Below are 57,671 nucleotides of genomic sequence, written 5' to 3' on the forward strand. Positions count from 1 at the left end.
GGGCGAAGGACAGTCGAGCGTGCTGGGCGAAGTGGGACTGTACGAGGCCGACCGAGGAGGCGAGGCGGCGGCGTACGTCGATGACGAACCGGTCCCAGAGCCTGGAGGCATGGGCGTGCCACAGGACGTGAGCGGTGTAGTCGTAGCAGTCGGGGCACAGCGGTTGCCCCACAGCCGCAGCATCCGGGGCGTGCACGACGGGACAGCCGAGAGGGCGTCCGTGTTCGCAGGTGCCCCCACCGCGTCGGGGACGGCACAGTTCCCCGGCACGATGGACCGGTCCGAAGGACGGCGCGGTCAGTGTGACGAACAGCCGGGGGCGATGGCGGACCGCTGTGGGGACGTTCTTGCCACCGAGGAGGCCGGCACGTACGAGGTGGTAGGTGTCGCCCGCATGGAGACGGGAGCAGGCGGGGCAGACGGTTGCGCGTCGGTTGCGGCAGCGGACGAGGAGGCGTTCACCGGGCTCGTTGCGGGTGTCGTAGTGGTGGAAGATCTCGCCGGTCGCACCGTCGAGAGTGGTGGTGAAACCAGAGAGATGGATGGGGTAGGTGCAGCCGCCGGTTGCGGTGATCTGCTCCAGAAGGCGGAGGAACTTGGGATCTTGGGCTAGGCGGATGGCGTCGCGGTCTGCTTCGGGAAGCTGACGCAGGCGCGCCGCACGGTCGAGGACGGCGCGCCTGACAGCCGGGGTGGAATCCGGGGTGATGGTGGTGACCTTCCGGGGTGGGCCGCCGGAGCGGCACGGATAGCGGGTGGTGATGCGCCGGCAGTCATGGGGATCACTTCCTTCCTGGTCAGAGGCGGTGCTGTGGGGTCAGCGGATGGTTCCGGTGCCGCGGCAGACGCGGCAGCGCCGATGGCGTCCGGTCCAGGTCCTGCGGGCTCCGTCGCCCTTGCAGTGGGGGCACCTCACGCGAGGCATAGGCATGCCGTTGTGTTCCCTTCGTTGGTCAGGTGTGGGAGAAGCCGCTGATGACCCAGGTGACGAGGCCGTGGACGGTGTAGAGCACGGGGGTCTGGCCGAGGTAGAGGCCGAACAGGCCGACGCAGACCGCTTCCCAGGCGCGGACGTCGCGGGAGCGGACGAGAAGAACGGTGATGATCCCGAAGATCACCGCGAACGTGAACGCCACACCTTCGCTGATCACTTGTCGTCTCCTTCCAGCGCTGCGAGAGCGCGATCCAGGGCAGGCAGTTCCGGCGCCATCGCGGCGTACTTCCGAGCCGTCGAGACGGCCTCTTCCGTGGGAGTGAGGTGGGAACGGGCGCGGCTCCAGCCGCCGTCCGGACCGGTGCACACGGCGACCCCGCGCTCCTCCGCCGTGATCGACTGGGCGACGGCGACAGCGTCCTTGTTCAGGTCGCCCAGGGTCATTTCTGCCGTGCCGGGGTCGTTCACGCGGTGGCAGACACGGCCGCCGAGTTGGGCGCGCAGGGCGGTAACGCCGGGGCCGAGGTCGGATCCGACGCGTTGGCCGGCCACCACCAGATGGATGCCGAGGGCGGCGCCGAGCTGGGCCAGGCGGAGCAGGAGTGTGGAGCACTGCTCCGCCTCTGCCTTGCCCTCACGGGTGCCGTCGGACAGATACAGCTCAGCGATCTCGTCGACGATCACAACGACCGGCACCGGCCGTAGTGTGTCCGGCAGTTCCCAGATGGAGCGCGCCCCCGCCGACCGGCACGCGCTCATCCGGTCCTGCATATCGACGACCAGGGCGGAGAGCACGGCGACCGCCTCACGCCTGCACGTGGCGAGTGCGCTCAGCCGTCCGGCGAACAGTCCGAGTTCCATGCCGCCCTTGCAGTCGATGCCGACCAGGGCGACCGGCTGAGTCGCAAGTTGGGTGATCAGCCGGGCCAACAGGGTGGACTTGCCGGATCGCGTGGCTCCGGTAATCAGCCAGTGCGGCACGAGCCGCAGGTTCATCACCCAGGCACCGCCACTCTCCAGGGCACCGATGAGCGCAGAGAGCAGCTCGACATGGGCCGTGGCTAAGCCGGGCCGCTCCAGCGGATCCGTGGCCGTCGCGGTCAGCAGCACGAGCCCGCGTTCCGGGGAGGTGACGCGGACCGCATGAACCTTCCATGCGTGCACCAGCGCATCCGCAGCCTTCATGTACGTGGCCGGTGTCTGTCCCGCGTGCAGCCGCACGACCAGGGTCAGGCCCATGGGCGTGGCCCGCGGGAAGGAGATTCGAGGAGCCACCGGCCGCAGTGGATCCCCTTTGACGACCAGGTCACCGAGCAGCCCGCGCGGAGGGCGCCGGGAGACGGCGAGGTCGTTGAGCATGGCTACCTTGCGCCAGGTCGCCATCAGCCGGCACGCGGTTGCCGGGTAGCCGACGAGGTACCAGTGCCAGGCCGGACGATGGCGGCGCACTAGGTCGCCGACGACCAGCATCCAGGCCAGCGCGGCCAGGGCGAAGGCCAGCAGGATCGGCCCCATCACGCGTCACCGCCCTTGCCCTGCGCCGCCGAGCCGTGCACGGGCGTGATCGCGTCCGCGCGGAAGCTGACGCCGTGCCGGTCGCCCATCGACCAGGCGAACGCCGTCAGGCCGGTGACCTTGACGATCTGCCCTTCCTCGATGCCCTTCGGGGCACCGCTCACGGCGATCTCGATGACGGAGATCCGCCGCCGGTCCTGCCGCACGGTCACGGCCACCGTGTAGACGGGGTTGCCGTCCCGGTCCTTCTTCACCTCCTGTGTCTCGGAGTTACTGATCTTCGCTTCCGGCGCGATGGCGCACCTCAGTACGCCCAGCCGAGCCGTGTCCACGGGAATGGACTGCATTTCGTTGGCCTCCCTGGCCAGTCAGGACGCCAGATCAAGTACTGACGTCACTTGTCCTTACGAGTTACGACTATGGAGTCCTGTACGGCGACGCTGCAACTACTTATGCTGACGAGTGATGTCGCGCGTGCGACGCACCTACGACCCCACCCCGGAGATGCCGAGATGTCGGAGATCCAGCGCCCCGGAGCCCTCTATCAGCAGGTGGCCGCAGCAATCCGAGAAGCGATCCTGTCCGGCGAGTTCGCGCCCGAGTCCCTGTTGCCGTCCGAGGCCCAGCTCATGGCCCGCTACGGCGTCTCCCGGCCCACCGTGCGCAACGCCGTCGCGGCACTGCGTGCGGAAGGACTCATCGACGTCCGCCATGGCAAAGGCAGCTTTGTGCGCTCCAGTGGACAGCCGGCCCTCACCATCGAGCGCCGCGTCAGCTGCACCGCCGAGGGCAAGTTCGTGATGCCCAACGGCGACATCTGGCAAGAGGCCGAGCAGCCGCACACCTACCGCACCCGCACCACGAAGGACACCGGCCGGCTCCTCCAGCTCGAAACAGAGGAAGCCCTGTTCGGCTGTGACCGGCTGCTCGTCGACCCGAACACCGGGACGCGCGCCATGCACCGCACGCTGATCCCCTTCCAGGTCGCCGAAGCCGTTCCACTCCTCGGCGCGGAGCCGTGCAAGCCGCCTGCCGCGATCTACTGGATTCTCACCCAGGCCGGACACACCTTGTCGTGGAACGAGACGGTACGCGCGCACATGCCTTTGCCCGACGAACGCACCGCGCTCCAGCTCCCGGACGCGACCCCGGTCCTGCACGTGACCCGAACCGCGCACAGCGCCGACAGCCGCCCCCTGCTCCTCGAAGAACTGCGTTTCGGTGCGGACCGCGCCGAACTCGCCTACCGGATCACCGCCGACCAGCAGCCTGCGCGAGGCGCCCGCACCTGAGCCGCATACGGCATCGGTCGAAACAGCCTTCACTTCCTCAAGGGCGCGCCTACGGCGCGCCGGGGCGCCCGGCCGCCCCGGCCGGGCGTGCGGCGTGGCCGCCGGTCCCGTCCGGTCGCCCGACGCCCCACGCCGCAGCACCCCAAGGCAGTCGAGGCGTCGAGCAGCCGCAATGAGCAGGGGCTCACGGGGCTGGGGGTCGCCGCCCTCCGAGACTTTAGGCAGCCACCATGGGGCGAGCCTCGAAGAACAGGGGGCCCATCGGGCACAAACGCGGGCAGGACCAGTGCCTGCCCGATTCGCCGGGCCAGCGTAGGGCCCCCTGTTCACTCGCCCCATGGCAGCTCCCGCCCAAAGTCTCTCCGGCCGGCGACGTACCCACCCGCGGCACCCATCAGCGAAGCAGGCCCTCACGCTGCACCACCATCGCTGCCCGCACGCGCCTCCAGGAGCTGAGCGAGCCGTTCCACCGCGCCGGGCCAGCCGGCCAGCCGTACGACGCCGCGTCCGTCCTCGTTCGTCGAGGCGACGGCCCGCGCTTCGGACAGTTCGAAGCCCACGCCCAGGAGCGCCCGATTGAACCGGTCGGCAGCCTCGCGCGCCTCATGCCACCCAGCGATGTAGTCGACGCCGGACACCCAGAGACCCGAGTCCGCGCCCGGCACATCGAGACCATCGCTCAGCCAGCCTTCACCCGAGCCAGTCACCTTGCCACCTCTGCCCTGCTCTAGTAACGGATCGTCAACTTCCTTGGACCAGAGCCGGAATGCAGCACGACGGCCCCGGTACCATCAGGCACCGGGGACCGTCGCGTTCCCAGCCGGGCCACCCTTCGCTTTCCAGGGCAGATGGGGTGGCCCGGCCTATATGGGTGATGTGAAGCGCGGCCCCTCACTCGGGAGGGGAGCCTCCGAACGTCCGAGAGGCCGCGCCCCTTCGGCGGAAGTGGTCAGACTCCTGCCGATGACCGGGGCGCCGCCCACTCCCGATCGCGAGGGAGTACGTCAAGGCGGCGGCCCGGGGTCTTTCAGACCGATTGAGCGACCGTGGACTCGTCAAGATCGAAGCGGGACCACACGGTTTTGCCGCCTCTCTCGTGCTCCGTCCACCACAGCGCCGTCACCAGTCGCTGCACGATGAACAGACCACGCCCGGAATCCGGCAACACAGCCTCGGACAACTCGCCCACCAGGCCCGGTGCGAACGCCTCACCCACCGGAAGCAACGGGGGCGTCGAGTCCTCATCGGAAACCCCGATGAAGAGCCACTTCGGATACTTCTTGAACGTCACGTCGATGCGTCGACAGGAGCCAGGCAGCGCCCGGCGCCGGTCCGGTACTGCGTGGTTGACCACGTTCCCGACCAGCTCCGAGACCACGAGACACGCGTCGTCTGCGAGGTCATCAGCACCAACGCTCCGGAGAAAAACGGCCGTCATGTTCCGCGCGATGCGCGCCGTGTCGTCGAACTCCGCGAAGAGCGTGAGCGTCAGAAAGTGCCCATCGGACGACGGATCCGGCGCCACGAACCAGTGCGCAAAGGCATCCAACTCACTGCTCAAATCCTTGAGTTTCCCCGCGTCCATCGCGATCCCTTCCGAGCCTCCGACACCGGTTGCTGCACGCGAGCCAGTACACGGCGTCAGGCTCGTGATCGGGAGCGTTCACCAGTGGGTTCACATGAACACCGGCAAATACAAAGGGGGTTCACGAATGAACCCCCGAGACGGAAGACAGCTGTGACACGATGAACACTCGCCGTCATTCTCGGGTTGGCAGGGGAGCATGAGCCGAGAGCCAAACGCGCAGCTGATCGCAGTCATGAACGAGGCCAGAATCTCGAACAAGGGCCTCGCGAAACGCATGACCGACGAGGCCGGCCGCCGAGGCGTCGAGCTGGGGACGACCCATGTCTCCGTCCAGCGGTGGCGCAACGGGTCGAGCATCAGGCCGCAGACAGCAGCGATCATGGCGGACGTACTCTCAGCCAAGCTCGACCGGCACATCACACCCGGTGATCTCGGCTTCTTCGGCGACACCAAGGCGACCGCACCGCAGCCGGTCGGCTACCCGAGCACCGTCCCGGACGTCCTGTCCATGCTCGACGGCCTCGCCCAGGAGCGCACCGACACCCCCGCCTCAGACCGACTGATCGTCGCGGAAAGCGACCTCAGCTCAGCCGTCCTCTCATGGATGATCGCGCGCCCCGACGGCGTCCAGACCGACAGGCCAGCACACCAACGAGTCGGCATGCGCGACGTCCGGGCTATCCGAGACGCCGCCGACATGTTCATGCAACTCGACTTCAAATACGGCGGAGGTCACGGCCACAAGGCGCTGCGCCACTACTTCCGGCACGAAGTGCTTCCCCTCCTCGACGCGAGCTACAGCCAGAAGGTGGGCACAGCGTTATTCGGCGCCGCCTCCGAGGTGTCCCAGTTACTGGCGTGGACCGCGTACGACACCGGAAACCACCGGCTCGCCCACCGCTATCTCACATCCACGCTGCGCCTGTCCCAGGTCATCGACGACCGCATGTTCGGCGCCCGCATTCTCGGCAACCTCAGCCACCAGGCCAACTACCTCGGCAACCACACCCAGGCCATCCAGCTAGCCCGCGCCGCGGTCGAGGGAGCCAAGGGCCGAGCCACCCCACGCGCCATGGCCAACTACTCGGCGATGGAGGCCCGCGCCCTGTCCAACGCAGGAGACGGCATGGCAGCCGGCCGGGCCGTGAGAGAAGCCGAGCACCACTTCGAGCGCGCCGGCACCGCCGAAGACCCGTCGTGGCTGAGCTACTTCGACGAAGCAGAACTCATGGGCGAACTCTGCCACTGCTTCCGAGACCTCAAGATGCGCCGAGAAGCCGTCGAGCAGGCCCAGCGCGCAGTGGACAGCACCGACCCGAAGTACGCACGCACTCTCGGCTTCTGCCGCATGGTGCTCGCCCAGAGCCAGCTCATAAACGGCGAGTTGGAAGCCGCGGTCACCACCGCGAGTCTCGCAGTCGACGGCGGAGACTCCCTCCAGTCCTCCCGGTTCCAGCGCTACGTGACCGACTTTCAGGCCGAGGTGAGCACACACGCGGCCCACCCCGCCGTAGTAGCGTTCAACGAGAAGGTGAGCGAGGCACTCGCCCGACTGGACGACGACGAGTAGCGGCTACCACGGCCGCCAGTCCCGAGGTGCGTCATCGTTGCGCAGGGCCGAGATGCGCCGGCGGTACTCGATCGCCGTCCTCTCGTCCTCCCGCAGGTTCTGCATGAGCCACGTCGTCATGCCGAACTCTTGGAGCCGACGCAGTGTGTCGTAACCGGGCCAGTCGCGCAGGTCCCGCCCGTACGCCCGCACGAAGTCGGCGTACTGCTCGTCGGTCTGCCACCCGAGGCTGTGATGCTCCGTTGCCGTGACCATCAGGTCCCACTCCGGGTGATCGAAACAGAACGCTTCAAAGTCGATCAAGATGACTTGCCCCTGATCGTCCACCATGAGGTTCTGCACGTGAGCGTCACCATGGACAGGCCCCTTAGGAGTCTCGAAGCTCAGCTCTTCGAACTGATCACGCAGCTCTCGCCAGCGCTTCCTCAGGAAGACCCGGTCGTCCTCCGGGATCGGGGCCCGGTTGATTCGCAGCTCTTGTTTATCGAAGGGATCGAACAAGGGAAACTCCACCTCGGCCGGCAACGTCATCGAGTGAAGATCCCGCAGGATGCCACCCAGCTCCCCGTACGTCGCCTTACGGTCACCCTCACGGATGAGATGCCAGAAGGTCACCGGGTGGCCATCGATCGAGAGCGGCTGTTCGAGGTCATCGAGGATGCGCACCCCGGGGAAGCCCTCACCTGCCAACCACCGCGACACGGCCACCTCGATACGCGCTTTGGGTAGCCACTCCTCCCCCCGCGCCACACGCACGACCACGGGCGCCGAAACCAGACGGAACAGAGCGTTCTCCCCAAACCGAATCAGCTCCGCGCCCCCGTCATCCAACCCCGCCGCCCGGCACGCGGCACTCATCACCAGCGCAGCCTTCTCCGACGTGAACTCTTCTTCCGACCGAGCAGCGTCAACCGCCATGCTCGTACCAGCTCCCCTAGTCGCGCGCGATCAAGCAGCGCACGCCCACGGGTGACCAACCCGACGCACGCCAGACACGACTTCAACCCTACCGATTGATGAAGCACTACACGAGGAGCCTATGGATATAGGACCTCTCGTGCGCACAGTTCAAGGGGAAAACAACACAGGCTGATTTATTGCACTCCGAATGTCAGCAAAAGGCTCCGTCCGGTATTTCGCCCGCTGCTCCCGCGGCCATACTTTTTCAATATACCCCAGCACCTCATCATCCGTAAAGAAGTCTTCAGAGAAGTAGGCCAACCGCAATGCGGCTTGCTTAGAGCGACCCGGAGCCCCCGATGAGCCATCAAGAATTCCTCTAACCAAGTCCGCCAAACCGCTCTCATCTACATCAATCTCCCCACGAGAGAAACGAATACCCTCGACTGGCAAAATGCTAATTGCCCAGGCGGAAAAATCAGACATCTCACGATGCTCACCGCTCCGCCACTGCCGAATCAGAACTTCCAGCAGAAGCTTCACCTCGTTCTTACTCCAATTAAAGTAAGGCAAGGCCCAACACAGTGCCCACGTGACGGCAAATTTCACCTGAAGCGTTGCAGCACCTGCAACCAATTCACGCAAGGTTTGCTTGAGAGAGGAAGTATCACCATCCTTGATATGGGGACTAGATCCGTAAAATATTGCCATCAACCCTAGCGCAGCCCCTACAACCCTTCGTTCATCCGAGTGACGGAGGTCAGCAATAAGATCAGACAGTTTTGCGCCACCTTCATATAGGTCTGAGTAAACCTGAGAAAGGAGATCCCCATGCCTGCTCAAGCCTTCCCCTGTCTCATACCTCTCCCACAGGAGATCACCGAGCACCGGGAGAATACGGCTCCCCCTGAAATGGGTTGCGAGTGATGACTCCCCATCCCAGTAGTCGACCAGAGTTTCCAAGGACTCACGGACTAGATCCGGATGAATAGGGGCGCCATCCGTTATGCAGCCAAGTAGGTTGCGGTACAAAGGATGAGCCCTCAGCCCCTCGCCCTCCTCCTCGTCAAGCATGTGCATGTCTTCAGGGTTGGACGCCTTAATTCGATCAATCAATTCACGCACGATGCATTTAGCATGTTTGATCCCCGACAAGACCGAGGCAAGCGGAATAACCTCAGTCCACGTCTCATTTTCCAGGTATGGTTTCAGAACTGAAACTGGATCGGACTCGTAGTCACGGCCGGGGTGCCAAGATTCGGCACAAGCCAAGGCGGCAAGATACTCCTGAAACGTGAGATGCTTGAATTCATACAGAGGGCGCGTGAGGCCGCGCTCAATCGTACTTCCGCTCTGCACAATGAGACTGCTTCTTTCCTCAACCCTTCGAATGAAGCCGTCTGCCGACAGTTTGGAAAAGCTCAGAAGTTCAGGCATTTCCTCACGAGCACGATTGAACAAATCGCGAAGCTCTCTGGCCGAAGCACTCTGCTTATCTTCGGTGAGCATCGAGAAGGCAGCGAACGCCAGCTGCGGCAACGCATCCTCAGGATCCATGGGCTCATGCCCCTGCGTGTTCCAGGTCATGAGAAGCACTTCAATTGCCTTACTATAAAGCACCGTGCGCTTCGTGGGTATCTCTCCCATCCACCGCTTAACAAGAAGGAGAGTCATCAATAGCAGTGGATTGACGGCCAGCTCGTACACTCGAGGATTGGCTGTTACCGCACTGAACGACTCTGCAGCGGCGCTCATAGACGCAGGGCTATGCCCTTGTATTTCGCGATGCCAGGAAACGCAAAGCTGCTCAATGTCGGACAGAGAGAGGTCAGCAATCTTATAACTGCGACAGATGGACGCCACAGCGCCTGCCACAGCACGAAAGCCGGCTTCGCGTGAAGTGCAGACGACCCTAATTGTTGGATATGTCCCAATGAACGTGCGGAGCTGAGTCGTAAATGTCAGGCGCTCTTGCGCATCACTGATTTCGTCAAGGCCATCGACCAGGAGTAGCACCCTTCCCGATTTCAAAGCTTGAGACACGGCAGCTGCGAACTCACGCTTCAAGTCAATTCGCTCGGCTTGCTCTATGAGGGAAAAAAGGGTGGTGACGATTGGCTCGCGCGTTCTGGAACCAAGTTGACGGCATCGAATGACCAATGGCATGAGATCCTCTACCGGCAAGCTACCGGCAAACTTTCTCCGCCTGTCCGGATCCGCATATGACACAGCCAGCATTTTGATCAAGGTTGTCTTGCCGCTCCCTGGGCCAGCCAAGACAGCAACATGTCGATCCGCGTCAAGGAGCTTCCGCGTGGAAAGGACATCCGGTGTTTCGTCTTCCGGAATATCAAACGGATCTCCCCCACTCATCTTCGATTTCACAGTCGAAACAAATCTTTGAGGAACATACAGAGAATCAAGGCGCAGAACCCGGGATCCTGTTTCCTGGTCCGCTGGAAGCCCTTCAAGGGTTATCGCACCAAACTCGCGTAGCAGAAACTGCAAATAGCTATCTTTTGCAACTTCACCGTTGACAGAGCTAGTCGCGTCGGTAACCGAGGATACGTACTTAAGTCCAGCGAAAATCGTATTGCCGCCCCCACCTCCTGACAATACCCTGCCAGCCAACGAATCCGCTATTCCGTGACCATCGGCATGCACAAGCGTAAAATGAGTCTCTTCACCATGGCATTGAAAGAAGATCGCCCAAACCCAGCCGATTTCGTGAGCTATGAGCGTAGGATGACCACTCAGGGATGCACCAGCGGGCAACCTCCCTACAGCAGGCCCTGTCGCACTGAGGGCGCGCTCTTTCGATACAATCACGCGCCCTCTAATTAGCTCACCCACAATCGCATTTGCATCCAGCAGGGTCATTCGAGCGCCTGCTTCACGTTCTTGCTCAAGCGCAGATGAAGTGAAACCGCCCAGCGAGACGAAATAGGGTGCTACGACTGCCTGCGTCCCTTGCGCCTCCACTTGCGAAGCGCCAGCAAATTTATTAAGATCAGATCCACCAACGGGACGTTTCATCGCCTTACATTCGGCAATCACTGCCTTCTGCTCTGCTCTATGCCTCCCCTTGATGTCAATTTCCCGGCCTGTGCGGTTAACGTTTAGCCGGAAGTTCTCGTATCCCAAGGAATGGAATACATCGCAAACCAAGCGGCCGAATAAGTCACCTCGTTGGTTGTCGTCAGCTGCCATGACTACGAGAGCGTTACGCTTCACAGTCCCCCTGTCTTTGAACGCTATGCATGTGGCGAGGCTGACCTGATGTGACACAAGGTCGCCATGGGTGCCCATTGTCTCGCGTCATGAGGAGCGTCGCAGGCGAATGCCAATGCTGACAAGGAAGACACAGGGTAGGCAGTCAGTGTTGGGCAACGTGCTGCGATCGGGGCGCGGCGCTGGATGCCTACATGGCTGAACAGTCAGGACCTTCGGTGTCTCGGCGGAGACGTCGATGCCGGCTTCGTCCATCGCTTCCACCACCGCCGGATTGACCGTGTCGGCAGAGACAGCACCAGCTGACTTCCACCCTCTCCCTGGCAAGGTGCGTGAGGAAGGCAGCAGCCATCTGAGAGCGCCCAGCGTTATGGACACAGACGAACACGCTGGCCGACCCTTGCTACGGAGTGAACGCTTGCTACACCAGCGTCGAGACAGCGGCAGGTCTCACCATCGGCGTCAGAGCAGCCAAGACAACATCCGCCTGCGTCTGCCAGGGCTGGTCCGAACACGACTGAGCCCCCTCCCGATCAAGGAGGGGGCTCAGAAGTTCGCAGAGGGCGTTCTCAGGCAGCCGACGGGATCAAACCCATTCCACTTCGGAGAGGATCCCTGGCGAGCCCTCAGACGACGACAGCGGCGTTCTGAACGTGTCCCGCATCTGGCTTGGCCGCCGCTGCAAAGCTCCGAGTGTGCCCAGCGCTGCGACCACCTCCTCCTCTGTGACCTCCATCACGGCCTCGGCGATCCGCCTCAGCGCCTCGCTCACTCCCGTCCCCCCCGTTTCAGCTGGTAGGCGACTTCTTGACCGTCAGCGGCAGCAGCTTCTTGCCGCTGTCGCTTACTTGTGGCCAAGTGTCCATCTGAGGGCACACGCCGCAGTCGAAGCACGGGGTCCAGCGGCAGTCCTCGACCTCCGTCTCGTCGAGGGCGTCCTGCCAGTCCTCCCAGAGCCAGTCCTTGTCGAGACCGGAGTCGAGGTGGTCCCAGGGGAGGACCTCCTCGTAGGCGCGTTCGCGGGTGGTGTACCAGTCGAGGTCCACGCCGAAGGAGGGCAGGGTCTTGTCCGCGCAGTTCATCCAGCGGTCGTAGGAGAAGTGCTCGCGCCAGCCGTCGAAGCGGCCGCCGTCCTCGTAGACCGCGCGGATGACCGCGCCGACACGGCGGTCGCCGCGGGAGAGCAGGCCCTCGATGATGCCGGGCTTGCCGTCGTGGTAGCGGAAGCCGATGGAGCGGCCGTACTTCTTGTCGCCGCGGATCTTGTCGCGCAGCTTGGTCAGGCGGGCGTCCGTCTCCTCGGCCGACAGCTGCGGGGCCCACTGGAAGGGGGTGTGCGGCTTGGGGACGAAGCCGCCGATGGAGACCGTGCAGCGGATGTCGCCCGAGCCGGAGACCTCGCGGCCCTTCTGGATGACGTTCATCGCCATGTCGGCGATCTGGAGGACGTCGTCGTCGGTCTCGGTGGGCAGGCCGCACATGAAGTAGAGCTTCACCTGCCGCCAGCCGTTGCCGTAGGCCGTGGCGACGGTCCTGATCAGGTCGTCCTCGGAGACCATCTTGTTGATGACCTTGCGCAGGCGCTCCGAGCCGCCCTCGGGGGCGAAGGTGAGGCCGGAGCGGCGGCCGTTGCGGGTCAGCTCGTTGGCCAGGTCGACGTTGAAGGCGTCGACGCGGGTGGAGGGCAGCGAGAGGCCGATCTTGTCCTCTTCGTAGCGGTCGGCGAGGCCCTTGGCGATGTCGCCGATCTCCGAGTGGTCGGCGGAGGAGAGGGAGAGGAGGCCGACCTCCTCGAAGCCGGTGGCCTTCAGGCCCTTCTCGACCATGTCGCCGATGCCGGTGATGGAGCGCTCGCGCACCGGGCGGGTGATCATGCCGGCCTGGCAGAAGCGGCAGCCGCGGGTGCAGCCGCGGAAGATCTCCACCGACATGCGCTCGTGGACCGTCTCGGCGAGCGGGACGAGGGGCTGCTTGGGGTAGGGCCACTCGTCGAGGTCCATGACCGTGTGCTTGGAGACGCGCCACGGCACGCCCGACTTGTTCGGCACGACGCGGGCGATGCGGCCGTCGGGGAGGTACTCGACGTCGTAGAAGCCCGGGACGTACACCCCGCCGGTCCTCGCCAGGCGGAAGAGGAGTTCCTCGCGGCCGCCGGGGCGGCCCTCCTCCTTCCAGGCGCGGACGATCCGGGTGACCTCGAGGACGGCCTGCTCGCCGTCGCCGATGACGGCGCAGTCGATGAAGTCGGAGATCGGCTCGGGGTTGAACGCGGCGTGGCCGCCGGCCATGACGATCGGGTCGTCCAGCCCGCGGTCCTTGGCCTCGAGCGGGATGCCGGCCAGGTCCAGGGCGGTGAGCATGTTGGTGTAGCCGAGCTCGGTGGAGAAGCTCAGGCCGAACACGTCGAAGGCCTTGACCGGGCGGTGGCTGTCGACCGTGAACTGGGGGACGCGGTGCTCGCGCATCAGCTCCTCCAGGTCCGGCCAGACGCTGTAGGTGCGCTCGGCGAGGACGCCGTCCTGCTCGTTGAGCACCTCGTAGAGGATCATGACGCCCTGGTTGGGCAGTCCGACCTCGTACGCGTCGGGGTACATGAGCGCCCAGCGGACGTCACAGCTGTCCCAAGGCTTGACCGTGGAGTTGAGCTCTCCGCCGACGTACTGGATCGGCTTCTGCACATGCGGGAGCAGAGCTTCGAGCTGCGGGAACACAGACTCGGCGGCTTCGGCAGGCATCTCGGAACCTTTGTGTGCGGGCGGGGGTCCCCCCGGCCGGGGCTGGGGGCGGGTGACCATCCAGCCTAACCCGATCGGGGAGATCCCCCCGCACGTCGGCCCGGGGCGGTGGACCGCTCAGAAGTCGGTGCTCTTCCTGACGGACGTCCAGGTTTCCGGGAGTGCCGCCTCGACGATCTCCGCGCGGCGTTCCTCGTGTCCGTGGAGCAGGCCGTAGGTGAAGGCGCTCTCCCCCGCCGCGTGGGCGACGGCGGACAGTTCGCGCAGGGTCCGGCGGGCCATGACGCTGTCCTGGTGGTCGCCGAGCAGGCTCTGGAGCTCCTTCATGCTCTTGACCAGGTCCTTGGCGGGAGCCTTGAGGGCCGGTCCCGCGGCCTCGGCGGCGTAGCGGGTGCGCTTGGTCTTCTTGCGGGCCTCGTGCAGGGCGACGTCGCGGTCGTGGCCGGGCGGGAGGTCCCGGGCCCGGGAGACCAGGGCGGACACCTTGGCGAGGTCCTTGCTCACGGCCTTGGCTAGCACCTTGTCCGGGTCGCCGGCGGCCTTCTTCCGCAGGGGCGGGTCGGCCAGCAGGGTGTCGAGGGTGTCGAGCAGGGTGAGGTAGCGGCGGGAGTCGAGGACGGCGGTGACCTCGCTGTGGGCTCTGCTGTGGCCGGCCTCGGCCCAGGTGGTCAGCCGGTGGTGGACGGGGCCGTGGACGAGGGTGTCGGGCAGTTCGTCCAAGGCCGACAGCAGGCGCCCGGCGAGTACCTCCTGGTCGCGCTCCAGACCGAGTTCGGCGGCCAGCCACTTCAGGTCGACGCCGATCGGGTCGGTGCTCTTCCGGTCCAGGACGGACCGGAAGGAGCGGAAGGTGCTGCGCAGGCGGCGGGTGGCGACCCGCATGCGGTGGACGGAGTCGGGTACGCCCTGGCGTACGGCGGGGTCGAGTTCGACGAGTGCGTCCCGCTGGGCACGGATGTAGGCGAGGACGTGGTCGCCGGCGGTGACGGGTTTGCCGACCGGGCGGCTGCGTCGCTTCCGCTTCGGTGCGGCTGCCGGGGCGACCGCGGGTGCGGGGGCGGCCTGGGGCGTGGTCGCGGCGGACTCCGTCTCGGCGAGGGCCCGGGCCAGTTTGGAGGGCGAGTCCGAGGGGCGCAGGCCCGCCTTGCGGAGCTTCTTGTCGACCTTGTCGAGGAAGGCGGGGTCGCCGTCGTCGGCGAGTTCGACCTCGATCTCGGTCCACCGGGCGGTGCCGCCCTCGCCGGTGAGACGTTCGGCGTGCACGGTGTCGACGCTGATCTCGGCGAGGAGCCGGCCGGCGCCGTCGAGGAGGTGGCGCAGGTCCCGGTCGGAGCGCAGCCGGACCACGGGGCTCAGTTCGGCGTGGCGGACACGGGAGCGGACAAGCCGGGCGAGGCTCTCCGGGAGGGTGTCGGAGAGCGGGGCGTGGACCTCGTCACGCACTCCGGGGGCCACCGGGAACTTCAGGTGCCAGCCGGCGTCGGAGCCGCCGGTGCGCTTGCGGAGGGTGAGGGAGGAAGCGGCGAGGCGCTCGTCGGCGGTGTCGTAGTAGAGGGCGTCGAGGTGGGCCACGCCCCGGTCGACGATGGACTCGAGACCGGGGACACCGGTCAGGTCGGGGAGTCCGCCGTCGCCGGACTCGTACTTTCGCTCGACTTCTCGCTTTGTGTCCGCCATGACCCGAATCTACTCGTCGCCGGTGGTCTCACCCTCCGGTTTCCCCGGTCGGTGCCGGGGAAACCGGGTCGGACGGCGGACGAGGAGGCCTGTGACCCGAGTTGGCCGGGACGACCGGGTCGGTCGGCCCGGCCGGGCCGGGTCACGCGGACAGCGGGCGTTGCAGTCTGATCGACTGCAGGAGGCCCACGGCCAGCCACACCGCGAACATCGACGAACCGCCGTAGGACACGAACGGCAGGGGCAGACCGGTGACCGGCATGATGCCGAGGGTCATGCCGATGTTCTCGAAGGACTGGAAGGCGAACCAGGCGACGATGCCGGCGGCGACGATGGTGCCGTACAGGTCGGTGGTGTCGCGGGCGATGCGGCAGGCGCGCCACAGGATGACGCCGAGCAGGACGATGATGAGCCCGCCCCCGACGAAGCCGAGTTCCTCTCCGGCGACGGTGAAGACGAAGTCGGTCTGCTGCTCGGGCACGAACTGGCCGGTGGTCTGCGAGCCCTCGAAGAGCCCGGAGCCGGTGAGACCGCCGGAGCCGATGGCGATGCGGGCCTGGTTGGTGTTGTAGCCGACGCCGGCGGGGTCGAGCTCGGGGTTGGCGAAGGCGGCGAAGCGGTTGATCTGGTACTCGTCGAGCACCCCGAGCTGCCAGACGGTGATCGCACCGATCGCGCCGGTGCCGATCAGCCCGAAGACCCACCGGTTGGAGGCGCCGGAGGCGAGCAGTACGCCGAGCACGATGACGACCATGACCATGACCGACCCGAGGTCGGGCATCAGCATCACGACCAGCATGGGGACGGCGGCCAGGCCCAGTGCCTGGAGGACCGTGCGGTGGTCGGGGTAGGCCTTGTCGCCCGCGTCGACCCGGGCGGCGAGCAGCACCGCCATGCCCAGGATGATCGTGAGCTTCACGAACTCGGAGGGCTGGATGGAGAAGCCGCCGCCGAGCTTGATCCAGGAGTGGGCGCCGTTGATGGTGGAGCCCAGCGGAGTGAGCACCAGCAGGATCAGCATGACCGAGAGGCCGTAGAGGACCGGCACGGCGGTGCGCAGGGCGCGGTGGCCGAGCCAGAGCATGGCGATCATCAGGGCCAGGCCGATGCCGGTGTTCAGCCAGTGCCGGACCAGGAAGTAGTACGGGTCGCCCTGGTTGATCTCGGTGCGGTTCCGGGTCGCCGAGAAGACCAGGAGGGAGCCGAGCAGCGACAGGGCGATCGCGGCCAGCAGTATCGGCCAGTCGAGGCGCCGGGCCAGGGAGTCGCGGGCGAAGAGCCGCGTCCAGCCGGCCCGCTCGGGTCCGTATCCGGAGACGTGGAAGCTGTTGACTCCGCCGGTCATGTCGTCGCCCTCCGGCCTGCCGCGCGGCGCGCCCGGAGGGCGCCGCGCCGACGTCCGTCGGCCGGCCGTCCGTCACCGGACGGACGTCCGCCCCGTCTGCCACCGCCCCGCCGTGCGTCGCCCCGCCGTGCGTCGCGGCGGCGGGTGTCGCGGTTGGCGGGCGGAGGCGTGGTCGTGGTCGCGCCCTGGTCCTGGTCTTGGTCCTGGGCCTGGCCGTCGGCTGTCTGCTCGCTCTCCTCGGTGGCCCGCTGGTCCTTGGCCGGGTCCTTGGAGATCTTCGGGGAGACGATGGTGCCGTCCGTCCTGACCTTGGGCAGCGTCTTCTGCGGGGTGGGCAGCAGCGCCTTCTTCTCGTCGATGACACCGTCGGGGGAGACGCCGTACAGCGCGTTGTAGATGTTGCGCACGGCGGGGCCCGAGGCGCCGGAGCCGGTACCGCCCTGGGCGATCGTCATGACGACCGAGTAGTCCTTGGTGTAGGTGGCGAACCAGGAGGTGGTCTGCTTTCCGTAGACCTCCGCGGTACCGGTCTTGGCGTGCATCGGGATCTCGTCCTGCGGCCAGCCGCCGAACCGCCAGGCGGCCGTACCGCGGGTGGCGACTCCCTCGAGGGCTCCGTCTATTTCCGCGAGGGTCTTCTTGGTCACCGGCAGCTTGCTCTGCGCCTCGGGCTCGATCTTCGTGACCCGCTTGCCGTCGGGGCTGATGACGGCCTTGCCGACGGTGGGCTGGTAGAGCGTGCCGCCGTTGGCGAGGGCCGCGTAGACGGAGGCCATCTGGATGGGGGTGACGAGGGTGTCGCCCTGGCCGATGGAGTAGTTGACGGAGTCACCGGCGCGCAGGCGGTTGCCTTCGAGGCAGTTCTCGTAGGCGATCTGCTCGACGTAGCTGCCGCCCTTCTTGCCGGACTTGCACCAGGCGTCCTTGTTGGCCTTCCAATAGTCGAGCTTCCACTGGCGGTCGGGGACGCGGCCGGTGACCTCGTTGGGCAGGTCGATGCCGGTCAGCTCGCCGAGGCCGAACTGGTGGGAGGTCTTGTAGAACCAGTCCTTGGCGTTCTTCTTCGGCTTGTTGCCGCCGTCGCGCTTCCACTCCTCGTGGGAGAGGCGGTAGAAGACGGTGTCGCAGGAGACCTCGAGGGCACGGCCGAGGCTGATGGCGCCGTGGCTCTGGGACTCGAAGTTCTTGAAGACCTGGCCGCCGATGGAGTACGAGCTGGAGCACTCGTAGGGTCCGTTGAAGGAGTACCCGGCGTTGACCGCGGCGGCGGTCGGGATGACCTTGAAGATGGAGCCGGGTGCCGACTGGCCCTGGATGGCGCGGTTCAGCAGCGGGTAGTTGGAGTCCTTGCCGGTGAGGCTGGCGTAGTCCTTGCCGGAGATGCCGCCGACCCAGGCGTTGGGGTCGTAGCTCGGGTTGGAGGCCATCGCGACGACCCGGCCGGTCTTGGCCTCCATGACGACGACGGCGCCCGAGTCGGCCTCGTAGAGGCGGTTGGTGTTGCGGTCCATCTCCTTGCGGGCCTGCTTCATCGCCTCGTTCAGCTCGTACTCGGCGATCCGCTGGACACGGGCGTCGATGCTGGTGACGAGGTTGGCGCCGGGTTCGGCGGCGTCGGCCTCGGCCTCGCCGATGACCCGGCCGAGGTTGTCGACCTCGTAGCGGGTGACGCCGGCCTTGCCGCGCAGCTCCTTGTCGTACTCGCGCTCGAGGCCGGAGCGGCCGACCTGGTCGGAGCGCAGGTACGGCGACTCGGTGTCCTGCGCCTTCTGGAGTTCCTCGTCGGTGACGGGCGAGAGGTAGCCGAGGACCTGAGCGGTGTTGGCCTGCCCGGGGGCGGCGTACCGGCGTACGGCCTGGGGCTCGGCGGTGATGCCGGGGAAGTCCTCGGCGCGCTCGCGGATCTGCAGGGCCTGCTTGGCGGTGGCCTCGTCGGTGATGGGGATGGGCTGGTACGGCGAGCCGTTCCAGCAGGGCTGGGGGGTCTTGGCGTCGCACAGCCGGACCTTCTCGATGATGTCCTTGGCGGGCATGCCGAGGACACCGGCGAGCTTGGTGAGGACCCCCTCGCCGTCGTCCCGCATCTTCATGAGCTCGGTGCGGGAGGCGGAGACGACCAGCCGGGTCTCGTTGTCGGCGAGGGCCACTCCGCGGGCGTCCAGGATGGAGCCGCGGACCGCGGGCTGGACGACCTGCTGGACGTGGTTGCCGGAGGCCTTTTTGGCGTACTCGGCGCCCTCGCGGATCTGGAGGTACCACAGGCGCCCGCCGAGGGTGCCGAGGAGGGAGAGAACGAGGACCTGGATGACGACGAGCCGGATCTGGACCCGTGTGCTGCGCCCGGTCTCGGGAATGTTGGTCACGCGGCTTCCTCCCCCTCTCCGTGCGCGTACGGCGGTGCGTGTACGAGTGATGCGTGTACGGGTACTGCGGGTGCGACTGCTGCGGGTGCGAGTGCTGTGTGCGCGACTACTGTGTGTGCAAGTGATGTGTGTGCGAATGATGAACGGCGGGGCCGCCCGGCGGGGTTCCGCCGCAGTTCACCCTTTCCGGTGAAGTCCCGCGAGGTCACAGCCGCTTCACCCCTTTGATGCGGCCCGCGCGGGCCACCCGGGCCCGCGCCGCCTTCGCGCGAAGGCCCCGCTGGGCGCCGATGCGCAGCCCGGTGCCGCCGGCGCTCCAGCCGGAGGCGAGGTCCGCGGACTTGGCGGAGTTGTTCTCGGCGAGCGGATCGTTCTCCGCGCGGCGGGCCAGGGCCATGACACCGGGGACGACGAACGGGGCGAGCAGCAGGTCGTACAGGGCGGCGCTGAAGAGCAGCCCGCCGAGGCCGACATGGCGGGCGGCGGTGTCACCGACGAGGGCGCCGACGCCGGCGTAGAGCAAGGTGGAACCGACCGCGGCGGCGACCACCACGGCCATGGGGCCGGTCGCCGATCTCACTTGGCCGGACTCGGGCTTGACCAGCCCGGCGAGGTAGCCGATGACGCACAGCACGAGGGCGTAGCGGCCGACGGCGTGGTCGGCGGGCGGTGCGAGGTCGGCGAGGAGCCCGGCGCCGAAGCCGATGAGGGCGCCGCCGACATGGCCGTAGACCAGGGCGAGGCCGAGGACGGTGAGGAGGAGCAGGTCGGGAACGGCACCCGGGAGGTGGAGGCGGGCGAGGACGCTCACCTGGATCATCAGGGCGACGACGATCAGCGAGCTGGAGAGCAGGATCCGGTTGACGCGCATGGGGTGACAGCTCCTACTGCTCTTGCTGGTCCTGGCCGCCGGCCGGGGCTGACGGGGTGACGGTCACCGTGACGGTCGGCGTGGGTGTGGGCTTCGGCTTCTTGGGCAGCACCGTGTCGCGCGGGTCCTTCTTCGGGGCCTGGACGACGACGCCGACGATGTCGAGCTTGGTGAAGCCCACGAACGGCGTGACGTAGAGGGTGCGGGTGAGGTCGCCGCCGGAGGGGTCGACGCGGGAGACGGTGCCGACGGGGACGCCGGGCACGAACGGCTTGTCGGCCTGGGAGCCGAAGGTGACCAGCCGGTCGCCCTTCTTGATCTCGGCCTTGCCGTTGAGGAGTTCGACGCGCAGGGGCCGGTCGCCCTGGCCGGAGGCGAAACCGAGTTCGTCGCCGGCCTCCATGCGGGTGCCCACGGTGAAGTCGGGGTCGTTGGCGAGCAGCACGGTGGCGGTGTGCGGGCCGACGGTGGTGACCCGGCCGACGAGTCCGTCGCCGTTGAGGACGGTCATGTCGCGTTCGATGCCGTCGTCGGCGCCGACGTCGATGGTGATGGTCCAGGAGAAGCCCTGGGCCGCTCCTATGGCGATGACCTGAGCGCCCTTGATGCCGTACTGACCCTGGCCGGCGACCTTCAGCATCTTGTCGAGCTGCTTGCTTCTGCTGCGGTTGCGGTCGTCGCTGCCGAGTTCGGCCTTGAGCGCGGTGTTCTCCCGCTCGAGTTCGGCGAGCCGGTCGTTCCGGTCGCCGGAGTCACGGACTGCGGTGACCGCGTTGCCGATCGGGTCGACCGCGCCGGACACTCCGTTCTCGATCGGGCCGAAAACCGTGGCCGCGGCCTGCCGGGCACCGTCGACCGGTGAATCCTCTCCGCCGCGGATGTCCACCGTGATCAGTGCGAAAGCGGTGGTGATCAGCAGCACCAGGAGCAGCCGGCTCTCTCGTGTGTCCCTCACGTGCGGCGGCCGTGCCTTCCTCGTCGAAACGGGTAGCGAGAACAGGAGTCTTCAGGAGTCGTAAGGGGTCGTCAGGGGTGGTCGGGAATCCGGGGGTCTACGGGAACTGTCAAAAAAAGTACGGGTGGAGCTCATGTCTCTATATCAACGATCCGCCGTACGAGAGGAGATCGTCCCGTACGGCGGAATCGAAGAGCTGTGTCATCTGCGCGGCTGCGCGTCCAGCACCTTCTGGAGTGCCTCGAACTCCTCGACGCACTTTCCGGAGCCGAGCGCCACGCTGTCCAGCGGGTCCTCGGCGATGTGGATGGGCATGCCCGTCTCCCGGCGCAGCCGCTCGTCCATCCCGCGCAGCAGAGCGCCGCCGCCGGTCAGCACGATGCCCCGGTCCATGATGTCGCCGGACAGTTCCGGCGGGCACTTGTCGAGGGTGGTCTTGACGGCGTCCACGATCGAGTTGACGGGCTCCTCGATCGCCTTGCGGACTTCGGCGGCGGAGATGACCACGGTCTTGGGCAGCCCGGAGACGAGGTCCCGGCCGCGGATCTCGGTGTGTTCGTCGGTGTCGAGGTCGTACGCCGAACCAATGGTGATCTTGATCTGTTCGGCCGAGCGCTCACCCAGCAGAAGGGAGTACTCCTTCTTGATGTGCTGGATGATCGCGTTGTCCAGTTCGTCGCCCGCGACCCGGATGGACTGGGCGGTGACGATACCGCCGAGGGAGATGACCGCGACCTCCGTGGTGCCGCCGCCGATGTCCACCACCATGTTGCCCGTGGCCTCGTGGACCGGCAGGCCGGAACCGATGGCCGCGGCCATGGGCTCCTCGATGATGTGCACCTGGCGGGCGCCGGCCTGGGACGACGCCTCGATGACGGCACGGCGCTCCACACCCGTGATGCCGGAGGGCACGCAGACGACGACCCGCGGGCGGGCCAGATGCCGCCGCTTGTGGATCTTCAGGATGAAGTAGCGGAGCATCCGCTCGGTGATCTCGAAGTCGGCGATGACGCCGTCCTTCAGCGGACGGACGGCAACGATGTTGCCGGGGGTGCGCCCGATCATCTTCTTCGCTTCGGACCCGACCGCGAGGATGCCACCGGTATTGGTGTTGATCGCGACGACGGACGGCTCATTGAGTACGATTCCGCGACCCCTGACGTACACCAGCGTGTTGGCGGTCCCGAGGTCGACAGCCATGTCACGGCCGATGAACGACATAGAGTTCCCCATGAGGATTCGTCTGGCCTTCCCACTGGCTTTTGAGGGCTTTTCAGGTAGGCGAGGTGGGTGCGGTGACGCGAAGGCTTCCATCGTAGACGCGCCTTCGCGAACACGGCGCGAGGGTCTTCGCCATTGTCATCAGATGGCGGGTCCCGTTGCTTGTGGAGACGGGCCATCGGGGGCACTCGTTCCCCCGAACGCCGCCCGCATGTCGAAAAGGTCTGGGGGCAAAGCCCCCAGACCGTCGCCAGGCGGCCAAAACTGCAGCCCACGGCCGCTATGCGATTGTTATGCACGGCCTTGGCGGGTGATCGTCGCGCGTGGCCTTCGCACCACTTTTCGTACGCGTGTTGTAGGCAACCGTTGTGCGCGTTCGTTATGCGCGGCGGTTACGCCACGTGGACCTGCGCGGGCGGTCGATACGCACGGTCGTCACGCACGCGGTGAACGGCGGGCGCGGCCGACACGAACGGCCGACACGAACGGTGGTGCCCGCGACCGTCAGACGCGGTCCGGGAAGAAGATCTTCACCTCGCGCTCGGCGGACTCCTCGGAGTCGGAGGCGTGGATCAGGTTCTCCCGGACGATGACACCGAAGTCCCCGCGGATCGAACCCGGGGCCGCGGCGACCGGGTCGGTCGGGCCGGCCAGTTGGCGCACGCCCTCGATGACCCGCTCACCCTCGACGATCATCGCCACGACCGGGCCGGAGGCCATGAACTCCATCAGCGGCTCGTAGAAAGGCTTGCCCTTGTGCTCGCCGTAGTGCTGCTCCAGCGTGTCCTGGTCGAGGGTGCGCAGCTCCAGCGCGGTGAGCTGCCAGCCGGCCTTGCGCTCGATGCGGCTGATGATCTCGCCGGTCAGGCCACGACGGACGGCGTCGGGCTTGAGAAGGACGAGGGTGCGCTGAGTCACGGCGGAGCTCCTTATGTTTCAAGGGTGGTGCGGGATTCTCTGAAGGTTACCGGGCAGGGTTCTGCGCCTGTCACGCAGCGTCAGGCTGATCGGTGCGGGCGGCGAACCGGGCCTTCGCCTCGTCGATCTTCCGCCCGTAGTGGACCGAGGCCCACCACAGCACCGCGAACAGCGCGCCCAGGATGAACATCATCGGGACGACGAAGCCGGAGGCGATCAGGGCGATCTGCAGGGCCCAGCCGAGGGCGACGCCGCCGGGGCGGGTGATCATCCCGCACAGTGCCACGGACAGGAACATGGCGATGCCGCAGACCGTCCACACGGTGCCGACCGTCAGGTCCGGGTCCTTCATCGCGACCAGTCCGGCGAAACCGATGAGGAAGAACTCGCCGATCAGGGTCGACGCGCAGAGTGTACGCACGGTGTCTCAGCCCTTCCCCAGAAGCAGTCGGGCCTCGCCGACCGTGATGACGGAACCGGTGACGAGCACACCGGCGCCGGTGAACTCGCCCTCCTCCTCGGCGAGCGTGATCGCCACCTCCAGCGCGTCGGGCAGCCGGGGTTCGACCTGGACGCGGTCCTCGCCGAACACCTCGACGGCGATCCCCGCCAGCTCGTCGGCGTCCATCGCGCGGTGGCTGGAGTTCTGCGTGACGACGACCTCGGCGAAGACCGGCTCGAAGGCCTCCAGCAGCCCGCGCACGTTCTTGTCGCCGCTCGCGCCGACCACGCCGATGAGCCGGCTGAACTGGAACGCCTCCCCGATCGCCCCGGCCGCGGCCCGCGCGCCCGCCGGGTTGTGGGCGGCGTCCAGCACGACGGTGGGCGACCGGCGTACGACCTCCAGCCGGCCCGGTGAGGCGACGGCGGCGAAGGCCTTGCGGACGGTGTCGATGTCCAGCGGCTCGGCGCGCTGGGCGCCGACGCCGAAGAACGCCTCCACGGCGGCGAGCGCCACGGCGGCGTTGTGCGCCTGGTGGGCGCCGTGCAGCGGCAGGTACACCTCGGGGTACTCGCCGCCCAGGCCGCGCAGGGTCACCTGCTGGCCGCCGACGGCGACCTGCCGGGCCGCGACGCCGAACTCCAGCCCTTCCCGGGCCACGGTCGCGTCGGCCTCGACGGCCTTCCTCAGCAGCACCTGGGCCGCGTCGACCGGCTGCTGGGCCATGATCACCGTCGCGCCCGGCTTGATGATGCCGGCCTTCTCGGTGGCGATCTCGGCGGGCGTGGTGCCGAGCCGGTCGGTGTGGTCGAGGTCGATCGGCATGACCACGGCGACGCCGGCGTCGATCACGTTGGTGGCGTCCCAGCTGCCGCCCATGCCGACCTCGACGACGGCGGCGTCCACCGGCGCGTCGGCGAAGGCCGCGTACGCCATGCCGGTGAGCACCTCGAAGAAGGACAGCCGGTGCTCCTGCCGGTCGTCGACCATCTCGACGTACGGCGCGATGTCCCGGTACGTCTCCACGAACCGCTCGGCGGAGACCGGCGCGCCGTCGAGGCTGATCCGCTCGGTGACCGACTGGACGTGCGGCGAGGTGTAGCGCCCGGTGCGCAGTTCGAAGGCGCCGAGGAGGGCCTCGATCATGCGGGCGGTGGACGTCTTGCCGTTGGTGCCGGTGATGTGGATCGACGGGTACGCGCGCTGCGGCTCGCCCAGGACGTCCATCAGCGCGGCGACCCGGTCGAGGGACGGCTCCAGCTTGGTCTCGCCCCAGCGGGTCGCCAGCTCTCCCTCGACCTCCCGCAGCGCCTGGGCGACCTCGGGGTCCTGTGGCCGCGCGGGCACGTCGGACTCGGGCGGGCCGCCCTGCGTGCGCAGGGTGCGGCTGCCGGCTTCGATCACCGCGAGGTCGGGGTCCCGGTGGGTCTCCGCCTCGACGATCTCCTCGAAGGGATCGAGAGGGTAGAGGGGGTCCGGCCGGTCGTCGGGGTCGTCGTGGTTGCCGTTCGGGGGGAGGTCGCTCACGGGGCCAGTCTACGTATCCGCCCGCATCCGCCCCACGGCAGCCGAAAGCCCCCGGAACCGCTCGGGCTCAGGGGGCTTCCCAGGACGTGGGACGGCCGGGGGCCGGGGTCTTTCGTTCGGACCGGGCCGGACCCCGCGAGCCCGGCCCGATCCGAACGAGTGGCCCTAGGCCTTCGGGAGCCGCTCCAGCTGGGCCCCGATGCGGGCGATGTCCTCGTCCGCCTTGGCCAGGCGCGTACGGATCTTGTCGACCACGTGGTCGGGGGCCTTCGCCAGGAACGCCTCGTTGCCCAGCTTGGCCTCCGCCTGCTGGCGCTCCTTCTGCGCGGCCGCGAGGTCCTTGGTGAGGCGCTTGCGCTCCGCCTCGAAGTCGATCACCCCGGACAGGTCCAGGGCGACCTCGACGCCCGCCACCGGCAGGGTCGCCGTCGCGGTGAACGCGTCGCCCTCCGGCTGGAGGCGCAGCAGCTGCCGAATCGCCGCCTCGTGCGGGGCGAGCGCCGAGCCGTCGAGGGAGAGCCGGGCGGGGACCCGCTGGCCGGGCTGCAGGCCCTGGTCGGCGCGGAAGCGGCGGACCTCGGTGATGACGGACTGGAGGGTCTCGATCTCCCGCTCGGCGCCGACGTCCCGGAATCCGCCCGGTGCGTCAGCACCAGGAACGAACACAGCCTCGGGCCAGTCTGCGATGACGACCGACTCGCCGCCGGTCAGCGTCGTCCACAGCGTCTCGGTGACGAACGGGACCACCGGGTGCAGCAGCCGCAGCGTGACGTCCAGGACCTCGCCGAGGACCCGCTTGCTGACCTCGGCCGGCTCGCCGCCCGCCTGGAACGTCGTCTTGGACAGCTCGACGTACCAGTCGAAGACCTCGTCCCACGCGAAGTGGAACAGGGTGTCGGACAGCTTGGCGAACTGGAAGTCGTCGTAGTGCGCGTCGACTTCGGCGACGACCGAGTTCAGCCGGGAGAGGATCCAGCGGTCGGTGGACGACATCTTCGACGCGTCCGGCAGCGGGCCGTCCACCGTCGCGCCGTTCATCAGGGCGAAGCGGGTCGCGTTCCAGATCTTGTTGGCGAAGTTGCGGGAGCCCTGGACCCAGTCCTCGCCGATCGGCACGTCGACGCCCGGGTTGGCGCCGCGCGCCAGCGTGAAGCGCAGGGCGTCGCTGCCGTACTTGTCCATCCAGTCCAGCGGGTCGACCGCGTTGCCGAAGGACTTCGACATCTTCTTTCCGAACTGGTCGCGGACCATGCCGTGCAGGGCGATGGTGTGGAACGGCGGGGTGCCGTCCATCGCGTACAGGCCGAACATCATCATCCGGGCGACCCAGAAGAAGAGGATGTCGTAGCCGGTGACCAGGACGGAGTTCGGGTAGAACTTCGCGAGCGATTCGGTCTGTTCGGGCCAGCCCAGCGTCGAGAAGGGCCACAGGCCGGAGGAGAACCAGGTGTCGAGGACGTCGGTGTCCTGGTGCCAGCCCTCGCCGCTGGGCGCCTCGTCGTCGGGGCCGACGCAGACGACCTCGCCGTCGGGGCCGTACCAGACGGGAATCCGGTGGCCCCACCACAGCTGCCGGGAGATGCACCAGTCGTGGAGGTTGTCGACCCAGTCGAAGTACCGCTTCTCCATCTCCTGCGGGTGGATCTTGACCCTGCCGTCGCGGACGGCGTCGCCGGCGGCCTTCGCCAGCGGGCCGACCTTGACCCACCACTGCATGGACAGCCGCGGCTCGACGGTGGTCTTGCAGCGCGAGCAGTGGCCGACGCTGTGGACGTAGGGCCGCTTCTCGGCGACGATCCGGCCCTCGGCGCGCAGCGCGGCGACGATGGCGGACCGGGCCTCGAGCCGGTCCAGGCCCTGGAAGGGGCCGTGGACGGTGATGACGGCGTGCTCGTCCATCACGGTGAGGGACGGCAGGGCGTGGCGGCGGCCGATCTCGAAGTCGTTCGGGTCGTGGGCCGGGGTCACCTTGACGGCGCCGGTGCCGAACTCGGGGTCGACGTGCTCGTCGGCGACGACCGGGATGGAGCGGTCGGTCAGCGGCAGCTTGATGAGCTTGCCGATCAGGTGCTTGTACCGCTCGTCCTCGGGGTGGACGGCGACGGCCGTGTCGCCGAGCATCGTCTCGGCGCGGGTGGTGGCGACGACGATGGTGTCGTCCCCGTCGCCGTACTTCATGGAGACGAGTTCGCCGTCGTCGTCCTGGTAGTCGACCTCGATGTCCGAGATGGCGGTCAGACAGCGCGGGCACCAGTTGATGATGCGCTCGGCGCGGTAGATCAGCTCGTCGTCGTAGAGCCGCTTGAAGATGGTCTGGACGGCCTGGGACAGCCCCTCGTCCATGGTGAAGCGCTCGCGCGACCAGGCGACGCCGTCGCCGAGGCGGCGCATCTGCCCGGAGATCTGGCCGCCGGACTCGCCCTTCCACTGCCAGACCCGCTCGACGAAGGCCTCCCGGCCGAGGTCGTGCCGGGACTTGCCCTCCTTGCCGAGCTCCCGCTCGACGACGTTCTGCGTGGCGATGCCGGCGTGGTCCATGCCGGGCTGCCACAGCGTCTCGAAGCCCTGCATGCGCTTGCGGCGGGTCAGGGCGTCGATGAGGGTGTGCTCGAAGGCGTGGCCGAGGTGCAGGCTGCCCGTGACGTTCGGCGGGGGGATGACGACGGTGTACGGGGGCTTGTCGCTCTTCGCGTCCGCCTCGAAATAGCCCCGCTCCACCCAGCGCTCGTACAGCGGCCCCTCTACGTCGGCCGGCGCGTACTGGGTCGGCAGTTCGGAGGTGGGCGGCTGCGGCTGCTGAGATTTCTCGGTCACGCGCCTCAGTTTAGAGGTGTCACGGCCCAGTCCCGAAACGCGATTCCTTTGTAACGGTGCACCCCCCGGCGGACTGATCACGCCGGAGCTGAGACAGGATGTCAGCGACACATAAGCTTCTGGAGGGGAACCCAGAAAATGAGCCACAACCAGCCGGGCCCGTACGGCGGGCAGCCCCAGCAGCCCGGACCGTACGGTCAGCCGGGTCCCTACGGCCAGCAGCCGCAGGCTCCGCAGCCCGGCTACGGCTACCCTCCACAGCCGCAGGCCCCGCAGCCCGGGTACGGCTACCCGCCCCAGCCCGGCCAGGGCGTCCCGCCGCAGCAGCCCCCGTACGGCCAGGCCCCGTACGGCGCGCCCCAGCCCCCGGCGCCGGGTGACAGCACCAAGAAGGCCGGCTGGATCATCGGCGCGGTGGCGGTCGTGGCGGCCATCGGTGTCGGCGTGTACTTCGTGATCGGCGGGGGCGGCGGGGGCGGTGTGGAGGACGACGGCCCGCACAAGCTCTCGGCGCCGGAGAAGGTGATGGGCGAGTACACGCGCGTCGGGGAGGGCGGCGAGGACTCGAGCGCCGGCACCACCAAGGACCTGGCCAAGGGCGGCGTGAAGAACGGCAAGTCGGTGGGCGCCCAGTACTCGACGGCCGACTTCAGCAGGTACGACCCCACGGCCCCCGACCCGGCCGACATCCCCGGCAAGGAAGAGCTGCTCAAGGCGAAGGGCGTGACGTTCCTCGGCGCCTACGGCGAGGTCGAGGACCCCGAGGCGGCCGTGGACAAGCTCTTCGCCAACATCGCGAAGGAAACCAAGGAGAACTCGTCCAACGAGCTCATGACCGAGCTGCTGGGCAAGCCCGAGGCGGTCGACCTCGACGGCGCGGTCATGAAGTGCCAGGCGGGCAAGGGCAACAACAACCTCACCAAGAAGGAAACCACCAACTGGTTCTGCATCTGGGCGGACTACAGCACGGTCGCCGTCGTCTCCCCCGGTGACAACACCAAGGACATCACGAAGGACACCGCCGCGGACATCACCACGAAGCTCCGCGACGACGTGCGCGTCCCGGCGTAGGACGTCGCGCGTTCCGGCGCAGCGGTACGCGGAGCGTGAAAGGGCCCCGGTCACCCGACCGGGGCCCTTCGTCCGTGCGGGGGAACGGCGGTGCCGCTACGCCGTCTTCTGCTCGCCCGGTCCGCGGCCGCGGGCGTCGCGCGGGATCAGGGTCGGGTTGACGTTGGAGAGGACCACGTCCGCGGTGATGACCACGCGGGCCACGTCCTTGCGGGACGGGACCTCGTACATGACGCCCTGGAGGACTTCCTCCATGATGGCGCGCAGGCCGCGGGCGCCGGTCTGGCGGAGGATGGCCTGGTCGGCGATGGCTTCGAGGGCCTCGCGCTCGAAGTCCAACTCCACACCGTCGAGTTCGAAGAGGCGCTGGTACTGCTTGACCAGTGCGTTGCGCGGCTCGACCAGGATCTGGAGCAGGGCCTCGCGGTCGAGATTGTGGACCGAGGTGATGACCGGGAGCCGGCCGATGAACTCGGGGATCATGCCGAACTTGACCAGGTCCTCCGGCATGACCTGCTCGAACTGGTCCTTGGACTCGATCTCCCGCTTGGAGCGGATCGTCGCGCCGAAACCGATGCCTTTGGCGCCGGCCCGGCCTTCGATGATCTTCTCCAGGCCCGCGAAGGCGCCGCCCACGATGAACAGGACGTTCGTCGTGTCGATCTGGATGAACTCCTGGTGCGGGTGCTTGCGGCCGCCCTGCGGCGGGACGGACGCCGTGGTCCCCTCGAGGATCTTCAGCAGGGCCTGCTGGACGCCCTCGCCGCTCACGTCGCGCGTGATCGACGGGTTCTCGCTCTTGCGCGCGACCTTGTCGATCTCGTCGATGTAGATGATGCCGGTCTCGGCCTTCTTGACGTCGTAGTCGGCGGCCTGGATCAGCTTCAGCAGGATGTTCTCGACGTCCTCGCCGACGTACCCGGCCTCGGTGAGGGCGGTGGCGTCCGCGATCGCGAACGGGACGTTCAGCATGCGGGCGAGGGTCTGGGCGAGGAGGGTCTTGCCGGAGCCGGTGGGACCCAGCAGCAGGATGTTGGACTTCGCCAGCTCGATGGCGTCCTCGCGGCTCTGGGCGCCGCCGTTCTCCCCCGCCTGGACCCGCTTGTAGTGGTTGTACACGGCGACGGAGAGGGCCTTCTTGGCCGATTCCTGGCCGACCACGTATCCCTCGAGGAACTCGTAGATCTCGCGGGGCTTGGGAAGTTCCTCCCAGCGGACCTCACTGGTCTCGGCGAGCTCTTCCTCGATGATCTCGTTGCAGAGGTCGATGCACTCGTCGCAGATGTACACACCGGGTCCTGCGATGAGCTTCTTGACCTGCTTCTGGCTCTTGCCGCAGAACGAGCACTTGAGCAGATCGCCGCCGTCACCGATGCGTGCCACGGTGTGCTTCCCCTTCGCCTGGGAACCGCCTGGACGTCGACGTCCAGCGACTCCTGGTGCTGCCTTATGTCCGACGGTACCTTGCCGGGCCCCCCGTTCGGGCCCCCCTTGGCACGGTTCGCTTCGACGCGAACCGTCATGAACCATGCCAAGGGGCGGCAGACGATACAGCCTCTCGGGCCCCACGCGTCAGCGCAGGCTGGAGTTGTCCATCTTCCGGGTGGTGATGATCTGGTCGATCAGGCCGTAGCTCAGCGCGTCCTCGGCCGTCAGGATCTTGTCGCGCTCGATGTCCTCGCGGATCTTCTCGACCGGCGTGGTGGAGTGCTTGGCCAGCATGTCCTCGAGCTGCGCACGCATGCGGAGGATCTCGTTGGCGGCGATCTCCAGGTCGGACACCTGGCCGCGGCCGGTCTCGCTGTACGGCTGGTGGATCAGCACCCGCGCGTTCGGCAGCGCCATGCGCTTGCCGGGCGTACCGGCGGCGAGCAGGACGGCGGCGGCGGAGGCCGCCTGGCCCATGCAGACCGTCTGCACGTCGGGCTTCACGTACTGCATGGTGTCGTAGATCGCGGTGAGCGCGGTGAAGGAGCCGCCGGGGCTGTTGATGTAGACCGAGATGTCCCGGTCGGGGTCCATCGACTCCAGGCACAGCAGCTGCGCCATGACGTCGTTGGCGGAGGCGTCGTCGATCTGGACGCCGAGGAAGATCACGCGCTCCTCGAAGAGCTTCGCGTACGGGTCGTACTCGCGGATGCCCTGGGAGGTGCGCTCGACGAAGCGCGGGATGACGTAGCGGGACTCGGCCGCGGGGCCGGTGTACTCGGCACGGGTGCGGTCGTACAGGCCGCTGCCGGGGAAGTCGTTCACGGTGTCTCCTGGAAGGGGGCTGAGGCGGTCGGCCGGGGCTGCTGGGGCTGCCACCGGACCCTGGAGGGGGCCCGGTGGGGGGTCCTACGGGGCCGTGTGGCTCCCGTGGGCCGCTCAGCCCGCCCCGGTGCCGCCGCCGCCCGGCATGCCCGCGGCCGTGGTCATGACGTCGTCGATGAGGCCGTACTCCTTGGCCTCGAAGGCGTCGAACCAGCGGTCGCGGTCCGAGTCGCGGGTGATCTGCTCGATCGTCTGGCCCGTGTGCTGGGAGGTGAGCTCGGCCATGCGCTTCTTGGTGTGCAGCAGCCGCTCGGCGTGGATCTTGATGTCCGAGGCCGAGCCGGCCAGGCCGGCGGAGGGCTGGTGGATCAGGATCTCCGCGTTCGGCAGCGCGAAGCGCTTGCCGGGCGTGCCCGCGCTGAGCAGGAACTGACCCATCGAGGCCGCGAGGCCCATGGCGATGGTCACCACGTCGTTCTTGATGTACTGCATGGTGTCGTAGATCGCCATGCCGGCGGTGATCGAGCCGCCGGGGCTGTTGATGTAGAGGTAGATGTCCTTGTCCGGGTCGGAGGCAAGGAGCAGCAGCTGTGCGGTGATCTTGTTGGCGATGTCGTCGTCGACCGGCTGGCCGAGGAAGATGATCCGCTCGCCGAGCAGCCGGTTGTAGACCTGGTCGCCGAGGCCACCACCGATGGAAGGCTCGCCGGCGGCTGAAGGCATCAGATTCGTCACGTATCCACCTGCTCGTCTTACGACGGCGCCGGGCCGTCTCACGTGTTCTGCCGGGGCGTGGGGCCGTCCGGCCGTGCTCGCGGACTCCCCTGCCCTCGTACTCATGGACCCTAACGCGCGGGCCCCTTCGGGGAATCCCGGAGCGGGGGGTGTTCGCTGTGAGCGCAGGGTGCTCCGCCGGGTGCGCCGGGTCCTCACGCCGTGGGCGGATCCGCCGGTGAGGGTCTGCGGGGCGTGGCCGGCCGGCCGCGCCCGGCGCGGCGGAACCGCGCACCGGCGGGGGCCCCGCGCCCCTGGGTGCGCCGCCCTGCCATACGGCAGACGGGCCCCGGAACGGAATGTCCGGGGCCCGTCGTACGTCCGTCAGAGGCGACGCGAGGTTCAGCCCTCGGTCTTCTCCTCGGCCTTGTCGGCCTTGGCGTCGTCGGCCTTGGCGTCGGCGTCGTCGGCCTCGGCGGGGGCCTCCTCGGCGTCCGCGGCGGGGGCCTCGGCGGTCTCGTCCTCTTCCTCGTCCTCGAGGTCGACGATCTCGCCGTTGGTGTCCTTGACCACGGCCTTCTCGACCACGGCGGCCAGGGCCTTGCCGCGGGCGACCTCGCCGACCAGGAGCGGAACCTGACCGCCCTCGACGACCGCCTGCGCGAACTGGTCGGGGGACATGCCGGAGGAGGCCGCACGCCGCATGAGGTGCTCGGTGAGCTCCTCCTGGTTGACGTTGTGCTTCTCCTGGTTGACCAGCTGGTCGAGGACGAACTGGGTCTTGATGCCCTTGACCGCGGCCTCGCGGGTCTCGGTGTCGAACTCCTCGGCGGTCTTGCCCTGGATCTCGAGGTACTTCTCGAGGTCGAGGCCCATCTGGCCGAGCTGGTGGTGCTCGAGGTTGTGCTTACGGGTGTTGATCTCGTCCTCGAGCAGCTTCTCGGGGACGGGGACCTCGACCAGCTCGAGCAGCTTGTCCAGGACGCGCTCCTGGGCCTGCGTGGCCTGGTCGTACTCCTTCATGTTCTCCAGGCGCTTGCGGCTGTCCGCGCGCAGCTCCTCGAGGGTGTCGAACTCGGAGGCGAGCTGCGCGAACTCGTCGTCCAGCTCGGGCAGTTCACGCTTGGCGACCTGGGTGACCTTGACGGTGACCTCGGCCTCCTTGCCCGCTGCGGAGCCGCCCTTCAGCTCGGAGGCGAAGGTGGCCTCCTGGTCGGCCGACAGGCCCGTCACCGCGGCGTCGACGCCGTCCAGCAGCTCGCCGGAGCCGATGGTGTAGGAGACGCCGTTGGCGATGCCGTCCTCGAGGACCTCGCCGTCGACCTTGGCTTCGAGGTCGATCGTGACGACGTCGCCGTCCTCGGCGGCACGCTCGACCGGGGCGGTGGAGGCGAAGCGCTCGCGCAGCTCCTCGACGGCCTTGTCGACGTCCTCCTCGGTGACCTCGACGGCGTCGACCTCGACCTCGATGCCGGAGTAGTCCGGGATCTCGATGGTCGGGCGGATGTCGACCTCGGCGGTGAAGTTGAGCGTCTCGCCGTCCTTCAGCTCCGTGATGTCGACCTCGGGCTGGCCCAGCGGGTTCAGCTCGGCCTCGTTGACCGCGTCGGTGTAGAACTTCGGGAGCGCGTCGTTGACCGCCTCCTCCAGCACCGCACCGCGGCCGAAGCGCTGGTCGATGACCCGGGCCGGGACCTTGCCCTTACGGAAGCCCTTCACCGTGACCTGCTGGTTGATCTTCTTGTACGCCGCGTCGAGGCTGTCCTTGAGCTCCTCGAAGGGCACCTCGACAGTGAGCCGAACCCGAGTCGGATTCAGGGTCTCCACGGCGCTCTTCACGGTTCGGTCTCCTTGTGGCTGACTTCTGGATTTCCACCGGGACCAGAACGGTCCGGCCGATTCGCAGCCCGGAGACTTCAGACGCTGGAGACACACGGGCGTGCAGCTTGCATAGTAACGGCAGCGACTGCAGCGCCCCAAAGCCGATCACTGGCGGTGATCAGGTGACTGGTCGGGGTGGCGGGATTTGAACCCACGGCCTTCCGCTCCCAAAGCGGACGCGCTACCAAGCTGCGCCACACCCCGTCTGGTGCGACACGTAGGGTACATGCCGCCGCCCGGCCGGGCCTCCTCATTGCACCGGGCGTGGTGCGACGCCGAGGCCGAAAGGGGCACGCGGTGTGCGACAAGGGCGCACCACCCGCTACGATGCCTGTCAGTGCCGCGCTCCCAGGGCGTGCGGTGCGCGATGTGCGGGCGTAGCTCAATGGTAGAGCCCTAGTCTTCCAAACTAGCTACGCGGGTTCGATTCCCGTCGCCCGCTCCACACGGTTCAGGGCCGGCCGGAGGTTCATTCCTCCGGCCGGCCCTGTTCGCGTTCTCAGAAGCTGACCGAGTTGATCATGTCCGCTATCGAGTCCATGAAGCGGTTGATCGACGGGGCCATGCCGGTGGAGGCGAGGAAGAAGCCGAAGAGGATCGCGACGATCGCGGGCCCGGCCTTGATGGAGCCGCCTCTGATCAGTACTACAAGGATGATCGCCAACAGCAGCACCACAGACAGTGAAATGGCCACAACTGATCACACCCTTGGTCGGTCCGCTCGTCCGGTCCGGGCGACGCATCCCCGCGCACCCCGCCAGAACCATCGTGCCACCAACAGGGCCGCCCTATGCGGCTCGTGACGCATCATCCGTCTCACATCGGCCAGGTTCCGCGTGCGCGCCCGCCCGCGCGAGGCGGCGGGCGGGCCGTGGGCGGGCCCCGCGCGAAGCCAACGGTGGCTTCTCGCACGGTAATTCGACTCACCACTCACGGATGAAATCCGACCGGACCGGTGCCATATCCACACAACACCTCCGCGGCCATTCCCCCTTACTGCTCCACGTATCCCGACGAGCCCCCAGGCAGACCCCGAAAAGGAATGAAGCGGACACTCCTTCGGGATCGACGGGCGGGTCATATGCACCGTTCGCCCGGGAGGAATCGGGTCACACACGGCGCACCAGGTGTTCTGGAGCCTTGCTCATGCGGTGCGTTCGGCGTGTGTCGGCCATCACGCCGGCATAACCGTCGGCATTCACGGATCGCGGGTATCCGGAATGGACAACCAGAATGACGTGGGAGTTTTACGCCTCCCCGCGGTGAAGGCTAGGGTGCCTCAGATGTTCCACGCTGCCTCGTCCCCCAGAAGCGCAGCGAGTGCGCCGGTCCCCTCCCCGAGTTCCTGGCGGGTGGCCCTGTGACGAACTCGCCTCGACCGAACGGCAACCGCACAAGGCCGCTTCCCCCGGCCTCGTCGCCGGGAACCGGTGCGTCGACGACCGATATGCCGAGGAGCGGGGCGTCGGGCTCCGGCAAGCGGCGGGACGCGTTCTTCGACAACGCCAAGTACCTGGCGATCGTGCTGGTGGCCGTAGGCCATTTCTGGGAGCCCATCAAGGGTGACAGCCGGTTCATGGAGGCCGCGTACACCGTCGTGTACGCCTTCCACATGCCGGCCTTCATCATCGTCTCCGGCTTTTTCTCGCGCAGCTTCGACATGCGCCCCGACCGGCTGCGGCGGCTGGTCACCGGCGTCGCCGTGCCGTACATCGTCTTCGAGACGGCCTACCCGCTCTTCAAGCGGGTCGTCGACAGCGACCCGCAGCAGGAGATCAGCCTTCTCGATCCCTGGTATCTGACCTGGTTCCTGTGCGCGCTGTTCGTCTGGCGGCTGACCACGCCGATCTGGAGGGCGGTGCGCCACCCGCTGCCGCTGGCGCTCGGCCTCGCCATGCTGGCGAGCGTCTCCCCGCAGATCGGCGACGACCTCGATCTGCAGCGTGTCCTGCAGTTCCTGCCGTACTTCGTGCTCGGCCTGTGCATGAGGCCCGAGCACTTCCACCTGGTGCGCCGCCGGTCGGTGCGGATCCTGTCGGTGCCCGTGTTCGTCTCCGCGCTCGCACTCGCCTGGTGGGCGGAGCCGCGGATGACCACCGGGTGGCTCTACCACCGTGACTCCGCGCAGGAGCTGGGCGCGCCGTGGTGGGCCGGCCCGGTGATGGTGCTGGTGCTGTTCGGCTGCTCCCTGCTGCTGACGGCCTGCTTCTTCGCCTGGGTGCCGGGCCGCCACATGTGGTTCACGGCACTCGGCGCGGGCACGCTGTACGGCTATCTGCTGCACGGCTTCGTGGTGAAGGCCGGGGACTACCAGGGCTGGTTCGAGCCCTCGGTACTGCGCGAGCCGGTCGGCGTGGCCGCCGTGACCGTGTGCGCGGCGGTCCTGGTGACGTTCCTGTGCTCCAGGCCGGTGCAGCGGGTCTTCCGGTTCGCGATGGAGCCGAGGATGGAGTGGGCCTTCCAGCGCGACGCGGCCGGACCGGCCCGCGAACGCGAGCAGGGGGAGAAGTGGACGAAGCAGGAGGCCGGGGGGACGCGGGAGTCCCGGGAAGGCCGGGAGGCTCAGGAGCAGGTCTCCGCATAGGTCCTGTGCGGTCGATCACGTCGGAGGACCGGTTACGCCTCGCCCGGGACCGGCTGCCGGCCCGGCTCGTGAAGAGCTTGCCGGGCTCACCCCCGATCCGACCGGGGATTCCGGCCGGGCGCCGTCGTGCCGTCGGACGCCGAAGGCGCCGGCGAAAGCGGAGAGAGATCCGGACAGGCCCCGGGAAGCGGGGCCGCGTCCTTGACGGACGCGGCCCCGCCGACCCGACGGAGCGTCAGCCCGCCCAGACCTCGGCCTCGTCGGCCGGGACGGTGGTGGCCAGTCCCAGTTCCTTGCGGGCGGCGACCGACTTGTTCGGGTCGATGTCGGTGAAGGCCGGGTCGTAGGCGAGGTAGAACGCGTCGGCGTCGGCGGCGTTCGCGGCCTTCTTCCAGTTCCCGGCCGCCTTCGTCAGCGTCGCGCGGAGCTTGCCGACCTCGGCGCCCTCGATGCCGTCCAGGCCCTCGACGTGTGCGTCGAGGGCGGCCGTGACGGCCTTGGCCTGCGCCTTGTAGCCGGCCAGGTCGTCCTCGACGGTGTCCTTCTCCGGCTGGTTCGCCCACAGGGCCTCGTAGACCGCGTTCGAGCCATTGAGGTACGCGGTCTGCTCGGGCTTGAGGGACTTCGCGGTGTTCAGCGATCCGCTGAACGTGCCCTTCTCCGCGGTGTAGGTGCAGCTCACCGCGCGGTCGCCCGTCGCCCAGCTCTCCTTGGTCGGGGTGTAGTGGGAGAGGCCGACGCCCTGGGGGAGCGCCCAGGTGTCCGGGGCGTACTTCTGCGCCTCGACCAGGCAGCGGTCGTCCGCGATCGTCGAGACCCCGTCGTCGCCGGGGTACTCCTTGCCCTCGTCGATCGCGAACTCGCCGACGACCTGGCCCTCGTGCGCCTCGTCGCAGGGCACGACCTCGACGGCGAACGCCTCCCCCTCGGCCTTGCCGTTCGGGTTGTAGCAGTCGCCGACGTCCAGCGAGAACACCGAGCGCTGGCGAGCCACCTTCTTCGCGCCGTCCTTGGCACTGCCGACGGCGTCGGAGACGTCCGAGCATCCCACCGCGCCGATCGCGAGCAGGGCGACAACGGCGGATATGCCGCGAAGGGAACGGTAGGGGGCGCGGATTGCCATGACGTGTACATCCTCTTATTTGATCTTTATGAGAGCCGCGCGCATCGTATGCCATTCCTGTGGCCCGGTGGTGCGGAGGCCCTCACCTCATCGCGGTGTCTCTGACTCGCGACGGGCCGCGAGGGTTGTATCCGGGCTGCTCACAGGGGGAGCCGGGCACTGTGGAGCGTGGGGGGCGTGCGCGAGGGCGGGCGTACCGCGGGGTGCGGATTCGCCACGAACCGGTCACCCGTCTCGCCGGCCGGACGCCCGCGGATTCGGAGCGTGCCTCCGTACGTGAGCGTCGAAGCCGCTGCCTGAGCGCACCTATACCTTCGAGTGGGCTTGCTGACCCTGGAGCCGGTTGAGCCGGCGGCGAGGGACGCAAAGGCGCTGGGGTCCCCACAGGACCGCGTGCGGGCCGGGACTTGTCCGGGCGGTCATGTTGCTGGTCAAGGCGCGCGCGTGTCGAAGACGAGCGTGGGCAACGAGACCGGCGGCATGCTCGGCCTTCGGGTCGAGCCGTGGGGCACCGGTCGTTGGATGCGTCCCGGTGAGGAGTTCACCGTGGTGACCCACGCGGAGCCGGAGGAGTCGCCGTTCAACGTGGTCGTGCACAGCCGGGGCATCACGGTCCGGGTGAACTCGGGAGACGGCGCCGAGGTCTTCGACAGACACGGCAGTCCGGTTCCCTGTGGCCGGCCCGGTCGATCCGACCGGCCGGTCAGGCCGGCCGGTCAGGCCGGCCGGTCGCCCGCCACGAGGCCGAGGAGTGTGTGCATCCGCGTGTACTTCTGGCTCAGTCGCGTGCGGGTCGCCTCGTCGAGCACCGCCAGCCGCGCCGGATCGGCGTTGTGCGCCAGGTCCGCCTCCTTCACCAGCAGCGCGCCCGGGGTCGCGAGGATGCGGGCCGCGTACGCCTCGGGCGGTTCCCCGGACCGCTTGGTGACCGCGAGGACGATGTCCCTGGTACGGCGGGTCAGTGCCGCTTCCCTGAGCCACTCCTGTGACAGTTTGCCGTCCTCGACGGCGTCGTGCAGCCAGGCCGCCGCGATCTGCTCCTCGTCGCCGCCGCGCGCCCGGACGCCCTCGGCGACGGCCCGGAGATGCTCGGCGTACGGCACGCCCGCCTTGTCTCTCTGGCCTTCGTGCACGGCACGGGCGGTGGCCTCGATCTGGGCCGTGGTCAGCAGGCTGTGTGGTGTCCCGGTCACCCCTCCAGTGTCGCCCGCGTGCGGTGCCGCGCGTGCTGGAGGGGGTCAGGAGAGTGGCGCCGGGCACGGGCGCGGACCGCGGTCCCGTCCCCGTCCGGTCAGCGGTTCGCGGCGGCCGTGGGGCCCTCGCGGCAGATCAGCAGGAGCGCCCGGTCGTCGTTGACGTCCTTGGCGACCGCTTCGATGAGGTGCCAGGCCGCTCCGTGGAAGCCGCCGGCGACATAGCGGTCGGCCTCGCCGGTGAGGCGGTCGATGCCTTCGACGATGTCCCGCTCCGCCGTCTCCACCAGACCGTCGGTGAACAGCATCAGCACGTCGCCGGCGCGCAGCGAGCCTTTCACCGGGTGGAACTGGGCGCCGTCGTACACCCCGAGGAGCGGGCCGTCGGCCATCTTCTCCTCCCATTTGCCGCTGCCCGCGCTGAGTTGGAGGCCCGGCGGATGCCCGGCGGAGTACAGCTCGTAGTCGCCGGAGTCCAGGTCGAGGACGAGGTGGATGGAGGTGGCGAAGCCCTCTTCCCATTCCTGGCGGAGCAGGTAGCCGTTGGCGGCCGGCAGGAAGGCGTGCGGCGGGAGGCTGCCGAGCAGGCCGCCGAAGGCGCCGGACAGCAGCAGGGCGCGCGATCCGGCGTCCATGCCCTTGCCGGACACGTCGGTCAGGACGACTTCCAGGGTGCGCCCGCCGTTGGTGCGGGCGGCGACCACGAAGTCGCCCGAGAAGGACTGGCCTCCCGCGGGGCGCAGGGACATCTCCCGGTGCCATCCGCTCGGCAGGGTCGGCAACTGGCTCTGGACGCGGATGCGTTCGCGCAGGTCGAACAGCATGGTGCCGCCGCGCCGCCAGGGCACGCCCACCCGGCTGCGGAACTGGGCGACGACCAGGCCGAAGAAGCCTCCGGCGGCCACGACGAGGACGACGCCGGGGGTGACCCGGGAGGCGCCCTCGGTGTACGGGCCGAGCCGGACGGCCTCGACTATCAGCGCGGTCGCCGCCGCCGCGTACAGGCCGAGCAGGCTCGCCGGGCGCAGCAGCAGCCCGCCGGCGACGATCGGCAGGACCAGTGCGGACGGCGCGAACCACACGGAGTTGGCGAGGGTCGCCACCGCGATGAGCGGGATCGTCAGCAGCAGTCCGGCGAGGGCTATCCAGTCGGAACCGTCTCCGCGGAAGTAGTCGACGGCAGCACGGCGCACGCCGACGCGGGCCCGGTGCCATTGCTTCTTCACCCGGGCCGTCAGCGTGTCGGCTTCTGCGCGCCTCTCTCGTCCTGCTGCCATTAGTTCGGGACCCTATCCATCGGACCGGCCACTTGGCACGGGAGGTCCTGGTTGTCCCTCGTTGGGGGACCTGCTTCACAGTCAACTTCACCGGGCGCCGTCGCGGGGGGTGTCCGACGGAAATCGTCTACCGGTGTTGGCAGGCCGGGCACCAGAAGAGGTTGCGGGCGGCGAGATCGGCGGTGCGGATCTCGCCGCCGCAGATGTGGCAGGGCCGGTTGGCCCGGCGGTAGACGTACACCTCACCGCCGTGGTCGTCGACGCGCGGCGGGCGGCCCATCGCCTCCGGGGTGTGCTGCGGACGGACGGTGTCGATGCGGTTGTTGCGGACGCCCTCGCGCATCAGCCCGACCAGGTCGGTCCAGAGCGTGTCCCACTCGGCGGGGGTGATGTCCCGGCCCGCCCGGTAGGGGTCGATGCCGTGCCGGAAGAGGACCTCGGCGCGGTAGACGTTCCCGACGCCGGCGAGGACCTTCTGGTCCATGAGGAGTGCGGCGATCGTCGTACGGCTTCGGCTGATCCTGCGGTACGCGCCGTCCGGTTCCGCGTCCGGGCGCAGGGGGTCGGGGCCGAGACGGTCGTGTATCGCCCGTTTCTCGGCACCGGTGATCAGGGCGCAAGTGGTGGGCCCGCGCAGATCGGCGTACGCGGCGGGGTGCGCGAGGCGCAGGCGGACGGTGTCCGTGGGCGGGGGCGCGGGGGCCGGGCCCAGGGCGACCTTGCCGAAGAGGCCGAGGTGGATGTGGACCCAGTCGGCGTGCTCGGGGTCGGGGTCGCGGAAGCCGAGGAAGAGGTGCTTGCCGTGGGCGTCGGCGGTGTGCAGGGGGGTGCGGTCCAGGAGGGCGGCGGCGTCACTGAACTTGCCCTGGGGGCTGGTCACTCGGAGAGGGCTGCCGTCGGCGAAAGCGGCGGCGTAGTCCTCGGCCAGCCGGTGGATGGTGTGTCCCTCCGGCACGGGTCCGCTCCCTCCCTCTCTTCTCTCGCTGCCCTCTGCATGCCCTTCGCATGCCCTCCGACTGCCCTGTGGCCGCCGGAGCCGGCCGCGTCCTTCGGCCCCGCCGCGGGAGCCGCGGCTCCCGCGGCGGGTCGTGTCCGGGCCGGTCGCCGGTTACTGCTGGGGGTGGTGGGGCGGGATCGGGGGGAGGTCGCCGGTGGTCTCGTAGGCCGCGAGCATGTCGATGCGGCGGCTGTGGCGCTCGTCGCCCGAGAACGGGGTGCCGAGGAAGATCTCGACGAACTTCGTCGCCTCGTCCGTGGTGTGCATGCGTGCACCCACCGCGACCACGTTGGCGTCGTTGTGCGTGCGGCCCAGCGCCGCGGTCTCCTCGCTCCACGCCAGGGCCGCCCGTACGCCCTTCACCTTGTTCGCGGCGATCTGCTCGCCGTTGCCGGAGCCGCCGATCACGATGCCGAGGCTGCCGGGGTCGGCGGCGGTCCGCTCGGCCGTGCGCAGGCAGAAGGGCGGGTAGTCGTCCTGGGCGTCGTAGATGTGCGGCCCGCAGTCGACGGGCTCATGACCCGCGTCCTTGAGCCACGCGGCGAGGTGGTTCTTGAGTTCGTATCCGGCATGGTCGGAACCGAGGTACACGCGCATGCTCCGAGTGTGACACGGCGGATCGCGCGCGGGCGCGTCGGGGCAGGGGCACGGGCACGGGAGTGCGGGGTACGGGGGCACAGAAGCGTGGGGCAGGGATTCAGAGCACCGTGAAGCTCTCCTTCACCTTCTCGTACGTGCCGAGCGCGGTGGTCCCGGTGTGCGGCTGGTACCAGATGTTGATCTGGTACGACTTCCCGTCCGTGTTGAAGCCGAGCAGACGTGCGTGCCAGGCGACGCCCTTGAGGGTGAACGTGTACTCCCAGACCACCGCCGGGTGGTCGCGGAAGGCGGTCTCCTCGAGGCGGATCTTCCGGTATTCCCGGCCCCGGTGGGCGTTGCGTTCCGAGGTCTGCCAGGTCTCCAGCAGGTCGCCGCGGGCCAGGGAGGACTTGGCGACGAGCTCCTGGCCGCCGTCCGGGGAGGTGTAGTGGACCTCCGCTCCGGTCTGTACGTCCCGCCGCCAGCCCTCGGGCGGGGCCCAGGCGAAGCCGCCGGCCTCCCGGCGGCTGCCCGGCGGAAGGGTGGCCGGGCGGGAGGTGCCGCCGACGGTGGGCGGGGCGTCGCCCGCGGTCGCCGGGCCGGACGGCGGGGAGGACACGGACGACGTGGACGGCGTGGACGCGGTCCGCGCCGTCGTGGAGGAGGCGGCGGCCCGGGTGCCGTCGTCCGGCGAACCGGCGTTCGGCGCCAGGAGGACGGCGACGACGGCACCCGCGGCGAGCGCCGTGCCGCCGACGGCCGCGAGCACGGTACGGCGACGGTCGCCGCCTCGCTCCCGCCCGTGCCCGGTCCGGCGCGGAGCGGCCGGCAGTGCGGGGCCCAGGGGCTCCCCCGGCGGCATGGGGTCGGGCAGCGGCATGGGGTCGGGCAGCGGTACGGGGCCGGGGTGCGGGCGCTGCTCGGTGACCGCCCGGGCACGGTCGAGGGAGACACCGCGAGGGGCGGGCGATGCGGAGGAGGCCGGGGACGGGGACGAAGCCGGGGACGGGGGCGGGGGCGAGGCCGGGGACGGGGACGAAGCCGGGGAGGAGACCGGGGAGGAGACCGGGGGCGGGGATTCCGCGGGAGCGGGGCTCTCCGGGTTCACCGGCCCCGCTGTCTCCTCCGGGGTGCTCGTGGGGCGCCGTGACGCCGGGATGTCCCTCGCGGCGACCGGGAGGGTGGGAGTCGGGTCCGGGAAGGCGACCGGTTCCAGGGCGGATTCCACGTCGTCCAGGCCCGGGCGGTCCGACGGTTCCTTCTTCAGGAGGTCGGTGAGGATATCGCTCAACGGTCCTGATGCGGAGGGGAGTTCGGGCTCCTCGTAGAGCACCGCGTGCAGGGTCGCCAGGGTGGTGCCGCGGGTGAAGGGCGACTTTCCGCCCAGGGCGGCGCAGAGGGTGGCGCCCAGGGACCAGAGGTCGGAGGGCGGCCCCTGGGGACGGCCGGAGATGCGCTCGGGGGCCATGTAGTCGGGCGAGCCGACCAGCATCCCGATCATGGTGAGGGCCTTGGCGTCCTGAATGGCCGCGATGCCGAAGTCCGTGAGGACGACCCGCCGTTCGCGGGACCGGCCGCCGCCGTTCTCCACGAGGACGTTCCCGGGTTTGATGTCGCGGTGCAGCACCCCGCGCGCGTGGACCTGTCGCAGCGCGGCGACCAGGCCCAGACCGACGCGGGCCGTGTCGGACGGGCTCAGCCGGCCCTGTTCGGCGACGATCCGCTCCAGGGAGCGGCCGACCACCAACTCCATGACGATCCACAGGCGTTCGCCCTCGTCGACCACGTCGTAGACCCGTACGACGTTGGGGTGGTCGATCCGGGCGGTGGCCCTGGCCTCGCGCAGGGTGCGTTCGCGGCGGGTGCGGGCGTCCTCCGCGTCGAGACCGTCCATCCGCATCTCCTTGACGGCGACCCACCGGTCGAGCATTTCGTCGACGGCTCGCCACACCCGCCCCATTCCCCCCTGCCCGACACTCTCTTCCAGTCGATAGTGCCCCGCCACCAGAATCCCCGCGACACCGTCACTGCCCGCATTTCCCGGCAATTCGCTGCACCCCCTTCGCGATACACCGAGCGAAACACAATGGTCACACTTTCGGCCGCCCCAGCATAGTGCGGACAAATCTTGTGGTACTTCTTCGAGTACGCGGATTCAGGCGCGGGCAAGGGGGGCGAACATGAGTTCTCGTCGCACGACGACCATCACAGGATCGCTGGTGGCAGCATCTTTCTCGGTGGTTCTGATCCTTTCCGGCACGGCCGGTGCGGAGGCCGGGGAACCCGGGAGCGACCAGGGGGGAAAATCCGTCGACCAGGCACCGCCGGGGGTCGAGACGACCACCCGGCTGCCCGAGAGGATCTCGGTCGACAACGAATCGGAAAAGACGTCGATAACCGCCATGGTGAAGAACGAGGGAAACAAGGACAGCGGGAAGATCAATCTTTTGGTGGTGGGTTTCGACGGGCTCACCGTCAAGGGAGTGAAGGGCTGCGCGCCCATTCCCGCGAACAGTCTTCCGGAAGGTTCGAACAGCGGTTTCCGTTGCGCTCTCGACCATCTGGCGGCCGGCGCCTCGAAGTCGTACGCCGTCGACGCCACGTACGACCTCGGCAAGGCCGGGAAGATCTGCCTGCCCGTCCAGTCCGGGGACGGGTCGAAGACGTACTGGCAGCAGGGCCCGGTGCCGTTCGGCACCACCAACCCGTCACCGGACGCCCCGGCCACTCCCCTGCTCCTCGGTACCGACAACCAGCCGGTGAACCCGGGCGCGGACGAGTTGCCCAGGACCGGTCCCGCGCGGGAGCTGTTGCCGCTGGGCACGACGGCGGCCGCGCTCCTCGCGGCCGGGGCGGCCGGACTGTGGTGGTCGTCGCGGCGGCCACGGCGGCAGGAGAGCTGACCGGACCCCTCGGAGGGGCCGCCCGGCGGGTGAGCCCACCGGGCGGCCACGGGCACACGGAAGAGGGAGGCCGGCCGGGCGCTGTACGCGCGCCCGGCCGGCCTCCCTCTTCCGCTCTTTCGCTACGGACCGGTTCCGCTCTTTCGCTGCGGACCGGCTCGCAGGGGCCCGACCGTCACCGCTTGTTGACGAACCGCCAGGCGGTGGGCAGCACGCCCATGGCCAGCGCCGCCTTCAGCGCGTCACCGATGAGGAACGGGGTGAGGCCGGCCGCGATCGCGGCGGAGGCGGACATGCCGGTGGCCAGCGCCAGATAGGGCACGCCGACGGCGTAGATGACCGCCGAGCCGAGCAGCATGCTGCCCGCCGTCCGCCAGACGGAGCGGTCGGCACCGCGGCGGGCGAGGGAGCCCACGACGACCGCGGCCAGCAGCATGCCCAGGACGTAGCCGAACGACGGCATCCCGATGCCGGACCCGCCCTCGGCGAACCACGGCACACCGGCGGCGCCCGCCATCGCGTACAGCGCGAGGGCGAACAGGCCGCGCCGGGCGCCGAGAGCGGTGCCGACCAGCAGCGCGGCGAAGGTCTGACCGGTCACCGGGACCGGGGAGCCCGGGACGGGGACGGCGAGCTGGGCGGCGATGCCGGTGAGCGCGGCACCCCCGACCACGAGGGCCACGTCCCGTACACGGGACGCCGGGACGAGGTCGGCGAGGACCAGACCGACTCGGGTCCCGCCTTGCTGGTGCAGAGCGGATGTGGCGGCTGCGGTGCTCATGGGGACTCCGCGGGGTGAGGACGGTTCGGGACACGGCGACGCTATCCCAGCGCCCTCGTGCCGATCACCGTCAGCGCTCGACAAAGGCTCCAGCACACTCATGGTGGGCTCCGGACAAAAAACGCCCGCCAACCGGGGCCCGGCGTGATGCCGGTCACTGCGGTGACGTGGTCTCTCCTACAGGGCCCGGTCCGGCGGCGCCTGTAGGGTCCCGCCAAATCGGTCGGAGGCGGTCGGCGGACCCATCACCGCTCGGGGGCCAGCCAAGTAACTGGAGCATCACCCTCCGCGTAACACGTGTCCACATGCTGGGCGGCCCCTCCGTCGGGCGGAAGGGGCCGCCCAGACTGGCGTGGTTTTCACCGTCTCCCGTATTGGACGAGCCGTGTCCGTGCCCAGCCCCTCCACCGAGACACCCGGGACCCCCGCGACAGCCGGTACGTCCGGGCCGCCCGGGACACCCGGGTCGCCGCCGCGGCATCAGGACGGAGCCCCGCTCTCCCACGGCCTGAAGCAGCGCCACCTGTCGATGATCGCCCTGGGCGGGGTGATCGGCGCCGGGCTGTTCGTCGGCTCCGGCGCGGGCATCGCCGCCGCGGGGCCGTCGATCGTCATCGCCTACACCCTCTCCGGCCTGCTGGTCATGCTGGTGATGCGGATGCTCGGCGAGATGTCGGCCGCGTACCCGTCGTCCGGTTCGTTCTCGGCGCACGCGGAGCGGGCGATCGGGCCCTGGGCGGGCTTCGCCTCGGGCTGGGCGTTCTGGGTGCTGCTGTGCACGGCGGTCGGTCTGGAGGGCATCGGCGCCGCGAAGATCGTCACCGGCTGGCTCCCGGGCACGCCCGAGTGGGCGTGGGTGGCGCTGTTCATGGTGATGTTCTGCGCCACGAACCTCGCGGCCGTGAAGAAGTTCGGCGAATTCGAGTTCTGGTTCGCGGCGCTCAAGGTCGGCGCGATCTCGCTGTTCCTGGTGCTCGGCGTGCTGGCCGTCGCGGGCGTGCTGCCGGGCACCGACTCCCCCGGCGCCTCGAACCTCACCCCGCTGCTCCCCAACGGCGGCGAGGGGCTGGTGATCGGCCTGCTCGCCTCCGTCTTCGCGTACGGCGGCCTGGAGACGGTCACCATCGCCGCGGCCGAGTCGGAGAACCCGGTCAAGGGCGTCGCCAGCGCGGTCCGTACGGCGATGTGGCGGATCGCGCTGTTCTACATCGGCTCGATGGCGGTCGTCGTCACCCTGGTCCCGTGGGACTCGCCGGCGGTCGTCGAGCAGGGTCCGTACGTCGCCGCCCTGGAGCGTCTGGGCATCCCGGGCGCCGGACAGCTGATGAACATCGTGGTGCTGGTGGCGCTGCTGTCCGCGATGAACGCCAACATCTACGGCGCCTCGCGCATCGGCTACTCCCTGGTGCAGCGCGGGCAGGGCCCGAAGCTGCTGGGCCGGGTGTCGGCCGGGGTGCCGCGGATCGCCGTGCTGGCCTCGTCGGTCTTCGGGTTCCTGTGCGTGCTGCTGAGCTACTGGCGGCCCGACGACGTCTTCTCCTGGCTGCTCAACATGATCGGCGCGGTGATCCTGGTCGTCTGGATCTTCATCGCCGTCTCGCAGCTGCGGCTGCGCCGCGTCCTGGAGCGCGAGGCCCCGGAGAAGCTGGTCGTCCGGATGTGGGCGTTCCCGGTGCTGACGTGGATCGCGCTGGCCGGGATGGCCGCCATTTTCGTCCTGATGGCCCGGGAGCCCGAGACGCGCGTGCAGCTGTACTCGACGGGCGGGATGACCGTGGCCCTGGGGGTCGCCGGCTACGTCTGGCAGCGGTCCAGGGCACGCACACGAACCGAGGGCTGACACCTCCCCCCCTTCCCCCCTCTTCCCGCCGCTTCCACGGCGAGGGCCCCCGCACGGACGACCGAGTCCACGGCGGGGGCCCTTTTCCGTGCGGGCCCTTTTCCGTGCCGCTGTGCACATCGGACGCACGGAGAGCCCTTCTGCTGCTAGCGTGCAGTTGCAAGTTAGTTGCAATAAGAGGTTCGAAGGGGACCCATGCCCGTCTACACGCTGCCCGACCTGCCGTACGACTACGCGGCGCTCGCGCCGGTGATCAGCCCCGAGATCACCGAGCTGCACCACGACAAGCACCACGCGGCCTACGTGAAGGGCGCCAACGACACGCTGGAGCAGCTCGCGGAGGCCCGGGACAAGGAGTCGTGGGGCTCGGTCAACGGGCTGGAGAAGAACCTGGCGTTCCATCTCTCCGGGCACATCCTGCACTCGATCTACTGGCACAACATGACCGGCGACGGCGGCGGCGAGCCGCTGGATAAGGACGGCGTGGGCGAGCTGGCCGACGCGATCGCGGAGTCCTTCGGCTCCTTCGCGGGCTTCAAGGCACAGCTGTCCAAGGCGGCGGCGACCACGCAGGGGTCGGGCTGGGGCGTCCTGGCGTACGAGCCGCTGAGCGGCCGCCTGATCGTCGAGCAGGTCTACGACCACCAGGGCAACGTCGGCCAGGGCGCCACCCCGATCCTGGTCTTCGACGCCTGGGAGCACGCCTTCTACCTCCAGTACAGGAACCAGAAGGTCGACTTCATCGAGGCCATGTGGGCCGTCGTGAACTGGCAGGACGTGGCCAAGCGCTACGAGGCCGCGAAGTCCCGCGCGGATGTGCTCCTGCTCGCCCCCTGAGGGCCGCCCGTGAACGCCCTGCCCCGTGATCGTCTTCTCACCGTTCACCCGGCAGGCGGAAAGACGGAAGCCCCCGCGAGGACTCGACTCGCGGGGGCTTCCGGTCTGCGGTATTCCGGGTCAAAGTGCCCCATGACGACACTCAGGGCCAAGAAGTACCCCTGCTCGACCTGCGACGCGGAGCAACTGCACCGTCAGCTGACCAGGGCGGAACAGGACCAGCTCAAGGAACGGCTGGGCCGCGCGGGGGTGGGCGAGTTCTGGATCTGCGAGAACGTGCTGGACCCGGACACCGGCAAGCAGTGCCGCAACCTGCGCACGGGATGGCTCATGAAGCCGTTCCCCAAACCCATCCGCCTGCCCGAACCGGAGTGACGGGCCTGAAGTGACGGACCCGAAGCGACGAGCTCGGAGTGACGGGCCCGGAGCGAAGGGCCCGGAGCGAAGGGCCCGGAGTCACTCCGGGCCCCCGGAGCGGCCGAGCCCGGGTCGCCCCGTCACAGGGTCACAGGTTGCTGAAGTCCGGGCCCTGCGTCCGCGTGCGCTTGAGCTCGTAGAAGCCGGGGACGGAGGCCACGGCGAGGGTGCCGTCCCAGAGGCGGGCGGCCTCCTCGCCCTTGGGGGTGGGAGTGACGACCGGGCCGAAGAAGGCGATCTGCTCGCCGTCGGCGCCGGGCACGGCGATGACCGGGGTGCCGACGTCCTGGCCGACCTTGTCGATGCCCTCCTTGTGGGAGGCGCGCAGCTGGGGCTCGTACGGGGTGGAGTCCCAGTGCTCCATGAGGGAGTCGGGCAGGCCGACCTCCTTCAGGGCCGCGGCGACGGCCTCCTTCTCGGGGCCCTCGCCCTGGTTGTGGATGCGGGTGCCGAGCGCGGTGTAGAGGTCGCCGAGCACCTCGGCGCCGTGCTCCTCCTGGGCCGCGATGACGACGCGGACGGGGCCCCACGCCTTGGTCGCGAGCATCTCGCGGTACTCCTCGGGCAGCTCGTCGAGCCGGTCCTCGTTGAGCACCGCGAGGCTCATCAGGTGCCAGCGGACCTTGATGTCCCGCACCTTCTCCACCTCCAGCACCCAGCGGGAGGTCATCCAGGCCCAGGGGCACAGCGGGTCGAACCAGAAGTCGACGGGGGTGGTGGCGGTGGACGTGTCCGGCATGACGCTCCTCGGGAGGCGGGGGCGGGGAATCGCTTCCCCGGGGAAACGTCGGGGCTCCTCCCTCTCATTCCCGTCCTTCCGATTCCCGGCTGCCCCGCGTCAGGGGCGCGTGGCAGGATCGGTGCTGTACAGCCCTGTCGATGCCGACGCCGTATGACGACGTATGAGGAGTCCGCCCGTGCCCGGTGAGAACCTGACCCGCGACGAGGCCCGGGAGCGGGCCGCACTGTTGTCGGTGGACGGGTACGAGGTGTCCCTCGACCTGCGCACCGCCACCGGCGCGAGCGCCGGGGAGGGCGGGGACGGCGCGGAGGGGCCGCGCACCTTCCGCTCGGTGACGACCGTCCGGTTCCGCTGCGCGGAGCCCGGCGCGAGCAGCTTCGCGGACCTGATCGCGCCGGCCGTGACGGCCGTCTCGCTCAACGGACGGGACCTCGACCCCGGGGAGGTGTTCGACGGCTCCCGGCTGCTGCTGGAGGACCTGGCCGCCGACAACGAGCTGATCGTCGACGCCCAGTGCGCCTACTCCCGTACCGGCGAGGGCATGCACCGCTTCGTCGACCCCGAGGACGGCGAGGTCTACCTCTACACCCAGTACGAGCCGGCCGACGCCCGCCGGGTGTACGCCAACTTCGAGCAGCCCGACCTCAAGGCGCCCTACCGCTTCGAGGTGCGGGCCCCCGAGGGCTGGACGGTGTGGAGCAACGGCGTCGGCGAACTCACCGACGGTGTGTGGCGGTTCGCGGAGACCAAACCGATCTCGACCTACATCACCTGTGTGGTCGCCGGGCCGTACCACTACGTCACGGACACCTACGAGCGTGAACTGCCCGACGGCACAAAGCTGGAGATCCCGCTCGGCGCGATGTGCCGCAAGGGTCTGGCCCCACACTTCGACGCCGACGACGTGTTCCTGGTGACCAAGCAGGGCCTGGACTTCTTCCATGACCACGTCGACTACCCCTACCCCTTCGGGAAGTACGACCAGGCGTTCGTGCCCGAGTACAACCTGGGCGCGATGGAGAACCCCGGACTGGTCACCTTCCGGGAGGAGTTCATCTTCCGCGGCAAGGTCACGCAGGCGTCCTACGAGGGCCGCGCCAACGTGATCCTGCACGAGATGGCGCACATGTGGTTCGGCGACCTGGTCACCATGGAGTGGTGGGACGACCTGTGGCTGAAGGAGTCCTTCGCCGACTTCATGGGCGCCTTCTCGCTCGTGGGCGCCACCCGGTTCACCGACGGCTGGATCACCTTCGCCAACCGCCGCAAGGCCTGGGCGTACCGCGCGGACCAGCTGCCGTCCACGCACCCGGTCACCGCGGACATCCGCGACCTGCAGGACGCCAAGCTGAACTTCGACGGCATCACCTACGCCAAGGGCGCCTCGGTGCTCAAGCAGCTGGTGGCGTACGTCGGCCAGGACGCCTTCCTGGAGGGCGCCCGGCGCTACTTCAAGCGGCATGCGTACGGCAACACGCGCCTCGGTGACCTGCTGTCGGTCCTCGAGGAGACCAGCGGACGCGACATGACGGCGTGGTCGCGGGCCTGGCTCCAGACGGCCGGGGTCAACTCCCTCACTCCCCAGGTGCTGCTGGGCGCGGACGGCAGGGTCGAGGAACTCGCGGTGCTGCAGGAGGCCGCGGCTGTGTCCGATCAGCCGACTCCGTCGGCGGAGCACCCCGAACTGCGCCCGCACCGGGTCGCGGTGGGCCTGTACCAGCGCACGCCCGACGGCGCGCTGGAGCGGTACGCGCGGGCCGAGACGGACGTCGACGGGGCCCGTACGGTCGTCGCCGAGCTGGCGGGCGCCGAGGCGCCCGAGCTGGTACTGGTCAACGACGACGACCTCACGTACTGCAAGATCCGCTTCGACGAGACCTCCCTGGCCACGCTCCGCGAGCACCTGGGCGCGCTGACCGACCCGCTGGCCCGCGCCCTGTGCTGGTCGGCGCTGTGGAACCTCACCCGGGACGCGCTGCTGCCCGCGCGGGAGTTCGTGGACCTGGTGCTGCGGTTCGGCGGGCGCGAGTCCGACATCGGCGTGCTGCAGATGCTGCACGCCTGGGCCGAGTCGGCGCTCGTCCACTACGCGGCGCCCGCCTGGCGGGAGACCGGCGGCCGGCTGCTCGCCGAGGGCGCCCGGCGCGAACTGGAGGCGGCCGGGCCGGGCGGCGAGCAGCAGCTGGCCTGGGCCCGCTTCTTCGCCCGGTCGGCCGTGGCGCCGGGCGACTTCCAGCTGCTCCAGGAACTGCTGTCGGGCACGGTGACGGTCGAGGGGCTCGACGTCGACCAGGAGCTGCGCTGGGTGTTCCTGGAACCGCTGGCCGCGCACGGGTTCGCCGACGAGAAGGCGCTGGCCGAGGAGCTGGCCCGGGACGACACCGCCTCCGGCAAGCGCCACCAGGTCCGCTGCCTGGCCGCCCGTCCGTCGGCGGAGGTCAAGGCCCGGGGCTGGGCGCGGGTCGTGGAGTCGGAGGAACTGTCCAACGCCCTGGTGGAGGCGACGATCGCGGGCTTCGCCCAGCCCTCGCAGCGGGAGCTGCTCGCGCCGTACGCGGAGAAGTACTTCGCGGTGATCGAGCGGGTGTGGGAGGAGCGGTCCATTCAGATCGCCCTGCACGTGGTGCGGGGACTCTTCCCCGAGCTGCTGGACTCGCCGGAGACGCTGGACGCGACGGACGCGTGGCTCGCGGCCCACGAGGACGCGCCCCCGGCGCTGCGCCGCGTGGTGCTGGAGGCCCGGGACGACCTGGCACGTGCGCTGCGCGGCCAGGCGTGCGACGCGGCGGCGGGGTGACCGCGGGCGCGTCCGGCGGGCGTCTCCCCGGGCGCGGCACACCGGCGGGGACGGGGCACGGACACCGCCCCCGGCCCCCTCACCGGGACGCGCACTCCGCGACTGTTACGGAATGCGGTCAATGACAGCCGTGACCCCTGGTCCCACCCGAATGGACCAGGGGTTTTCGGCATCCGAACACGCGTCCTTTAGGACAGGCTTGTCCCTAAATGCCGACGAGTGTGTAACAGAGGTTCAGGAGCGGATCCGGCACGGGAGATTGCCGGACATGAACCACGATTCCCCGCTCCCCCCGCTCTCCCCGCTCTCCCCCCGCCCCCCGCACCACCTCGCCGCCGGCCCGCGGCGCGTGCTCACGACCGCCCAGCTCCGCTCGCACGGCGTCCCGGCCGCGGAGGTCGACGACCGGTGCCGCCCCGGCGGCCCCTGGCAGCAGTTCCTGCCCGGTGTCGTCCTGCTCCACCCGGGCCCGCCCAGCAGCGAGGAGCGGCTGCACGCGGCGCTCCTGTACGCGACGCGGGAGCGGTCCGTGCGCATCCTCGTCCAGCCCGGCCCGGCCGACTCGACGGCGCCCCACTACGAGGACGCGATGATCACCGGACCGGCCGCGCTGACCCTGCACGGCTTCTCCTCCGCTCCCCCACTGCCCTCCCTGGAGACCCTCGACGTCCTCGTCCCGCGGCTGCGCCGGCTGCGCTCCACGGGCTGGGTGCGCATCGTCCGCACCCCGGTGCTGCCGGCTCCCGAGCGGGTGGCGGGCGTACCGGTGGCGCCGGTCCCGCGGGCGCTGGCCGACACGGTGGCGGGCCTGGACGACGCGGGCGCGGTGCGCAGGCTGCTCACGGAGGCGGTGGTCGGCGGCCACTGCGAGGCGAGCGCGCTGGTACGGGAGCTGACCGCCGCGAAGCTGCTGGGCCGGCCGCACGTGGTGCGCGTGGTGGACTCCCTGATGGCCGAGGGCCGCGCGCACGCGGAGGACGGCCTGTACCGGATGGTGCGCGCGTACGGTCTGCCCGACCCGCTGTGGAACGTCGACCTGCGCCTGCCGGGCGGCCCCCACCTCGGCGGCCTGGACGCGTACTGGCCGGAGCAGGCCGTGGCGCTCGACCTGGACACCTGCCGGGAGAACCTCCCGGACGACGACGTGCCGCGGTCCGAGTACGCCCGCAAGCGGGAGCACCTGGAGCGGCTCGGCATCACGGTCGTGCGGGTCACCCCGCGCAGGCTGCGGGACGCCGCGGAACAGCAGGCGGCGGTGGTCCGTACCGCCCTGATGGCGGCGGACGACCGCGACCCCGCCGCCTACGTCGTGGTCCTGCCCCGCTGAACCGGGCGGGCACTCCCCCGGACCGTCCGCTCCGCCTGTGTCCGCTCCACCTGTGTCCGCTCCACCTGCGCCCGCTCCGTCTACGCTTTGAGCAGGAGTTCCGTGTTGCGGTCCTGGGGGGTGCCACCGAGGTCGGTGCGGGCGCCGGGGGCGTTGTAGGACAGCTCGCGGTAGAGGGCGGCGAGGCCGGTCTGGGTGAGGTCGCCGTAGTCCGTGCGGGACGGGGCCGCGGACTCGACCAGGGTGGTGAACAGGGACAGGGTGCCGTCCTTGTTGTCCACCAGCTCGATGACGCGGGCGAGTTGGGGGAAGTCGACGTGGGAGGCGGTGGAGATCTCCCAGAAGGAGCCGGCCGAACCGGTGTGCGCGGTGACCGCGTTGCGGTGGATGTGGCCGTTGACCCAGGCCACCACGTTGCGGTGGGCGCCGAGGAGTTCGACGAGTTCCTTGCCGTCGTGGCGCCGCTCGTCGGGGCGGTCCGGGTCGCGGTGCGTGTTCGTCATCGACTCGCTGGTGTGGTGGCTGAAGACGATCGCGCGGTCACCCTTGTGGGTGCGCAGCGTCCGCTCCAGCCAGCGCAGTTGGGCCGTGCCGACGGAGCCCGCGTAGTGGCCGCCCGGGTCGGTGGTGTCGAGGCTGATGCCGATGACGTCGTCGGAGACGCGGAACGCGTAGTACTGGGTGCCCGCGTCGAGGTTGGCGGCGGAGTAGCCGTGCCCCACCGGGCCCGACCCTCGGTACGCGGGGTCCAGGTGGGCCTCGACGTACTCGGCGGGCGTGAAGGGGGCGCGCGCCTCGTCGGCGGTCACCGAACGCATGGCGCGGGCCTGCGACGCGAGGAATGCGGCGTACTGGACGCCCCGCGGGTCGGTGGCCTTCCTGATGGTCTGCTGGAGCTTCTTCGCCTCGGCCGCCCCGAGCTCCATCAGCTTCCGGCCGCCGACGGCGAGTTCGGTGAGGTACGGGTCGCCGTGGGAGGCGTAGCAGCCGAGCGGCATCGTGTCGTGGTTGCCGACGGTGGAGTACCAGGGGAGGTTGAGGCCGGGGCTGTTCACCTCGCGGACGGCCGCGGCGAGGAAGCCGTCGAGGTGCGGGAAGCCGAGCTGCTTGTCGGCGTCGCGGGTGGTGGAGTCCGGCTGCCAGTACTGGCGCAGACCGCTGTTCTGGACGCCTTCGTAGTGGCGCGGGTCCCCGCTGTTGGGGGTGATGCGGCCGCCGCTGAGCGCCGTCAGGAACCAGTCCAGTTCGGAGCGGGTGTTGTTGTCGGTGTTGTCGCCGGTGGTCATCGCGAAGTGCAGCGGGGAGCCGGTGACGGGGGCGCCGCGCAGGGCGTTGATCCGCTCGACGAGGGAGACCGCGCCGTGCACGGTGAGCGCCTCGTGCGGCCGCCAGGCGTGCACGTCGGCGGAGCGCAGGTACTCCAGGCGCAGCGGGTGCTGCGCGTCGATCACATGCAGGTCGGTGAGCTGCACGAACGCGGCGAGCGTGGTGCGGCGGTCTTCCCGGCCGGAGCGGGCTCCGGCCAGTTCGCCGCGTACCACCCGTTCCCAGCCGGGCCCCTCGTCGAGGCGCCGGTAGCCGGCGGCACGGCCGCCGCGCGGTACGGACATCCCGGCCACGGTGGTGCCGCGCGTGTACGGGGCGAGCGGGGCGGCCGGCGCCTGCCGGGAGGAGGTGAGGACGGTCCCGTCCGCGCCGGCATCGGCGGCGACGGCCTGGCCGCCGCCGGACCGCAGGGCGTATCCGGCACCGGCGGAGAGGGCGACCGCGCCGGTGACGGCGAGGAGGGAACGGCGGTGGAGTGCGGTGGAGTCGGCGACTGGGCGTGTGCGCGGCATGGCGCTTGTCCCCCCGGGTGCGAACGCATCGGCAGTGACCGCGGGGCGTTCGCCGGGCGAACATCCCGCTCGTACTGGATGCTTGGCAGCGGGAATGGCCTGCGTGTGAACGCGACGGCAACGCGCGACACCGATCGCCGTACGTGGATCTTGGACCACCCGGCCCGTCGGCATCCGCTTCCGCACCGGCCCGGAACCGGTCGCACCGCGTTCACTTGACGGGGGCCGGATGACTCGATACTCGGATCATTCCGACAATGAGGATGTTCGCGACCATTTACCGAAAAGCCTCGGTCTTCCGCCTGCCCCACGCACCGGTTCCCGAACCCGCGCGCCGCACTCCGCCACGGCGTCGTCGGCCGGGGTGTCGTCCGCCGGGGTGCCGTCAGCCGCGGTGCCGCGCGGCCGGCGCCACCATGCCGTGTCGCAGGCGGCGGAGGTACGTGGCGCGGCTGACGCGCAGGCTGCGGGCCACCTGCCCGTGAATGCCCGACCGGTCGACGCCGTACGCGCGCGGGATGCGCCCGGCCTCGGCGTCGGCCGCCACGGGGCTTGCCGCCAGGGCCTCCACGGCTTCCGCACCCGGACCCGTCCTGGGGGCTGACTCCGGCCAGGGGGGGGCTGGCCCCGGCCAGGGGGGGGCTGAACCCGGCCAGGGGGCTGACCCCCGGCCAGGGGGCTGACCCCCGGCCAGGGGGCTGACCCCCGGCCAGGGGGCTGACCCCCGGCCAGGGAGGCTGACCCCGGCCAGGGAGGCTGGACCCGGCCAGGGGCCGTCACTCCGCGTGTTCCACCCGTCCCGCCGCCGGGCGCTCCCGCCACAGCCGCAGACCGATGTCGACCAGGCGGATCCTGACCAGGTCCGGGACGGCGTCCAGGGGCTGCCAGGCGGCCAGCTCGGTGGAGCCTCCGATCTCGTTCCTCAGCCCGCCGCCGGTGATCCGCCCCTCGTAGACCAGCCGTACGGCGTGGTGGTCGGCCCTGCGTCCCGGGCGGCGGGCGAAGCCGTGCCGGACGAAGACGTGCCGGGCGGAGTTCACGCCGAGCAGCCCGGTGACCTCGATGCGGTACCCGGTCTCCTCCTCGACCTCCCGCCGCACGGTGTCGTACGGATCCTCGCCGTGCTCCATGCCGCCACCCGGCAGCACCCACTCCGGAGCACCTCCGGGCACCGGGGACCGGGCCAGCAGGAGCTGTCCGTCGCGCACCACCACGGCGTAGGCCGCCACCCTCAGGGTCTGCCGCATCCTGGGACGTTAACCCGCGGGCGCCCACAGGGCAGCCCACACGGACGACTTGCCCGTTTCGGACCTCAACACCCCATAAAAGCATCGCGGGTTTTCCCCATACCTTCATTTTGATTTCGCCAACCCTCGCCCAACACCCGCCCCTTGGGTAAGGCTCAACGATCGTCCGGGGCCGTATTCCGGACGATCGCGACCAGGGTCGATCGGCTCCGGTCGCTCCACGATGGTGCCTTTACTCACAAGGGATGCCGATGACCCATTCCTCCCCGCGCGAGTCGATATCGGGCGCCAGACGCGCGGCCCGTATCGCCCTGGCCGCCGGTCTCGTCGCCGCGCTCTCCGCGGTCGGCCCGATACCCCTGGCGGTCGCCGCCGACGCGCCGGCCGCCGTACCCGTCGACGGTGACGTCAAGTCCGCCCACGACAAGCTCGGTTCGAGTGACGCGGACCTCCTCGCCGAGGCCAAGGCCGACGGCGTCAAGAACGTCACGATGATGATCGCCACCGCCCCCGGGAAGACCGAGCAGGTCGCCGAGGAACTGAACGCGGTGAAGGGCGGTTCGGTCGGCCGGACCCACGACGAGCTGGGCTACGTCCGCGCCACCGTTCCCACCGCCAGGGCGGACGCGGCCATCGCCGCCGCCGCCAAGCTCTCCACCGTGCACGGCATCGACCTGCGCGACGAGATCCCGCTCGACGACCCGACCCCGGCCGCGGACACCACCGCCAAGGCCGCCGGCGGCAAGGACAAGGGCGCCGCCGCCTACCCGGGCCCCGACCGGCGGACCCCCGCGAAGAACCCGTACAACCCGTCCTTCGAGACGGGCGCCGTCGACTTCGTGAAGGACAACCCGAAGGCGGACGGCCGCGGCGTCACCATCGGCATCCTCGACTCGGGCGTGGACCTCGCCCACCCGGCGCTGCAGAGGACCACCACCGGCGAACGCAAGATCGTCGACTGGGTGACGGCGACCGACCCACTCGTCGACGGCGACAACACCTGGCGCCCGATGACCGAATCGGTGGCCGGGCCCACCTTCACCCACGACGGAAAGACCTGGACGGCGCCCTCGGGCTCGTACCGGATCAGCACGTTCAAGGAGTCGTACACCCTCGGCGGCGACGCGGGCGGCGACGCCAACTTCGACGGCGACACCACCGACGCCTGGGGCGTGCTGTACGACGCCGCGGCGGGGACCGTCCGGGTCGACCTGAACGGCAACCGGGACTTCTCCGACGACACCCCGATGAAGCCTTACAAGGACGGCTTCCAGATCGGGTACTTCGGCACCGACGACCCCTCCACCGAGGTCGCCGAGCGCCAGCCGTTCGTCGTGGAGATCCGCAAGGACGTGCTCCGCAACGCGGCCGG

General features: G+C 69.2%; 46 protein-coding genes, 2 tRNA genes and 1 pseudogene (2 of these 49 only partly in view). 12 read left to right on the forward strand and 37 right to left on the reverse strand.

The annotated features are described in order from the left end of the window. The 4 genes from OHB56_RS14980 to OHB56_RS14995 all read right to left on the reverse strand — a co-directional run. On the reverse strand, window positions 1–763 hold the 5' portion of the coding sequence (locus tag OHB56_RS14980; protein ID WP_406359066.1) for a replication initiator. It extends 719 nt beyond the left edge of the window; the window shows 763 of its 1,482 coding nt (coding positions 1–763); its start codon is at window positions 761–763; its stop codon lies beyond the left edge, outside the window. A gap of 190 nt (window positions 764–953) precedes the next feature. Beyond that, a complete protein-coding gene (locus OHB56_RS14985) occupies window positions 954–1,151 on the reverse strand; it encodes a hypothetical protein (RefSeq protein ID WP_388220595.1) in 198 nt (65 codons plus the stop codon). Then, a complete protein-coding gene (locus OHB56_RS14990) occupies window positions 1,148–2,449 on the reverse strand; it encodes an FtsK/SpoIIIE domain-containing protein (RefSeq protein WP_406359068.1) in 1,302 nt (433 codons plus the stop codon). Before OHB56_RS14990 ends, OHB56_RS14985 begins: the two co-directional genes overlap by 4 nt. Next, window positions 2,449–2,796, reverse strand: a complete 348-nt coding sequence (locus OHB56_RS14995) for a hypothetical protein (RefSeq protein WP_406353767.1) — start codon at window positions 2,794–2,796, stop codon at window positions 2,449–2,451. The genes OHB56_RS14990 and OHB56_RS14995 overlap by 1 nt, the downstream gene beginning before the upstream one ends. Window positions 2,797–2,961: 165 nt before the next feature. On the opposite strand from OHB56_RS14995, the gene OHB56_RS15000 reads away from it, so the two are divergent. After that, a complete protein-coding gene (locus tag OHB56_RS15000; protein WP_406353769.1) occupies window positions 2,962–3,741 on the forward strand; it encodes a GntR family transcriptional regulator in 780 nt (259 codons plus the stop codon). Between the two features lie 410 nt (window positions 3,742–4,151). Here OHB56_RS15000 and OHB56_RS15005 read toward each other — a convergent pair whose 3' ends face one another. After that, complete coding sequence (locus OHB56_RS15005; RefSeq protein ID WP_406353771.1) at window positions 4,152–4,448, reverse strand: hypothetical protein; 297 nt, start codon at window positions 4,446–4,448, stop codon at window positions 4,152–4,154. A gap of 320 nt (window positions 4,449–4,768) precedes the next feature. Beyond that, a complete protein-coding gene (locus OHB56_RS15010; RefSeq protein WP_406353773.1) occupies window positions 4,769–5,326 on the reverse strand; it encodes an ATP-binding protein in 558 nt (185 codons plus the stop codon). A 199-nt stretch (window positions 5,327–5,525) separates the two neighbouring features. On the opposite strand from OHB56_RS15010, the gene OHB56_RS15015 reads away from it, so the two are divergent. Then, the gene (locus tag OHB56_RS15015; RefSeq protein WP_406353774.1) at window positions 5,526–6,899 is read left to right on the forward strand and encodes a sporulation protein; all 1,374 of its coding nucleotides are present in this window, start codon (window positions 5,526–5,528) and stop codon (window positions 6,897–6,899) included. A 3-nt stretch (window positions 6,900–6,902) separates the two neighbouring features. Here OHB56_RS15015 and OHB56_RS15020 read toward each other — a convergent pair whose 3' ends face one another. From OHB56_RS15020 to OHB56_RS15085, 14 genes and pseudogenes are all read right to left on the reverse strand, one after another. Continuing rightward, window positions 6,903–7,817, reverse strand: a complete 915-nt coding sequence (locus tag OHB56_RS15020) for a phosphotransferase enzyme family protein (protein WP_406353776.1) — start codon at window positions 7,815–7,817, stop codon at window positions 6,903–6,905. Window positions 7,818–7,967: 150 nt separating this feature from the next. Next, window positions 7,968–11,009 carry an NACHT domain-containing protein gene (locus OHB56_RS15025; protein WP_406353778.1) on the reverse strand — a complete coding sequence of 1,014 codons (3,042 nt, stop codon included), beginning with the start codon at window positions 11,007–11,009 and terminating at the stop codon, window positions 7,968–7,970. A 219-nt stretch (window positions 11,010–11,228) separates the two neighbouring features. Continuing rightward, window positions 11,229–11,382 (reverse strand): annotated as a pseudogene (locus OHB56_RS15030) (phosphotyrosine protein phosphatase); the annotation flags it as partial. Window positions 11,383–11,818: 436 nt separating this feature from the next. Then, entirely contained in the window at window positions 11,819–13,765 is a 1,947-nt protein-coding gene (locus OHB56_RS15035) for a TIGR03960 family B12-binding radical SAM protein (RefSeq protein ID WP_406353780.1), read from the reverse strand. 117 nt (window positions 13,766–13,882) lie between these two features. Continuing rightward, complete coding sequence (locus OHB56_RS15040; protein WP_326752738.1) at window positions 13,883–15,442, reverse strand: CYTH and CHAD domain-containing protein; 1,560 nt, start codon at window positions 15,440–15,442, stop codon at window positions 13,883–13,885. Window positions 15,443–15,584: 142 nt separating this feature from the next. Continuing rightward, complete coding sequence (rodA, locus tag OHB56_RS15045; RefSeq protein ID WP_326752739.1) at window positions 15,585–16,787, reverse strand: rod shape-determining protein RodA; 1,203 nt, start codon at window positions 16,785–16,787, stop codon at window positions 15,585–15,587. Beyond that, a complete protein-coding gene (gene mrdA, locus OHB56_RS15050) occupies window positions 16,784–19,150 on the reverse strand; it encodes a penicillin-binding protein 2 (RefSeq protein WP_406353782.1) in 2,367 nt (788 codons plus the stop codon). Before mrdA ends, rodA begins: the two co-directional genes overlap by 4 nt. A gap of 205 nt (window positions 19,151–19,355) precedes the next feature. Further along, the gene (gene mreD / locus OHB56_RS15055) at window positions 19,356–20,021 is read right to left on the reverse strand and encodes a rod shape-determining protein MreD (RefSeq protein WP_055596054.1); all 666 of its coding nucleotides are present in this window, start codon (window positions 20,019–20,021) and stop codon (window positions 19,356–19,358) included. 13 nt (window positions 20,022–20,034) lie between these two features. After that, window positions 20,035–20,976 carry a rod shape-determining protein MreC gene (gene mreC, locus OHB56_RS15060; protein ID WP_326752741.1) on the reverse strand — a complete coding sequence of 314 codons (942 nt, stop codon included), beginning with the start codon at window positions 20,974–20,976 and terminating at the stop codon, window positions 20,035–20,037. A gap of 201 nt (window positions 20,977–21,177) precedes the next feature. Beyond that, a complete protein-coding gene (locus OHB56_RS15065) occupies window positions 21,178–22,197 on the reverse strand; it encodes a rod shape-determining protein (RefSeq protein ID WP_055596056.1) in 1,020 nt (339 codons plus the stop codon). Between the two features lie 504 nt (window positions 22,198–22,701). Beyond that, window positions 22,702–23,115 (reverse strand): nucleoside-diphosphate kinase, encoded by a 414-nt coding sequence (gene ndk / locus OHB56_RS15070; RefSeq protein WP_326752742.1) that lies wholly within the window; start codon window positions 23,113–23,115, stop codon window positions 22,702–22,704. A gap of 70 nt (window positions 23,116–23,185) precedes the next feature. Beyond that, window positions 23,186–23,536 carry a DUF4233 domain-containing protein gene (locus tag OHB56_RS15075; protein WP_326752743.1) on the reverse strand — a complete coding sequence of 117 codons (351 nt, stop codon included), beginning with the start codon at window positions 23,534–23,536 and terminating at the stop codon, window positions 23,186–23,188. A gap of 6 nt (window positions 23,537–23,542) precedes the next feature. After that, window positions 23,543–25,084 carry a bifunctional tetrahydrofolate synthase/dihydrofolate synthase gene (folC, locus tag OHB56_RS15080; RefSeq protein ID WP_406353786.1) on the reverse strand — a complete coding sequence of 514 codons (1,542 nt, stop codon included), beginning with the start codon at window positions 25,082–25,084 and terminating at the stop codon, window positions 23,543–23,545. 165 nt (window positions 25,085–25,249) lie between these two features. After that, a complete protein-coding gene (locus tag OHB56_RS15085; protein WP_406353788.1) occupies window positions 25,250–27,898 on the reverse strand; it encodes a valine--tRNA ligase in 2,649 nt (882 codons plus the stop codon). 138 nt (window positions 27,899–28,036) lie between these two features. On the opposite strand from OHB56_RS15085, the gene OHB56_RS15090 reads away from it, so the two are divergent. Next, a complete protein-coding gene (locus OHB56_RS15090; protein ID WP_326752746.1) occupies window positions 28,037–28,969 on the forward strand; it encodes a hypothetical protein in 933 nt (310 codons plus the stop codon). Window positions 28,970–29,065: 96 nt separating this feature from the next. On the opposite strand, the gene clpX is transcribed toward OHB56_RS15090, so the two are convergent. From clpX to OHB56_RS15115, 5 genes are all read right to left on the reverse strand, one after another. After that, window positions 29,066–30,352 (reverse strand): ATP-dependent Clp protease ATP-binding subunit ClpX, encoded by a 1,287-nt coding sequence (clpX, locus tag OHB56_RS15095; RefSeq protein WP_055570715.1) that lies wholly within the window; start codon window positions 30,350–30,352, stop codon window positions 29,066–29,068. 189 nt (window positions 30,353–30,541) lie between these two features. Then, window positions 30,542–31,222 carry an ATP-dependent Clp protease proteolytic subunit gene (locus OHB56_RS15100; RefSeq protein ID WP_055593250.1) on the reverse strand — a complete coding sequence of 227 codons (681 nt, stop codon included), beginning with the start codon at window positions 31,220–31,222 and terminating at the stop codon, window positions 30,542–30,544. Window positions 31,223–31,336: 114 nt separating this feature from the next. Continuing rightward, on the reverse strand, window positions 31,337–31,945 hold the full coding sequence (locus OHB56_RS15105) for an ATP-dependent Clp protease proteolytic subunit (RefSeq protein ID WP_055625632.1): 609 nt from the start codon (window positions 31,943–31,945) through the stop codon (window positions 31,337–31,339). A 393-nt stretch (window positions 31,946–32,338) separates the two neighbouring features. Continuing rightward, entirely contained in the window at window positions 32,339–33,775 is a 1,437-nt protein-coding gene (gene tig / locus OHB56_RS15110) for a trigger factor (protein ID WP_326752747.1), read from the reverse strand. Between the two features lie 169 nt (window positions 33,776–33,944). Beyond that, window positions 33,945–34,021 (reverse strand) — tRNA-Pro (locus tag OHB56_RS15115). A 167-nt stretch (window positions 34,022–34,188) separates the two neighbouring features. On the opposite strand from OHB56_RS15115, the gene OHB56_RS15120 reads away from it, so the two are divergent. After that, window positions 34,189–34,262 (forward strand) — tRNA-Gly (locus OHB56_RS15120). Between the two features lie 54 nt (window positions 34,263–34,316). Here OHB56_RS15120 and OHB56_RS15125 read toward each other — a convergent pair. Beyond that, a complete protein-coding gene (locus tag OHB56_RS15125) occupies window positions 34,317–34,511 on the reverse strand; it encodes a hypothetical protein (protein ID WP_055593252.1) in 195 nt (64 codons plus the stop codon). 666 nt (window positions 34,512–35,177) lie between these two features. Here OHB56_RS15125 and OHB56_RS15130 point away from each other — a divergent pair. Continuing rightward, on the forward strand, window positions 35,178–36,401 hold the full coding sequence (locus OHB56_RS15130; protein WP_406353791.1) for an acyltransferase family protein: 1,224 nt from the start codon (window positions 35,178–35,180) through the stop codon (window positions 36,399–36,401). 235 nt (window positions 36,402–36,636) lie between these two features. Here the strand turns inward: OHB56_RS15130 and OHB56_RS15135 are convergent, their stop codons facing one another. From OHB56_RS15135 to OHB56_RS15160, 6 genes are all read right to left on the reverse strand, one after another. Beyond that, a complete protein-coding gene (locus tag OHB56_RS15135; protein ID WP_326752749.1) occupies window positions 36,637–37,524 on the reverse strand; it encodes a septum formation family protein in 888 nt (295 codons plus the stop codon). 716 nt (window positions 37,525–38,240) lie between these two features. Next, window positions 38,241–38,717, reverse strand: coding sequence for an HD domain-containing protein (locus OHB56_RS15140; RefSeq protein ID WP_326752750.1), 477 nt, complete (start codon window positions 38,715–38,717; stop codon window positions 38,241–38,243). Between the two features lie 98 nt (window positions 38,718–38,815). Then, window positions 38,816–39,994: a PP2C family protein-serine/threonine phosphatase gene (locus tag OHB56_RS15145; RefSeq protein ID WP_326752751.1), complete on the reverse strand. Its 1,179-nt coding sequence runs from the start codon at window positions 39,992–39,994 to the stop codon at window positions 38,816–38,818. Window positions 39,995–40,121: 127 nt separating this feature from the next. Then, window positions 40,122–40,949, reverse strand: coding sequence for an Fpg/Nei family DNA glycosylase (locus tag OHB56_RS15150; RefSeq protein ID WP_406353794.1), 828 nt, complete (start codon window positions 40,947–40,949; stop codon window positions 40,122–40,124). A gap of 153 nt (window positions 40,950–41,102) precedes the next feature. After that, window positions 41,103–41,588, reverse strand: a complete 486-nt coding sequence (locus OHB56_RS15155) for a ribose-5-phosphate isomerase (RefSeq protein ID WP_350855193.1) — start codon at window positions 41,586–41,588, stop codon at window positions 41,103–41,105. 100 nt (window positions 41,589–41,688) lie between these two features. Further along, window positions 41,689–43,530 (reverse strand): serine/threonine-protein kinase, encoded by a 1,842-nt coding sequence (locus OHB56_RS15160; protein ID WP_406353796.1) that lies wholly within the window; start codon window positions 43,528–43,530, stop codon window positions 41,689–41,691. A 220-nt stretch (window positions 43,531–43,750) separates the two neighbouring features. Between OHB56_RS15160 and OHB56_RS15165 the strand changes: the two genes are divergently transcribed. Further along, window positions 43,751–44,473, forward strand: coding sequence for a hypothetical protein (locus OHB56_RS15165; protein ID WP_406353798.1), 723 nt, complete (start codon window positions 43,751–43,753; stop codon window positions 44,471–44,473). Between the two features lie 175 nt (window positions 44,474–44,648). Here the strand turns inward: OHB56_RS15165 and OHB56_RS15170 are convergent, their stop codons facing one another. Then, a complete protein-coding gene (locus OHB56_RS15170; protein ID WP_055631125.1) occupies window positions 44,649–45,254 on the reverse strand; it encodes a biotin transporter BioY in 606 nt (201 codons plus the stop codon). A 508-nt stretch (window positions 45,255–45,762) separates the two neighbouring features. On the opposite strand from OHB56_RS15170, the gene OHB56_RS15175 reads away from it, so the two are divergent. The 3 genes from OHB56_RS15175 (at window position 45,763) to OHB56_RS15185 (ending at window position 48,306) form a co-directional block, all read left to right on the forward strand. Beyond that, on the forward strand, window positions 45,763–47,094 hold the full coding sequence (locus OHB56_RS15175) for an amino acid permease (protein WP_406359071.1): 1,332 nt from the start codon (window positions 45,763–45,765) through the stop codon (window positions 47,092–47,094). A gap of 195 nt (window positions 47,095–47,289) precedes the next feature. Then, on the forward strand, window positions 47,290–47,931 hold the full coding sequence (locus OHB56_RS15180; protein WP_406353800.1) for a superoxide dismutase: 642 nt from the start codon (window positions 47,290–47,292) through the stop codon (window positions 47,929–47,931). A gap of 132 nt (window positions 47,932–48,063) precedes the next feature. Further along, complete coding sequence (locus OHB56_RS15185; RefSeq protein WP_326752756.1) at window positions 48,064–48,306, forward strand: hypothetical protein; 243 nt, start codon at window positions 48,064–48,066, stop codon at window positions 48,304–48,306. Between the two features lie 130 nt (window positions 48,307–48,436). Here the strand turns inward: OHB56_RS15185 and OHB56_RS15190 are convergent, their stop codons facing one another. Beyond that, window positions 48,437–49,087, reverse strand: a complete 651-nt coding sequence (locus OHB56_RS15190) for a DsbA family protein (RefSeq protein ID WP_326752757.1) — start codon at window positions 49,085–49,087, stop codon at window positions 48,437–48,439. 178 nt (window positions 49,088–49,265) lie between these two features. Between OHB56_RS15190 and pepN the strand changes: the two genes are divergently transcribed. Beyond that, window positions 49,266–51,887 (forward strand): aminopeptidase N, encoded by a 2,622-nt coding sequence (gene pepN, locus OHB56_RS15195; protein ID WP_406353803.1) that lies wholly within the window; start codon window positions 49,266–49,268, stop codon window positions 51,885–51,887. 268 nt (window positions 51,888–52,155) lie between these two features. Continuing rightward, window positions 52,156–53,214 carry a hypothetical protein gene (locus OHB56_RS15200; protein WP_406353804.1) on the forward strand — a complete coding sequence of 353 codons (1,059 nt, stop codon included), beginning with the start codon at window positions 52,156–52,158 and terminating at the stop codon, window positions 53,212–53,214. Between the two features lie 80 nt (window positions 53,215–53,294). Here OHB56_RS15200 and OHB56_RS15205 read toward each other — a convergent pair whose 3' ends face one another. The 3 genes from OHB56_RS15205 to OHB56_RS15215 form a co-directional block, all read right to left on the reverse strand. After that, entirely contained in the window at window positions 53,295–55,052 is a 1,758-nt protein-coding gene (locus OHB56_RS15205; RefSeq protein ID WP_406353806.1) for a TIGR03767 family metallophosphoesterase, read from the reverse strand. Window positions 55,053–55,437: 385 nt separating this feature from the next. Further along, a complete protein-coding gene (locus OHB56_RS15210) occupies window positions 55,438–55,623 on the reverse strand; it encodes a hypothetical protein (RefSeq protein WP_406353808.1) in 186 nt (61 codons plus the stop codon). Between the two features lie 205 nt (window positions 55,624–55,828). Continuing rightward, complete coding sequence (locus OHB56_RS15215) at window positions 55,829–56,299, reverse strand: NUDIX hydrolase (RefSeq protein ID WP_326752762.1); 471 nt, start codon at window positions 56,297–56,299, stop codon at window positions 55,829–55,831. Window positions 56,300–56,550: 251 nt separating this feature from the next. Between OHB56_RS15215 and OHB56_RS15220 the strand changes: the two genes are divergently transcribed. Further along, window positions 56,551–57,671, forward strand: partial view of a S8 family serine peptidase gene (locus OHB56_RS15220; protein WP_406353810.1) — the start only. It continues 2,185 nt past the right edge of the window; the window shows 1,121 of its 3,306 coding nt (coding positions 1–1,121); its start codon is at window positions 56,551–56,553; the stop codon falls past the right edge of the window.

It is taken from the genome of Streptomyces sp. NBC_01635 (genome assembly GCF_045209715.1).
Lineage (GTDB): Bacteria > Actinomycetota > Actinomycetes > Streptomycetales > Streptomycetaceae > Streptomyces > Streptomyces hirsutus.

Coding starts and splice junctions, on each gene's coding strand:
- mreD (WP_055596054.1), bottom strand. CDS start 20,021: ATGCGCGTCAACCGGATCCTGCTCTCCAGCTCGCTGATCGTCGTCGCC.
- OHB56_RS15040 (WP_326752738.1), bottom strand. CDS start 15,442: ATGGCGGACACAAAGCGAGAAGTCGAGCGAAAGTACGAGTCCGGCGAC.
- OHB56_RS15190 (WP_326752757.1), bottom strand. CDS start 49,087: ATGCCGGACACGTCCACCGCCACCACCCCCGTCGACTTCTGGTTCGAC.
- OHB56_RS15090 (WP_326752746.1), top strand. CDS start 28,037: ATGAGCCACAACCAGCCGGGCCCGTACGGCGGGCAGCCCCAGCAGCCC.
- OHB56_RS15135 (WP_326752749.1), bottom strand. CDS start 37,524: ATGGCAATCCGCGCCCCCTACCGTTCCCTTCGCGGCATATCCGCCGTT.
- OHB56_RS15155 (WP_350855193.1), bottom strand. CDS start 41,588: ATGCGCGTGTACCTCGGTTCCGACCATGCCGGATACGAACTCAAGAAC.
- OHB56_RS15215 (WP_326752762.1), bottom strand. CDS start 56,299: ATGCGGCAGACCCTGAGGGTGGCGGCCTACGCCGTGGTGGTGCGCGAC.
- OHB56_RS15160 (WP_406353796.1), bottom strand. CDS start 43,530: ATGGGGCGGGTGTGGCGAGCCGTCGACGAAATGCTCGACCGGTGGGTC.
- OHB56_RS15020 (WP_406353776.1), bottom strand. CDS start 7,817: ATGGCGGTTGACGCTGCTCGGTCGGAAGAAGAGTTCACGTCGGAGAAG.
- OHB56_RS14995 (WP_406353767.1), bottom strand. CDS start 2,796: ATGCAGTCCATTCCCGTGGACACGGCTCGGCTGGGCGTACTGAGGTGC.
- OHB56_RS15065 (WP_055596056.1), bottom strand. CDS start 22,197: ATGTCGTTCATCGGCCGTGACATGGCTGTCGACCTCGGGACCGCCAAC.
- OHB56_RS15205 (WP_406353806.1), bottom strand. CDS start 55,052: ATGCCGCGCACACGCCCAGTCGCCGACTCCACCGCACTCCACCGCCGT.
- OHB56_RS15025 (WP_406353778.1), bottom strand. CDS start 11,009: ATGGCAGCTGACGACAACCAACGAGGTGACTTATTCGGCCGCTTGGTT.
- rodA (WP_326752739.1), bottom strand. CDS start 16,787: ATGACCGGCGGAGTCAACAGCTTCCACGTCTCCGGATACGGACCCGAG.
- OHB56_RS15185 (WP_326752756.1), top strand. CDS start 48,064: ATGACGACACTCAGGGCCAAGAAGTACCCCTGCTCGACCTGCGACGCG.
- OHB56_RS15170 (WP_055631125.1), bottom strand. CDS start 45,254: ATGAGCACCGCAGCCGCCACATCCGCTCTGCACCAGCAAGGCGGGACC.
- OHB56_RS15200 (WP_406353804.1), top strand. CDS start 52,156: ATGAACCACGATTCCCCGCTCCCCCCGCTCTCCCCGCTCTCCCCCCGC.
- OHB56_RS14990 (WP_406359068.1), bottom strand. CDS start 2,449: ATGGGGCCGATCCTGCTGGCCTTCGCCCTGGCCGCGCTGGCCTGGATG.
- OHB56_RS15035 (WP_406353780.1), bottom strand. CDS start 13,765: ATGCCTGCCGAAGCCGCCGAGTCTGTGTTCCCGCAGCTCGAAGCTCTG.
- OHB56_RS15180 (WP_406353800.1), top strand. CDS start 47,290: ATGCCCGTCTACACGCTGCCCGACCTGCCGTACGACTACGCGGCGCTC.
- OHB56_RS15000 (WP_406353769.1), top strand. CDS start 2,962: ATGTCGGAGATCCAGCGCCCCGGAGCCCTCTATCAGCAGGTGGCCGCA.
- OHB56_RS15145 (WP_326752751.1), bottom strand. CDS start 39,994: ATGGCAGCAGGACGAGAGAGGCGCGCAGAAGCCGACACGCTGACGGCC.
- OHB56_RS15010 (WP_406353773.1), bottom strand. CDS start 5,326: ATGGACGCGGGGAAACTCAAGGATTTGAGCAGTGAGTTGGATGCCTTT.
- OHB56_RS15015 (WP_406353774.1), top strand. CDS start 5,526: ATGAGCCGAGAGCCAAACGCGCAGCTGATCGCAGTCATGAACGAGGCC.
- OHB56_RS15105 (WP_055625632.1), bottom strand. CDS start 31,945: ATGCCTTCAGCCGCCGGCGAGCCTTCCATCGGTGGTGGCCTCGGCGAC.
- OHB56_RS15165 (WP_406353798.1), top strand. CDS start 43,751: ATGAGTTCTCGTCGCACGACGACCATCACAGGATCGCTGGTGGCAGCA.